Source organism: Mesosutterella faecium, from assembly GCF_022809315.2.
Lineage (GTDB): Bacteria > Pseudomonadota > Gammaproteobacteria > Burkholderiales > Burkholderiaceae_F > Mesosutterella > Mesosutterella faecium.
Map to the genome: position 1 here is coordinate 1 of NZ_JAKZJU020000001.1, position 54,451 is coordinate 54,451.

The 54,451-nt window shown below is 60.8% G+C and carries 60 protein-coding genes and 1 tRNA gene (1 of these 61 cut by a window edge); 39 read left to right on the forward strand and 22 right to left on the reverse strand.

Annotated elements, in window-relative coordinates:
* The 26 genes from MUN46_RS00005 to MUN46_RS00120 all read left to right on the forward strand — a co-directional run.
* A partial coding sequence (locus tag MUN46_RS00005; RefSeq protein ID WP_422732576.1) for an HK97 family phage prohead protease occupies positions 1 to 312 on the forward strand: 312 nt, incomplete at its 5' end.
* Between the two features lie 18 nt (positions 313 to 330).
* The gene (locus MUN46_RS00010; RefSeq protein ID WP_243377363.1) at positions 331 to 1,509 is read left to right on the forward strand and encodes a phage major capsid protein; all 1,179 of its coding nucleotides are present in this window, start codon (positions 331 to 333) and stop codon (positions 1,507 to 1,509) included.
* A gap of 55 nt (positions 1,510 to 1,564) precedes the next feature.
* Complete coding sequence (locus tag MUN46_RS00015; RefSeq protein ID WP_285230510.1) at positions 1,565 to 1,747, forward strand: hypothetical protein; 183 nt, start codon at positions 1,565 to 1,567, stop codon at positions 1,745 to 1,747.
* A complete protein-coding gene (locus MUN46_RS00020) occupies positions 1,740 to 2,060 on the forward strand; it encodes a head-tail connector protein (RefSeq protein ID WP_243377362.1) in 321 nt (106 codons plus the stop codon). Before MUN46_RS00015 ends, MUN46_RS00020 begins: the two co-directional genes overlap by 8 nt.
* An 8-nt stretch (positions 2,061 to 2,068) precedes the next feature.
* Positions 2,069 to 2,419, forward strand: a complete 351-nt coding sequence (locus MUN46_RS00025; protein ID WP_243377361.1) for a phage head closure protein — start codon at positions 2,069 to 2,071, stop codon at positions 2,417 to 2,419.
* Positions 2,406 to 2,894, forward strand: coding sequence for a hypothetical protein (locus MUN46_RS00030; RefSeq protein WP_243377360.1), 489 nt, complete (start codon positions 2,406 to 2,408; stop codon positions 2,892 to 2,894). Before MUN46_RS00025 ends, MUN46_RS00030 begins: the two co-directional genes overlap by 14 nt.
* Positions 2,891 to 3,457, forward strand: a complete 567-nt coding sequence (locus MUN46_RS00035) for a phage tail terminator protein (protein WP_243377359.1) — start codon at positions 2,891 to 2,893, stop codon at positions 3,455 to 3,457. The genes MUN46_RS00030 and MUN46_RS00035 overlap by 4 nt, the downstream gene beginning before the upstream one ends.
* 9 nt (positions 3,458 to 3,466) lie before the next feature.
* Entirely contained in the window at positions 3,467 to 4,942 is a 1,476-nt protein-coding gene (locus MUN46_RS00040; protein WP_243377358.1) for a phage tail sheath subtilisin-like domain-containing protein, read from the forward strand.
* 10 nt (positions 4,943 to 4,952) lie between these two features.
* A complete protein-coding gene (locus tag MUN46_RS00045; protein ID WP_243377357.1) occupies positions 4,953 to 5,318 on the forward strand; it encodes a phage tail tube protein in 366 nt (121 codons plus the stop codon).
* Positions 5,315 to 5,602 carry a phage tail assembly protein gene (locus tag MUN46_RS00050; RefSeq protein WP_243377356.1) on the forward strand — a complete coding sequence of 96 codons (288 nt, stop codon included), beginning with the start codon at positions 5,315 to 5,317 and terminating at the stop codon, positions 5,600 to 5,602. Before MUN46_RS00045 ends, MUN46_RS00050 begins: the two co-directional genes overlap by 4 nt.
* A 135-nt stretch (positions 5,603 to 5,737) precedes the next feature.
* Positions 5,738 to 7,189 (forward strand): phage tail tape measure protein, encoded by a 1,452-nt coding sequence (locus tag MUN46_RS00055; RefSeq protein WP_243377355.1) that lies wholly within the window; start codon positions 5,738 to 5,740, stop codon positions 7,187 to 7,189.
* The gene (locus MUN46_RS00060) at positions 7,189 to 8,406 is read left to right on the forward strand and encodes a DNA circularization protein (protein ID WP_243377354.1); all 1,218 of its coding nucleotides are present in this window, start codon (positions 7,189 to 7,191) and stop codon (positions 8,404 to 8,406) included. Before MUN46_RS00055 ends, MUN46_RS00060 begins: the two co-directional genes overlap by 1 nt.
* 5 nt (positions 8,407 to 8,411) lie before the next feature.
* Positions 8,412 to 8,780, forward strand: a complete 369-nt coding sequence (locus MUN46_RS00065; RefSeq protein WP_243377353.1) for an SANT/Myb-like DNA-binding domain-containing protein — start codon at positions 8,412 to 8,414, stop codon at positions 8,778 to 8,780.
* 52 nt (positions 8,781 to 8,832) lie between these two features.
* The gene (locus MUN46_RS00070) at positions 8,833 to 9,954 is read left to right on the forward strand and encodes a phage baseplate assembly protein (protein ID WP_243377352.1); all 1,122 of its coding nucleotides are present in this window, start codon (positions 8,833 to 8,835) and stop codon (positions 9,952 to 9,954) included.
* Positions 9,951 to 10,484 (forward strand): phage baseplate assembly protein V, encoded by a 534-nt coding sequence (locus MUN46_RS00075; protein ID WP_243377351.1) that lies wholly within the window; start codon positions 9,951 to 9,953, stop codon positions 10,482 to 10,484. Before MUN46_RS00070 ends, MUN46_RS00075 begins: the two co-directional genes overlap by 4 nt.
* Before the next feature lie 7 nt (positions 10,485 to 10,491).
* Positions 10,492 to 10,644 carry a hypothetical protein gene (locus MUN46_RS00080; RefSeq protein ID WP_022443418.1) on the forward strand — a complete coding sequence of 51 codons (153 nt, stop codon included), beginning with the start codon at positions 10,492 to 10,494 and terminating at the stop codon, positions 10,642 to 10,644.
* Positions 10,645 to 10,725: 81 nt separating this feature from the next.
* Positions 10,726 to 11,142, forward strand: coding sequence for a phage GP46 family protein (locus tag MUN46_RS00085; protein ID WP_285230511.1), 417 nt, complete (start codon positions 10,726 to 10,728; stop codon positions 11,140 to 11,142).
* Entirely contained in the window at positions 11,139 to 12,179 is a 1,041-nt protein-coding gene (locus MUN46_RS00090) for a baseplate J/gp47 family protein (RefSeq protein ID WP_243377349.1), read from the forward strand. The genes MUN46_RS00085 and MUN46_RS00090 overlap by 4 nt, the downstream gene beginning before the upstream one ends.
* A complete protein-coding gene (locus MUN46_RS00095) occupies positions 12,170 to 12,793 on the forward strand; it encodes a YmfQ family protein (protein ID WP_285230512.1) in 624 nt (207 codons plus the stop codon). The genes MUN46_RS00090 and MUN46_RS00095 overlap by 10 nt, the downstream gene beginning before the upstream one ends.
* Positions 12,793 to 13,545 carry a phage tail protein gene (locus tag MUN46_RS00100; RefSeq protein ID WP_243377348.1) on the forward strand — a complete coding sequence of 251 codons (753 nt, stop codon included), beginning with the start codon at positions 12,793 to 12,795 and terminating at the stop codon, positions 13,543 to 13,545. Before MUN46_RS00095 ends, MUN46_RS00100 begins: the two co-directional genes overlap by 1 nt.
* A 77-nt stretch (positions 13,546 to 13,622) precedes the next feature.
* Positions 13,623 to 13,796 carry a hypothetical protein gene (locus tag MUN46_RS00105; RefSeq protein WP_022443423.1) on the forward strand — a complete coding sequence of 58 codons (174 nt, stop codon included), beginning with the start codon at positions 13,623 to 13,625 and terminating at the stop codon, positions 13,794 to 13,796.
* 8 nt (positions 13,797 to 13,804) lie between these two features.
* Positions 13,805 to 14,644, forward strand: a complete 840-nt coding sequence (locus MUN46_RS00110; protein WP_243377347.1) for a hypothetical protein — start codon at positions 13,805 to 13,807, stop codon at positions 14,642 to 14,644.
* The gene (locus MUN46_RS00115) at positions 14,641 to 15,003 is read left to right on the forward strand and encodes a hyaluronate lyase N-terminal domain-containing protein (RefSeq protein ID WP_243377346.1); all 363 of its coding nucleotides are present in this window, start codon (positions 14,641 to 14,643) and stop codon (positions 15,001 to 15,003) included. The genes MUN46_RS00110 and MUN46_RS00115 overlap by 4 nt, the downstream gene beginning before the upstream one ends.
* A gap of 8 nt (positions 15,004 to 15,011) precedes the next feature.
* Positions 15,012 to 15,527, forward strand: coding sequence for a hyaluronate lyase N-terminal domain-containing protein (locus tag MUN46_RS11755; RefSeq protein ID WP_422732577.1), 516 nt, complete (start codon positions 15,012 to 15,014; stop codon positions 15,525 to 15,527).
* A gap of 9 nt (positions 15,528 to 15,536) precedes the next feature.
* Positions 15,537 to 16,028, forward strand: coding sequence for a hyaluronate lyase N-terminal domain-containing protein (locus MUN46_RS11760; protein WP_422732578.1), 492 nt, complete (start codon positions 15,537 to 15,539; stop codon positions 16,026 to 16,028).
* 9 nt (positions 16,029 to 16,037) lie between these two features.
* Positions 16,038 to 16,928, forward strand: a complete 891-nt coding sequence (locus tag MUN46_RS00120) for a hypothetical protein (RefSeq protein ID WP_243377345.1) — start codon at positions 16,038 to 16,040, stop codon at positions 16,926 to 16,928.
* Positions 16,929 to 17,431: 503 nt separating this feature from the next.
* On the opposite strand, the gene MUN46_RS00125 is transcribed toward MUN46_RS00120, so the two are convergent.
* Entirely contained in the window at positions 17,432 to 17,581 is a 150-nt protein-coding gene (locus MUN46_RS00125) for a hypothetical protein (protein WP_285230513.1), read from the reverse strand.
* Positions 17,582 to 17,849: 268 nt separating this feature from the next.
* Between MUN46_RS00125 and MUN46_RS00130 the strand changes: the two genes are divergently transcribed.
* The 5 genes from MUN46_RS00130 (at position 17,850) to MUN46_RS00150 (ending at position 20,588) form a co-directional block, all read left to right on the forward strand.
* On the forward strand, positions 17,850 to 19,088 hold the full coding sequence (locus MUN46_RS00130; RefSeq protein WP_243377344.1) for a radical SAM/SPASM domain-containing protein: 1,239 nt from the start codon (positions 17,850 to 17,852) through the stop codon (positions 19,086 to 19,088).
* A 110-nt stretch (positions 19,089 to 19,198) separates the two neighbouring features.
* Entirely contained in the window at positions 19,199 to 19,351 is a 153-nt protein-coding gene (locus MUN46_RS00135; RefSeq protein ID WP_243377343.1) for a hypothetical protein, read from the forward strand.
* Positions 19,352 to 19,405: 54 nt separating this feature from the next.
* Positions 19,406 to 19,615: a hypothetical protein gene (locus MUN46_RS00140; protein WP_237980357.1), complete on the forward strand. Its 210-nt coding sequence runs from the start codon at positions 19,406 to 19,408 to the stop codon at positions 19,613 to 19,615.
* A 20-nt stretch (positions 19,616 to 19,635) separates the two neighbouring features.
* Complete coding sequence (locus MUN46_RS00145; protein WP_243376914.1) at positions 19,636 to 20,097, forward strand: lysozyme; 462 nt, start codon at positions 19,636 to 19,638, stop codon at positions 20,095 to 20,097.
* A complete protein-coding gene (locus MUN46_RS00150) occupies positions 20,094 to 20,588 on the forward strand; it encodes a DUF2514 family protein (RefSeq protein WP_243376912.1) in 495 nt (164 codons plus the stop codon). The genes MUN46_RS00145 and MUN46_RS00150 overlap by 4 nt, the downstream gene beginning before the upstream one ends.
* Before the next feature lie 325 nt (positions 20,589 to 20,913).
* On the opposite strand, the gene MUN46_RS00155 is transcribed toward MUN46_RS00150, so the two are convergent.
* Positions 20,914 to 21,318, reverse strand: coding sequence for a hypothetical protein (locus tag MUN46_RS00155; RefSeq protein WP_243376911.1), 405 nt, complete (start codon positions 21,316 to 21,318; stop codon positions 20,914 to 20,916).
* A gap of 6 nt (positions 21,319 to 21,324) precedes the next feature.
* The gene (locus MUN46_RS00160) at positions 21,325 to 21,549 is read right to left on the reverse strand and encodes a hypothetical protein (protein WP_243376910.1); all 225 of its coding nucleotides are present in this window, start codon (positions 21,547 to 21,549) and stop codon (positions 21,325 to 21,327) included.
* 327 nt (positions 21,550 to 21,876) lie between these two features.
* Between MUN46_RS00160 and MUN46_RS00165 the strand changes: the two genes are divergently transcribed.
* On the forward strand, positions 21,877 to 22,302 hold the full coding sequence (locus MUN46_RS00165) for a helix-turn-helix domain-containing protein (protein ID WP_243376909.1): 426 nt from the start codon (positions 21,877 to 21,879) through the stop codon (positions 22,300 to 22,302).
* A 185-nt stretch (positions 22,303 to 22,487) separates the two neighbouring features.
* On the opposite strand, the gene MUN46_RS00170 is transcribed toward MUN46_RS00165, so the two are convergent.
* From MUN46_RS00170 to alr, 8 genes are all read right to left on the reverse strand, one after another.
* A complete protein-coding gene (locus tag MUN46_RS00170; RefSeq protein ID WP_243376908.1) occupies positions 22,488 to 23,258 on the reverse strand; it encodes a DUF1828 domain-containing protein in 771 nt (256 codons plus the stop codon).
* 2 nt (positions 23,259 to 23,260) lie between these two features.
* Positions 23,261 to 23,800 (reverse strand): hypothetical protein, encoded by a 540-nt coding sequence (locus MUN46_RS00175; RefSeq protein WP_243376907.1) that lies wholly within the window; start codon positions 23,798 to 23,800, stop codon positions 23,261 to 23,263.
* The gene (locus MUN46_RS00180) at positions 23,790 to 24,851 is read right to left on the reverse strand and encodes a tyrosine-type recombinase/integrase (RefSeq protein WP_243376906.1); all 1,062 of its coding nucleotides are present in this window, start codon (positions 24,849 to 24,851) and stop codon (positions 23,790 to 23,792) included. The genes MUN46_RS00175 and MUN46_RS00180 overlap by 11 nt, the downstream gene beginning before the upstream one ends.
* Before the next feature lie 117 nt (positions 24,852 to 24,968).
* Positions 24,969 to 25,056: transfer RNA gene (locus MUN46_RS00185), tRNA-Leu, on the reverse strand.
* A gap of 81 nt (positions 25,057 to 25,137) precedes the next feature.
* Positions 25,138 to 25,986, reverse strand: coding sequence for an urease accessory protein UreE (locus MUN46_RS00190; protein ID WP_243376905.1), 849 nt, complete (start codon positions 25,984 to 25,986; stop codon positions 25,138 to 25,140).
* A gap of 56 nt (positions 25,987 to 26,042) precedes the next feature.
* Positions 26,043 to 27,368 (reverse strand): DNA repair protein RadA, encoded by a 1,326-nt coding sequence (gene radA / locus MUN46_RS00195; RefSeq protein ID WP_237978553.1) that lies wholly within the window; start codon positions 27,366 to 27,368, stop codon positions 26,043 to 26,045.
* Positions 27,369 to 27,509: 141 nt separating this feature from the next.
* Positions 27,510 to 27,749: a hypothetical protein gene (locus tag MUN46_RS00200; protein WP_243376904.1), complete on the reverse strand. Its 240-nt coding sequence runs from the start codon at positions 27,747 to 27,749 to the stop codon at positions 27,510 to 27,512.
* Between the two features lie 163 nt (positions 27,750 to 27,912).
* Positions 27,913 to 28,995 (reverse strand): alanine racemase, encoded by a 1,083-nt coding sequence (alr, locus tag MUN46_RS00205; RefSeq protein ID WP_243376903.1) that lies wholly within the window; start codon positions 28,993 to 28,995, stop codon positions 27,913 to 27,915.
* A gap of 273 nt (positions 28,996 to 29,268) precedes the next feature.
* Between alr and lplT the strand changes: the two genes are divergently transcribed.
* Positions 29,269 to 30,585 (forward strand): lysophospholipid transporter LplT, encoded by a 1,317-nt coding sequence (lplT, locus tag MUN46_RS00210; protein ID WP_243376902.1) that lies wholly within the window; start codon positions 29,269 to 29,271, stop codon positions 30,583 to 30,585.
* Between the two features lie 30 nt (positions 30,586 to 30,615).
* Here the strand turns inward: lplT and MUN46_RS00215 are convergent, their stop codons facing one another.
* From MUN46_RS00215 to MUN46_RS00235, 5 genes are all read right to left on the reverse strand, one after another.
* Positions 30,616 to 31,575 (reverse strand): phosphoglycerate dehydrogenase, encoded by a 960-nt coding sequence (locus MUN46_RS00215; RefSeq protein ID WP_243376901.1) that lies wholly within the window; start codon positions 31,573 to 31,575, stop codon positions 30,616 to 30,618.
* A gap of 46 nt (positions 31,576 to 31,621) precedes the next feature.
* Positions 31,622 to 32,515: a uracil-DNA glycosylase gene (locus tag MUN46_RS00220; protein ID WP_243376900.1), complete on the reverse strand. Its 894-nt coding sequence runs from the start codon at positions 32,513 to 32,515 to the stop codon at positions 31,622 to 31,624.
* Complete coding sequence (rimI, locus tag MUN46_RS00225) at positions 32,505 to 32,972, reverse strand: ribosomal protein S18-alanine N-acetyltransferase (RefSeq protein ID WP_243376899.1); 468 nt, start codon at positions 32,970 to 32,972, stop codon at positions 32,505 to 32,507. The genes MUN46_RS00220 and rimI overlap by 11 nt, the downstream gene beginning before the upstream one ends.
* Positions 32,969 to 33,691 carry a tRNA (adenosine(37)-N6)-threonylcarbamoyltransferase complex dimerization subunit type 1 TsaB gene (tsaB, locus tag MUN46_RS00230; protein WP_243376898.1) on the reverse strand — a complete coding sequence of 241 codons (723 nt, stop codon included), beginning with the start codon at positions 33,689 to 33,691 and terminating at the stop codon, positions 32,969 to 32,971. The genes rimI and tsaB overlap by 4 nt, the downstream gene beginning before the upstream one ends.
* 122 nt (positions 33,692 to 33,813) lie before the next feature.
* Positions 33,814 to 34,245 carry a DUF3106 domain-containing protein gene (locus tag MUN46_RS00235; protein WP_243376897.1) on the reverse strand — a complete coding sequence of 144 codons (432 nt, stop codon included), beginning with the start codon at positions 34,243 to 34,245 and terminating at the stop codon, positions 33,814 to 33,816.
* A gap of 230 nt (positions 34,246 to 34,475) precedes the next feature.
* On the opposite strand from MUN46_RS00235, the gene ompR reads away from it, so the two are divergent.
* Together ompR and MUN46_RS00245 are read left to right on the forward strand one after the other, a co-directional pair.
* Positions 34,476 to 35,201 (forward strand): osmolarity response regulator transcription factor OmpR, encoded by a 726-nt coding sequence (gene ompR / locus MUN46_RS00240; protein WP_237978499.1) that lies wholly within the window; start codon positions 34,476 to 34,478, stop codon positions 35,199 to 35,201.
* 48 nt (positions 35,202 to 35,249) lie between these two features.
* Positions 35,250 to 36,668, forward strand: a complete 1,419-nt coding sequence (locus MUN46_RS00245) for an ATP-binding protein (RefSeq protein WP_243376896.1) — start codon at positions 35,250 to 35,252, stop codon at positions 36,666 to 36,668.
* Positions 36,669 to 36,728: 60 nt separating this feature from the next.
* Here MUN46_RS00245 and ispD read toward each other — a convergent pair whose 3' ends face one another.
* Positions 36,729 to 37,937, reverse strand: a complete 1,209-nt coding sequence (ispD, locus tag MUN46_RS00250) for a 2-C-methyl-D-erythritol 4-phosphate cytidylyltransferase (RefSeq protein ID WP_243376895.1) — start codon at positions 37,935 to 37,937, stop codon at positions 36,729 to 36,731.
* Between the two features lie 199 nt (positions 37,938 to 38,136).
* Between ispD and mfd the strand changes: the two genes are divergently transcribed.
* Both mfd and serB read left to right on the forward strand, forming a co-directional pair.
* On the forward strand, positions 38,137 to 41,595 hold the full coding sequence (gene mfd / locus MUN46_RS00255; protein WP_243376894.1) for a transcription-repair coupling factor: 3,459 nt from the start codon (positions 38,137 to 38,139) through the stop codon (positions 41,593 to 41,595).
* Between the two features lie 40 nt (positions 41,596 to 41,635).
* Positions 41,636 to 42,538 (forward strand): phosphoserine phosphatase SerB, encoded by a 903-nt coding sequence (serB, locus tag MUN46_RS00260; protein ID WP_243376893.1) that lies wholly within the window; start codon positions 41,636 to 41,638, stop codon positions 42,536 to 42,538.
* A gap of 42 nt (positions 42,539 to 42,580) precedes the next feature.
* Here the strand turns inward: serB and MUN46_RS00265 are convergent, their stop codons facing one another.
* From MUN46_RS00265 to MUN46_RS00280, 4 genes are read right to left on the reverse strand one after another with little or no spacing between them, the layout of a single operon-like run.
* Entirely contained in the window at positions 42,581 to 44,050 is a 1,470-nt protein-coding gene (locus tag MUN46_RS00265; protein ID WP_285230514.1) for an efflux transporter outer membrane subunit, read from the reverse strand.
* Entirely contained in the window at positions 44,026 to 47,208 is a 3,183-nt protein-coding gene (locus MUN46_RS00270) for an efflux RND transporter permease subunit (RefSeq protein WP_285230515.1), read from the reverse strand. The genes MUN46_RS00265 and MUN46_RS00270 overlap by 25 nt, the downstream gene beginning before the upstream one ends.
* Positions 47,166 to 50,309, reverse strand: coding sequence for an efflux RND transporter permease subunit (locus tag MUN46_RS00275; RefSeq protein WP_243376891.1), 3,144 nt, complete (start codon positions 50,307 to 50,309; stop codon positions 47,166 to 47,168). Before MUN46_RS00275 ends, MUN46_RS00270 begins: the two co-directional genes overlap by 43 nt.
* A 28-nt stretch (positions 50,310 to 50,337) precedes the next feature.
* Positions 50,338 to 51,528, reverse strand: coding sequence for an efflux RND transporter periplasmic adaptor subunit (locus tag MUN46_RS00280; protein ID WP_243376890.1), 1,191 nt, complete (start codon positions 51,526 to 51,528; stop codon positions 50,338 to 50,340).
* A gap of 251 nt (positions 51,529 to 51,779) precedes the next feature.
* Between MUN46_RS00280 and MUN46_RS00285 the strand changes: the two genes are divergently transcribed.
* Together MUN46_RS00285 and MUN46_RS00290 are read left to right on the forward strand one after the other, a co-directional pair.
* Positions 51,780 to 52,223, forward strand: coding sequence for a DUF3310 domain-containing protein (locus MUN46_RS00285; RefSeq protein WP_243376889.1), 444 nt, complete (start codon positions 51,780 to 51,782; stop codon positions 52,221 to 52,223).
* A 546-nt stretch (positions 52,224 to 52,769) separates the two neighbouring features.
* Positions 52,770 to 54,005 carry a dicarboxylate/amino acid:cation symporter gene (locus tag MUN46_RS00290; protein ID WP_243376888.1) on the forward strand — a complete coding sequence of 412 codons (1,236 nt, stop codon included), beginning with the start codon at positions 52,770 to 52,772 and terminating at the stop codon, positions 54,003 to 54,005.
* A gap of 241 nt (positions 54,006 to 54,246) precedes the next feature.
* Here the strand turns inward: MUN46_RS00290 and MUN46_RS00295 are convergent, their stop codons facing one another.
* On the reverse strand, positions 54,247 to 54,451 hold the 3' portion of the coding sequence (locus tag MUN46_RS00295) for an outer membrane protein assembly factor BamD (RefSeq protein WP_243376886.1). Its footprint extends 563 nt past the window's final position; the window shows 205 of its 768 coding nt (coding positions 564-768); the start codon falls outside the window, past its right edge; it ends in the stop codon at positions 54,247 to 54,249.

Here is a 54,451-nt window from a genome sequence, read left to right on the forward strand (position 1 = left end):
TACGAGTGGAACGAGGCGGGCGGCAGGAACATCAAATCGGTTTCCGGTCTCCGCGAAATCTCGGTCTGCACTTTCCCGGCAGACGACCGGGCGAGGATCGGTCTCGTGAAGTCTGAAGACATTCAGAAAGCAGTTTCAATTCGAGAGCTGGAAGAGAGCCTGCGGGATGCCGGCCTGTCGAAAGCTCAGGCTCAGGCCTTTATTGCTAAGGCCAAGGAGCTGATCATCAGCGAAAAGGTTCAGAGGGATTCTGAGTCTGAGGCTGAAAAACAGGTGTTGGCAAGAATTAAGGCCATCGCCGAAAGGTTTTAACCACTAAAGGAAATACAAATGGCAGAAGATATCAAAATCGCTCTCGAGGCTCTGAACAAGATTGACGCCTCCATCGCGACCATGCAGGAATCCGTCAAGAAGGGCGAAGCCGCCCAAGCGGACGTTCAGAAGAAAATTGACGAACTGGGTGAAAAGCAGGTGCTCTTTTCCCGCCAGCTGCTCGACATTCAGCAGAAGGCTCAGAAGGCCGATGGCTCTGAAGTCGCCGACAAGTCTATCGGTGCGCAGTTTGTGAACTCCGAGTCCTACAAGCGCTTCAAGGGCGTGACCGGCGTTCGCTCTGCGTCCGCTGTTGTCGCGAACAAGGCGGCAGAAAACCCCGTCACGTCCGCGCAGGCTCACCTGACGCCGTACCGCGTCCCGGGCATCGTTCCGCTCGAAACCCGCGAGCTTTCGATTGAAGCCCTCTTCCCGAAGCTTCCGACCTCTGCTCAGTCGATCGAGTACCTCCGTGAAAAGACCTTCACGAACGGCGCCGCGACCGTTGCTGAAGCCGCAAAGAAGCCCTCGTCCGCGTTCGAGTTCGAACTCATGCAGACTCCGGTGCAGGTGATCGCCCACTGGACGAAGATCACCCGCCAGCTCGCTGACGACGCCCCGGCTCTTCAGGCTTTCATTAACGCCCGCATGATCTACGGCGTGAATCTCGCGGCCGAGGATCAGCTGCTTTCAGGCAATGGAACTTCTCCCAATCTGTCCGGCATTATGGCGACAGGAAACTACACCGCCCAGGCGTTCAAACTCGCTCAGCTGGGAGGATCCGGAGCGACGATGCTTGATCTGCTGCGCATATCCTTCGCGACCGTCAACGCCGCGGGTTACCGCACCAGCGCCGTTGTGCTGAACCCGATGGACTGGGCTGTGCTGCAGGGCCTCAAGGCCTCTGACGGTTCTTATCTGCTCGGATCTCCGGCCAACAGCTTCTCCGCCTCCACGATCTGGGGCGTGCGCGTTGTAGAGTCCGCCGCGATGGCTCAGGGTAAGTTCCTCGCCGGCGATTTCGCCCGCGCCGCTACGGTGTACGACCGCATGCAGACCGTGGTTGATATTGCCGCGCAGAACGAAGACGACTTCATCAAGAACCTCTACACGATCCGTGCGGAGCGTCGTCTTGCGCTGGCGGTTGAGCACTCCACTGCCGTTATCGGCGGCGCGCTCAGCGTTCCCACGGCCTGATAAGTCCGTAAACGCTTGACAGAGGCGGGAGGGGAAACTCTCCCGCTTTTCTTATATGCGCATTGAATTTCTCAAGGACTGCCTTTCGATGATCGGCCGCCGGAAAGCGGGCGATGTCGAAGAGGTTTACGACCCGTACGCCCTTGTGCTGATTGAGTCTGGGCTTGCCCAGGCCGCAAAGCCTGTCGCTGTGAAGCCCGTTCGGTCCCGCAGGGCTAAGGAAGAAAAAAATGAGTGACTATTTCGGCGCCGTGACGCTTGATGCCGCAAAGAAGCAGCTTCGCGTTGATTACGCCGATGAGGATGAGCTCATAGTCACCTACATCATGGCAGCGACCGCTCAGTGTGAGCAGATCTGCGGTCGTGAAATTGTGAAGCGATCAGATGAGAACGCGCTTTGTGACTCTGTTGACGATGTTCCGGAGGCTGTCAGGACATGGGTGCTTCTAACTGTGACAGATCTTTACGAGCACCGCGGGGCATCAGAGAGCCCTATTGCGACTGGCAGGCGGTTCTATGACCACCTGCTCGACGGCTATCGGATCTTTTAGGAGGCCGTATGCAGCTTCCAAAAGTAGGCGAATTGAAGCGTCCCATCGACATTTACAGCCTGGACACGAGCCCGAAGGATGCCTCCGACAGTACGAATAACCTGACGCTGAAGCTGCACGCCTGGGCGAAGGTGGAGGTGATCGGCGGGGTGAACTACTGGGGATCGGTGCAGGCGGGATATGACGTGACTCACCGCTTCATCGTCCGCTACATGGATGGAACGCGGCCTCAGGACCTGACTCATGCGACAAAGGTCCTCTACGAGGGCGTCTGGTATCTCGTGAAGCGCCTGACGGACATGAACGATGCCCACCGCTTCACGGCTTTGGAATGCGAGGCCCAGTATGGCGCTTCTTGATGTCGAGGTTCGCTTCCCGAAGTGCTTTAAGTACGCCGACTTCGATGTGAAGACACTAAAAAGCGGACTTCGGAAAGAGGGACGCGAGATCGCGCGAGTCGCAAAGAACCTTGTTCGCCAAAAGGGCGTTTCAAAGCCGGACGAATACCCGGGACGGGACACCGGCGTGCTGCAGAAGTCCATCAAGCCCAAGCCCTCGAGGTCCGGTTTTTCGGTGGTGATCAAGCCCTGGAAGACGGACCAGATGGGGAAGGATTTCTACCCGGCATATGTCTATTACGGCCACAGGGGTCCCAGAACGCGGACCGCGGCTGACAACCGGAGAAGGAAGAAGACTGCCGGGAAGAAGGTGGCCCAGCCCCGCAAGAACTTCATGGTGGACGCGACAAAGATGGTGGGCGAAGACCGCATCGAATCGAATCTCGCGCACCTGATGGACAAGGCGCTGGCCGCGAAGGAGATCACATTTAAATGAAGCTTGCACCGATTATCGAATGCCTTCGCGAGAACTGCCCGTCCTTTGAACGCCGGGTTTTCGGGGCCTACGCGTGGTTCAACATCGACGACAGCGTGAGTCCGGCGATGCCCTGTGCGTTCGTTCTCCCGTCCGGCGTGACCGCGGAAACGGCGACCACATCGACCAAGTACCGTCAGCCGATTGAAAACCACTTTTCGATCAACATATGCGTTTCGCTCACGAGCGACGACGCCCTGGGGAAAACCGGGCACGACTACCTCGAAGATCTGAAGGAAGAGGTTTTCAAGGCCGTGCTGGGGCTTCCGCTTGGCTATCCGGAGCAGACAAACCGGATCATTTATTTCGAGAGCCAGAGCGTAAATACGTCGGCTTGCAACCGCGCGAGGCTCGTCGAGACGCTCGACTTTGCCTACGGCGAGCTTTTGATGGGAAGTATTACGGCGCAGCAGCGAATCATTGACGCCCTGCCGGTTCTGCAGTCTGTAAGGCTCAAAGCTAAAGATTTTTCCACTACGGACGAGGATGACAAACTCGTCACCGCTGAACTTTTAACTAAATAAGAGGCAACTATGGCAGTTTCCTTCTCCAACATCCCGTCCGGGATTCGCGTTCCGCTTTTTTATGCGGAGCTCGACAACTCTCAGGCTAATACGGCGACGAGCGTTCTGAAAACGCTGCTGATCGGCCAGATGACAAAGGGCAAGGCCACGGCCCTTAAGCCGCAGCTTGTTTCTTCCTCCGCCCAGGGCGAAGAACTGTTCGGCCACGGCTCCCAGCTCGCGCTGATGAACACGATGTATCGCAAGAATGATACTTTCGGCGAGGTCTGGTGCATTCCTGTTGCTGATCCGACCGGGACCAAGGCTTCCGCTACGGCAACCATTTCCGGTACTCCGGCTGAGGCGGGCACGATCAATCTTTACATTGGGTCGGTGCGGGTAGCTGTCGCTGTTGCGACTGATGATACGGCGACCGCCATTGCTTCGGCCATCGCTTCTGCTGTGACCGCCAATGTCGACCTTCCGGTTACAGCCGCCGCGGCCGCCGGGGTGGTGACCTTCAACGCGAAGAACGCGGGCCTTGTCGGAAACGACATCCAGCTTGGCGTGAACCTGCAGGGCTATTCTGCCGGCGAGGAGCTTCCCGAGGGCGTGAATGTTGTGCTGACTGCGTTCTCGGGCGGGACTGGAACGCCTGATCTGGCCGGAGTGGTAGCTGCGATGGGCGAAGAGCAGTATGACGTGATTGCCTGCCCGTTTGCGGATGCGGCGAGCCTGACCACATTGGCGGAAGAGCTGAACGACAAATCCGGCAGATGGTCTCCGATGCGCCAGCTTTACGGGCACGTTTTCACGGTCAAGCGCGGCTCTGTTTCTGATCTTGTTTCCTTTGGAAAGAGCCGCAACAACCAGCACGAAACCGTCCTTGGCATCGAGTCCGCGGTGGCCTCCTCCTGCTCTGAAGTCCTCGGCGCATATGCCGCCCGGGCCGCGAGCGCTCTCAACAACGATCCCGCCCGTCCGCTTCAGACTCTGGAGCTGATTGGCGTGGCGGCGGCGCAGGCCGGCTCGAGGTTCAACCTCTCGGAGCGCCAGAGCCTCCTCACCTCGGGCATTGCGACCGAGTACACCCAGGGCGGCTACATGAGGATTGAGAGGGCGATCACGACCTATCAGACGAACGCCTTCGGGTCGGCCGACAACTCGTACCTGGATGACTGCACGCTCTTTACCCTCGCGTACATTCTGAGGGATCTGAAGACCGTCATCACGAGCAAATACCCGAGGCACAAGCTTGCCTCCGATGGCACGCACTTTGGCTCCGGACAGGCTGTCGTTACGCCCTCGATCATCCGCGCCGAGCTCATCGCCGAGTATCAGAAGCTCGAGGAGAAGGCTCTTGTCGAGAACCTGGACGCCTTCAAGGAGAACCTCATCGTGGAGAGGAACGCGGATGATCCGAACCGGGTCGATGTGCTTCTGCCGCCTGACCTTGTGAACCAGCTGAGGATCTTCGCGGTTCTCGCCCAGTTCCGTCTGAATTAAGGAGTGTTAAATGGCAAACCAGAGAATTTCAGGAACCTGCTATATCACGGTGGACGGCGAGGAGCTCAACCTGAGCGGATCCCTCCAGATCCCGGTCAACAAGTACACGCGTCAGGCCGTGACGGCCTCGGGCCGGGTGATCGGATATTCCGAAACGCCGGTCGTGCCGTCCATTTCAGGCAACTTCTACGTTGATTCGGATTTCCCGCTTGAGAAGCTGAGAACCGCGACTGACATGACGATCGTGGCGGAGCTTGCGAACGGCATGCGCTACACGCTCTCTGACGCTTTCCTCGCGGGCGACAATGCGAATTTCGCCCCGGAGGACGGAACGGTTCAGCTTGTTTTCAACGGCGTAAGAGGTGACTGGTCATGAGTCCGGTTGAGGTAAGTCTGAAGACACCGGTTAACTACCAGGGCACGACATACGAAAAGCTCTCTTTTCGCGTGCCGATCCTTGCGGACGTCCGGGCGCTCAAGATGATGGGCGATGAGAAGACCAACGCTGAGGCCTTTGATCATGTCATGCAATACGCGCAGCGTCTTTGCACAACCATAGATTCGAAGGCTTTCGGGCAGGTGACGGTTGAAGACAGCATGGCCATCGCGAAGGCGATAGCTCCTCTTTTTGGAGTGCCGCCGGTGGCTGAAAGCGATTGACGGCGTCGAGGAATCGATCTTTCGAATGGCGAGGTTCTGGAGCATGTCGCCGGAGGAATTCGGCGGCATGACTCTTGAGCGCATCTGCCAGTACGCGGAAATGACGAATAAGGTTCATGCCGAGGAGTGTGAGTGATGGCAGGGCAGGAATATTTACTGCAGACCGTTCTTCAGCTGAGGGACAATTTGTCAGCTCCGCTGAAGGATGTCCGCAGACGCATGAACGCGTTTGGAAGGTCGATTCGCGAGCTCAATCAGGCTTCGATGGATCTGGCCGGGGTGATCGCCAAGCCCTTCGCCATCCTTGCCGGCGCCGGCGGTTTTTCCATTAAAGGCGCGGTTTCTTCGTACCTCGAGCTGGCCGATGCGATTGACAAGGCTTCGATCCGGGCTGGAGTATCGGTTGAGGCTCTGCAGAAGCTTCGCTACGGGGCTCAGCTCTCTGGCATGACAGCCGATGAGCTCGACGGAGCGCTCACCAAGCTCACGTCCAACATGAGCAAGGCGGCCGCGGGTCAGAACGCCGACCTTGTGGCCATGTTTAAGCACCTTGGCATTGCGCTTAAGGACAGCAACGGGCATATCCGCAGCGCGGCCGATGTGATGAATAACCTCGCCCAGGCGGTGAAGAACAACGAATCGACTGCGGCGCGGATGCAGATTCTGACAGCGGCCTTTGGCGACAAGGTGGCAGCGAGGCTGATCCCGCTTCTCAAGGATGGGGCCGAGGGGCTCCAGGCTTTCGGAAAGCGAGCCGAAGAGCTGGGCCTTGTCATGTCGGCCGCGGACGTCAAGGCGGCCAACGAGTTCGGCGATCAGCTCTCCGAGCTCCAGTCGGTCACAAAAACGCTCTCTACCGCGATCGGATCCAGGCTCCAGCCGGTTCTTCAGGGCCTGATCGAGCCTATGGAGCAGACGATCGTCAAGTGCCGGGACCTGATTGCGACCAATGTCCAGTATTTTGTGGAAGAGCTGACAAAAGAGCTGAAAGACGTCAACTGGCAGTCAATGATCCAGGGCGCGTTTGATTCGATCCGTGCTTTCACGGACTTCATTCGATCCGTTGGCGGCGTATCGACGATTCTGAAGGCTTTTGGCGTGCTGATCGGCATGGACCTTGTGATCAAGGTCGGGGCGTTTGTGAAATCGATCGCCACAGTGATCGGTGCGCTGAGGCTCCTTGGAGTCGCGGCCATGACGAATCCTGTGGGACTTGTCCTTACGGCGCTGGCCGCCGGCATTGCGCTGGCCATCAAGTTCAAAGACACCTGGATGCCGGTGCTGGACAGCTTCCTCGACAAACTGTCCGCTGTCGGCGGTTTCCTGAAGAAGCTTTTTGGTGAAACTGAAGAGTTGTCGAGCCGTGGGAACAGGCTCTCCGACAGCTACGGCAGGCTTCCTGCGGGTTTCAGGGGCGTGGACGAAGGCGTGGTGGCAGGCAACGGCAGAGTGACCGCCCAAAGTGAAGTGCGCCTTCGCATCCAGACGGATAAGGGAACAACGGTTAGGACAGAGGGCGTTGCGTCGCGCGGTCCGATGTCGCTTACGACCGATTACAGCTATGACGCGATTCCGGGGACTGATTGATGGCTACTTTTGAAGAAAAGCTGTGGCCGGCGTCTTTCCGGGGCGTGCCGTTCAACGCAACGGCGAGCACGCTCACGATTGGCCGCCGGACGCATGTGTTTGAATACCCGCAGCGCGACAAGCCCTTTGTCGAAGACTTGGGCAAAAGCGCTCGCGAAATCACTCTGACAGCGGTTTTCGCGGGCCCCGAGTACATCACTGGCATGAACCGCCTGCTTGAGGCGATGGAGCAGGAGGGCTCCGGCGTCCTCGTCCACCCAATGCTTGGCAGCATGACGGTGACGCCCAAAGCAACGACCAAGGTCACTTATTCGACGACCAAGCTCGGGTTTTCGTCCGCCGATCTCGTTTTCGTCGAATCCGGGGACTATGTTTTCCCGACTTCCTCGAATGATACGGCGGCGGTAAGCGCCTCGGCCTCAGAAACCCTGAAGCAGAGCGCACTGGACGCATTTCTCGACAAGTTTGATCTTTCCGGCGCCCAGGACTTCGTGAAGGCGGCGGTTACGGGAAATCTTTCGAAGTTCTTCGAGCTCAGCGACTACAAGGAGCTCTGCCGGCTGTTTTCCGTGTCCGACGAGATGTCTGAGCTGTCGGCCAAGGCAATTTCCCTTGTGAGCAGCGATGTCGAGGTGTTTGCGAAGACCGTCGTCGACTCCTTCGGGTATTCGAGGCTGGCTTACAGCGTCAACAACTGGAGGCGTGTGACGAGGCTTTTGAGCCGCCTGGTGAGATCGGACGGCATGAACAACGATTACCAGACGGGGCAGGTTTCCGATGAAGAAGCGAGAACGACGGCTCAGTCTTCAACCCTCCAGTCTCTTGCTCGTCAGACGCTGCTTGCTGAGGCCGTTTCGGCGTCGGCTAAGGTTGGCGGTGATGAAGATACGGCAGAAGGCGGCATAGCCTACGAGGACATGATCGCGGTGCGCGACCAGGTTCTTGCGGCGCTCGACGCTGAGATGCTGGAGACCGAGAGCGACGATGTTTATCTGGCGCTGGAAGACGCCCGATCGGCGGTGTCTGATGACATGACGACTCGGGCTCAGGACTCGGCTCGTTTAATATCTGTTACACCTCCGGACGTACAGCCGGCCCTGGTGGTTGCCTATAATTTTTATGAGGATGCCGATCGGGAGAAAGAGATCATCGACCGCAACGGCATTCGGCACGGCGGGTTCGTCCCCGCCAGGGAGTTGAAGCTTCTGAGCCGGTGACCGCCATGAAAAAGATCCTTGCTGTTGTTGCTGCTGTGCTTGGTGTTTGCTTAAGCGTCAACGCATTTGCGTATCATCGTGTTGCAAAAGAATGGGTTGATGCAGAAGGAGTAAAGCATCAGGAACTTATCTTGGTTCCAGATCCTCCAGGAACAAAGTATGCCCCTTATAAATTGACGCGCGAGCAGGAGCTTAAAGCGGATTATGAGCGGAAATTAAAAGAAATACAGGAAGAGCAACGCTGGCGCGATGAACACAATAAGTTCGTAGAAAACGGAACAATAGGAAAATACACCAATTACTATAACCCTGTAACGAAGCAGAGTATTTTGGTAGATCCCAAAACCGGTACTATCAAAATAGATAAGCCTTAATGGGATTGGTTTAAATAGGAGCACCTCAAGAAATTGGGGTGCTTTTTTTTTTATGGCACCAGAAAACGAAGTCACACTATATATAAACGGTCGTAAATATATTGGCTGGCGGTCTGTTCAAATTGATGTCAGTGTGAATTCTTTAGTTCGCGTATGCGAACTTGGTGCGGCACGAACTTCCAATAGAACGAGTCTTTGCGATGGCATAGAAGAAGGCGCTGATGCTGTTGTTAAAATAGGTTCTGATACTGTTTTGACAGGATATGTCGTTAGCAAAAAAGTTAGCTATTCTGAAAACAGCACACAGATCCAAATAACGATTAAAAGTAAAACCGTTGATTTGGAAGAATGCATGATTCCGCCAAAAAAACCAAATCAATGGAAAAATGCGCGGATTTCTTCAGTAATAAAAACGGTGGCTGGGTATTACGGAATAGAAACAATTGATAATGGCTTAGCTAAAAACGCTCGGAATATTGATTTTTCTACCCACGAAACTATAGGCAAGGGGATCGTAAACCTGCTTAAAGCTGACAGCCTTCTTATAAATGATGATGAATTTGGTGATTTAGTTATATGCGATATTGGTCAAAATGGTGACGCTCATGACCAACTTATATATGGTAAAAATATTTTGAGTGGGTCAAGGGACCACGATATATCAAAGGTTTTCAAAACATATGTTGTTATTGGGCAAGGCACAGATCCGGAAAGTAAAAGCAAAAATCCGGCAAATTCTTTGTCTGAGCCTTCGGAAAATGCAGAGTTTCCTAGAAATAGGGTCTTGGTTACTGAACAATCAGGAAATAGAACAAGAAAAGAGCTTAAAACTAGAGCAGATAATTTAAAGTTCAATTCTGTAGGAAATGCGGATGTTTTAACCTATCAAGTGCAGGGTTGGCGGCAAAGCAACGGGGATTTGTGGAAACAAAACATGAATGTCGTAGTAAAAGACCCAATGCTTGACATTAGCCAAACGCTCTTTGTTTCAAAAATTAGCTATAAGCTTGATCAAGACGGATCTACGACAACGATGGTGCTGAAATCCCATTGGGCGTTTGCGGTGACGGATCTACCAGATGCCGAAAAAGGCAAAACGACCAAAAAAACTAAAACGAAGCAGGCCAAGAAAGGAACGACATTCCTTGCCAAAGCGGGGTCCGGCAAACTATGAGCAACGGTCTGATTGATCTGGTCACGAGAGGAGTGCTGCTGGCCAAGAACGCCGCCCGGAAGATGCGGACGGTGCAGGTGCAGCTCTTTGCCGATGACCTGCGGGACGATGTCGAGCATTTCGAACCGTACGGCTTCACATCCGAGGCTAAAACGGGGGCTGAAGTGCTTGCGGCCTCCCTGGCAGGCGACAGAGAGCACACGATCGCTTTCTGCATCACCGACCGGCGCTACCGCCCAACGGGACTCAAGGATGGCGAGGTCTGCGTTTTTGACGATCTGGGGCGAAAGGTCTACTTCTCTCGATCCGGGATCGTGGTCGAAGGCAAGGATTCGCCAGTGACAGTAAAGAGCTCTGGATCTGTGACGATTGACGCGCCCGAGACCACCATCACGGGAAAGCTGATCGTGAATGGGGACATTCAGGGCAAGGCCCAGATTTACGACTCGAAGGGCCGGATGCAGAGTATCAGGGACACCTACAACGGACATACGCATAACGGCGGCGTTAGCCCGGATCAAAAGATGTGAGGTGAAGATGATTGATTACGACAAACTGGCAGAAGATGAAGCGCAAAGACTTTTTATGAAGATTTTTGCCAAAGGCTTTGTGGCTGGTGGCGTGACGGTATTCATCTTTGTTGTTCTGCTTGTAGGCGTGATTTTTTGCGTTTCTTATTTCATGCGGTAAATCTGCGCTCTTTACCGCCGAGGAAAAGTAAAACCCAGTCAGACGGGCATCTGGCTGGGCTTTTTCGTGGAGCTTGATCAAATGATTCTGATGCTCAACGGCGTTGAGTCGACTTTGTCCGATTTTTGTGACGATGAGTTAAGACGGGCTGTGTACAACAGCCTTTTTTCATGGGCGCGGGCTTCGGATTCAGACGAGCTCCCTGGGGACTCGAAGCAGGGCTGGTGGGGTGATACCTACGCGGATGACACCGGCGATCAGTTCGGGTCGAAGCTTTGGCTGCTGGCCCGCTCGAAGGTGACTCAGGAGACGCTGCTTAAAGCGCAGGAATACGCCGCGGCGGCGCTGCAGTGGATGATCGATGACGGCATTGCCAAAAGCGTAGACGTTTCCGCAGAACGGGGAGGTGCCGACCAGCTGAATCTCACGGTCACGATTCAGAGGCCGAGCGATGCAGACCTTATCGGCATGAGGTTTCAAGACATTTGGAGCGAATGATGGCATTTGTTAGACCAACACTGCGGGAGCTGATTTCCCGCATCAGCTCGGGAATCCAGTCGCGCCTGAGCGTTCCGCAGGTGCGCAGAAGCAATGCGACTGTTTACAGCCGGGTGCTGGCAGGGGCGAGCCATGAGCTGCACGGCTTCATTGAGTACGTCTCCAAGCAGATTTTCGTCGACACGGCAGACTCCGAGCATCTCGACCGCCATGCTTCAATCTTCGGGATCACAAGGAAGGCCGCTTCGAAAGCCTCTGGAACAGTGAAATTCAGCTTTCAGGACGGCGTTGTGAACGTGCCTGTAGGGACCATTCTGCAGGGCGGAGACGAGCAGCAGTTCCAGGTGACTGTCGCTCCGGATTCGAGCGGCGTTGCGTCTGTTGAAGCTCTGGTGGCCGGCGAGGCGGGGAACATCGAATCGGGCGACACTCTCACGCTGATCTCTCCGATCGAAGGCGTGATGTCCGAGGCTGAGTCTCAGGGAATAGCGGGCGGAGCTGATGCAGAGGACGACGAAAGCCTGCGGGCCCGCGTGCTCGCAAGGCAGAGAGAAACGCCGCACGGCGGAACCTCATCCGACTATGTCCAGTGGGCGCTGGCCGTCCCGGGGGTGACTCGAGCCTGGTGCTATCCGCTTGAAAACGGGGACGGGACCGTTGTCGTGAGGTTTGTCTGCGACGATCTGGCTGACATTTCACCGACCACCGAAATGGTGAAGCAGGTCCAGGCCTACATCGACGAGAAGCGCCCGGTGACCGCCGATGTGACAGTCATGGGCCCGACGCTTAAGGCGGTCGACATCGAAATCAGCACGCTCACGCCGGACACGTCTGACGTCAGGGCGGCGGTCGAGGCCGAGCTTAAGGACCTCTTCATGAAGGAAAGCGAGCCCTCGAGAAGCATTTATCTGTCGCACATAAGAGCGGCCATCTCCGCAGCCGCGGGCGAAGTCGACCACACTCTTGTTTCCCCGACTTCCAATCCGACGGCGGGGACTAATGAGCTGCTCACCCTGGGGACGATCACATGGAACTGACGACGCAGGAAGAGTACTCCCGGATGCTGAAGCAGTTGCTTCCTCCTGGTCCAGCCTGGCCGAGGGGCGACGCCACATCCCTCATGGGCATGATGATCGAGGTTTGGGCCGAGGAGTTCAGCCGCGTTGATTCCCGAGTGCGGACGCTGATGCGAGAAGCCGACCCTCGCTTCGCGGTGGAGACGTTTGAGAACTGGCTGGACGACTGGGGATTGCCTGACGACTGCATTCGAGCCTGGTCCAGTGCCAATCAGACGACGCTGCGCACACTGCTCATGTACAAGATCAAGAACATCGGCAGGCAGGATCGGTCCTACTTTGTCGAGCTTGCAGAGATGTTCGGATACCGAATCGTCATCGATGAGTTCCGCCAGCACTCCGTGCAGTCAACCTCAATGGACGCTGTCTGCGGGGAGAACTGGCGGCACATCTGGCGGGTCGACGTAATGACAGGGGCCGGGTCGGTTATGGGGTACCACAACATGCTGGGGCCGGTGAACGAGGCGCTCGCCTGGTGGGGCGACCGACTTATTGAGTGCCTGATCAAGCGGTACAAGCCAGCTCATACCGACTTGTATTTCGGCTACTACAGCTTTGAAGGAGACAACGCGTAATGGACAGGATCTTTCTTTCCGGCGCCGTGCAGAACGAGCCCAACATTCCCGATGACGTCGACCCAGGGTATCCGACAGACGGTTCGTCCGGCGGCGGCATAGCGTCAACCGTTCCCGGGGCCATCTGGTACAACGCGGTCATGATGGAGCTGATCAACGCGATCAAAGGCGGTGGCGTTACCCCCGACAGGCATGACAATGCCCAGCTCGACGCGGCCATCAAGGCCCAGATCAAGACCGTGAATCAGGCTCTGTCAGACGCAGTGGCCCAGATTCAGGCCAAGGTGGCTCAGGTGGAAATCGTACCGGCAGGAGCCATTATGTTCTTTCCGACTTCTTCTTCTCCGAACGCGAACTGGCTGATTTGCAACGGCCAGGCGGTGAGCCGCTCGGCCTATGCGGGCCTGTTCTCCGCGATTGGGACCAAATATGGCTCGGGCAACGGGAGCACGACATTCAATTTGCCGTATCTGATCGACAAGACGGTGTGGGGCGGGCAGAGCAACGTTGGCGAGCAGAGAAGCGCCGGCCTTCCGAACATTACCGGCACCTTCCTGAACTGGACTCGTGGGAACGCCTCGGCAGACGGTTCTTTCTACGCGTCAGATGTCACAAGCCGTGGTCTGAAGGGCGGATCCGGCGGTGATGAGGGGCGGTATCACTTCGACGCCTCTCGCTCCAACGGGATTTATGGACGGTCAGGCACAGTGCAGCCTCCGGCTCTTGTTTTGCTCCCGTGCATTCATATTTAAGCTTTTAGTAGAAAGACAAGCCCCGCCCAGACGGCCATCTGAGCGGGGTTTTTGTTATCGAGAAGAAACGGTTCCCGATGAATGAAATTATACCCGTGCTGGCGGCACTTCTGCCGCTGAGAGAGGCCATGATGAAGCCAGACAAGGAACTTCCTGCTTATCTGCGAGTGTTGCGTTGGGGAGTGACGATCTTTGTTCTCGCTTACGGGATCCTGCTTATTGCCGAGAAGATGAAAAGCATTTTCTTTTAGAGGTAAAGATGAAGAGACTTTATTACTCAGACGCGTCTGACACGCCGCCTTCTCCGCCCAAGAATCCGATCACAACTCAATATCCGCAGGATGGAAACAGAGCGAAAAAGCAAATGCCGACAGTGATCGGGGCCTACTGGTATCACATGATCACCGAGGAATTCATGGCGGTGATCGAGCAGGCCGGGCTGGAGCCGTCGCTTACAAACCTGCATCAGCTGGCGGATGTCTTTGCTGACTTCAAGACGCGGGCCGCAGGGGCCGAGGCTTACAAAACAGCGGCTGAAGCGGCCGCGACCCGGGCTGAAACGGCCGCTAACGGCGTTGTCACCGAAACTGCTTCAAAGATTAAGGAAATTGACGCCGAGGGCGACAAGCAGGTTAAGGCTGTTCAGGACGCAGGATCAACCGTTTCTTCGGATATCGAGGCAGGTAAAACCGCCCTGCAGACCAAGCTCACAGAGCTGATTGCAAAGCTGGATACAGAGGGAGGAACCGAGGCCGCTTACGTGAAGCAGCAGGCGCAGGACATCCTCGATCAGATCACAACCTCTGAATCTAATGCCAAAACATACGCTGAGAATGCTGCGGCCAGCGCGTCCTCTGCTGCAACCACGGTTTCGGATGGAAAACAGGCGATAACAGATCTTCAAGCGGCTGCAACAGCGGCAGTACAGGCGCAGCAGACCACTTCTGTTAAAGCTGTGAGCGATGCTCAGAGCACCGCGCAAACCGCTGTTGCATCCGCTCAGTCCGCAGCTGTTTCTGCTGTCAAAGCTCAGGAAACGGCCAGCCTCCATACGATTGAAACAGAAATGGAAACAATTGATCTTGGAGGGCTGTCATGAAATCCAAGTATCTGCAGCTTCGCGGAGGGACGACGGATCAGAATGACGCTTTCACAGGAAAAAATCGGGAGCTTACGGTCGACACGGACGAGAAGCGCCTTCGGGTTCATGACGGCACAACGGCCGGCGGCCATCCCGTAGCGAAAGCGTCCGAGATTCCAACAAAGACAAGCGAGCTTGAGAACGATGCCTTCGAGACAAAGGCCATTCTCAGCAAGCTATCACAACTGACGGATGACGTGGGGTACTGGAAGAAGGCGAAGCTCACGAAGCTCTCTCAATTGGAGAATGACACGGGGTTCGTTGCCGGTCACTGCACCTACTGCACCTACTGTTCGTACTGCACAAACTGCACATGAGGTTTTAGATGTCTTTAAAGGAAATCTTGTGGAAGGGCGGAACTGCGGCCAAGAATGATGCCTACACCGGAGAGCCTGGTGAAATCACCATCGATACGGACAATCACCGCATCAGGGTGCATGACGGAGCGACCGCCGGAGGAACGGCTCTGGCCCTCAAGTCCGACCTGCCGACAAAGCTGTCCCAGCTGACTGACGATGTTGGAATGTGGGCAAAGGGCGCCCTGACAGCCCTGTCTCAGCTGACCGATGACGTTGGCTATTGGAAAAAGTCAGGTCTGACGAAAATCTCTCAGCTCACGAACGACAGCGGCTTTCAAACCGGGCACTGTTCGTATTGCTCTTACTGCTCGTACTGTTCACAGTGCAATAACTGCCTCAATTGCAACACGGTTCAATGTACGACCGTGAACTGCACAACCGTAAATTGCACAACCGTTAAGTGTTCTGTTTATACAGACTGCAGTTACTGCAGCAACTGTGATTGCAACTGTGATTGCAACTGCAATTGTTGTGACGCATAAGGGGCTGTTATGGTTAAGAAAATTCTTTTAAAGAGAGGAACGATCACAGCCACATCCGTCTACACGGGCAAATCCCGCGAAGTCACCGTCGACACAGACAAAAAAATCCTTGTTGTGCATGACGGAGTAACGGCGGGCGGAACAAGTCTTGCCAGGCTTTCAGAGTTGCCTACAAAACTATCTCAGCTGACAGAGGACAGCGGAATCTGGACAAAAAATGCTCTTACTCTTGCGAGCCTTACAGACGATGTTGGGTACTGGAAAAAGTCTGATCTAACAAAAGTCTCACAGCTCACTAACGACAACAAATACAAGACCGCGCACTGCTCCTATTGCAGCCATTGCACGTACTGCTCTAACTGCGGGCGCTGCAACAACGTTCACTGCAGCCAGGTTCAATGCGGTCAGGTTCAATGCAATCAGGTGCAGTGTTCGCAATGTTCAGGGCAATGCACAAACTGTAGCAATTGTAGTGGCAGCAGTGACTGCTGCGACAACTAGGGGGGATTTATGAAAAAAATAGCAGCGTGCGCCCTTGAAGACCACAATCATTTTGTCAATATTTTCGTTACTGACGAGGCCATGAGTGTTGCGCTATTTTCGCCGTATAGCGGGGACCAGGACGCGATCTCTTCTGACCAGTGCGGAACCTTTTTGAATCAGCACAACACATCCCCCTTCATGCTCAATAACGGAATCGTTGTGGCGGGAGCAGACCTCAAGGAAGGTCTGGCAGGTAAATTCATCTGCATTGGAAAAACTACGTATTTTTCCAGCCCTGTTGCCGCAAAAAATGCTTCTGTAGAGTGTTATGGGAGCGGGGAAATCACGGATCGTCGCTCCATGGCGTGGTTTGTAAAAAATGGATGGCTTTCTGCCCCGACCACTCGTAACCCGATGAGCTACTTCACGAAAGCAGGGACGATGCGCACTTTGCAGCTTGAACGCATGCAGCTTGCGGTACAGCTCATTATGCCGTTTGCCTCTGAGTCGGTGACGAGCGACTACAACAGCATTCAGTTCAACTACTCTCCCACATACGGGTATCGTTGCAACCTTCCTGTTGAAGAATTCACGCTTGAACAGCTCCAGAATCACGGGAACGGATGGTCTCCGAACCCGGTTTTGGCTCTTTCTGGTCCTGAATCGACCGAGGAAGACAAAGATGCGGAATTCTCTGTCTCCATGTCATGGGAAGACGGAACAGCAATTGAACACGATTCTGAAATTTATATTGATTCCACCGGTGGATACGTTCCTCTGCGCAGGCTTGAACTGAGCAATGGAGTGGGTAAATTCCGCATCCGGGCTCTGGGTCTCAAGGCAGGCGAGTCGTTCAAGGTGAAGGTGGGATGGCGGTATTTCACTGGTGCGGCTGAAAAGACGGTGCTCGTTGTATGATCCGGCGCCTGAATATCGTACTGGGTGCGGCATGCAATAGGCATTGCTCCTACTGTTGCCAGGCGGCTCCCGCAGACAGGTTGTCGTGCGGCAAAACAGACTGGTCGGATCTCAGAGAAAAGCTTCGCTTTTATAACGAGCGTGGCGCCTTCAGAAAGCTTGAGCGCATCAGTTTCTGGGGTGGAGAACCCATGCTTTATTGGGGCGTTGTTAAGGCGCTCTACCAGGTTCTGTGTGACGACGGCGTTTATCCAGAATCCATTTACCGTGTTGCTACAAACGGGGATCTTATAAACGAAGATTATGTGCAGTTCGCCAACAGCACCCCAGGGTGGCTGACAACGGTGAGTTGGCACGACGGTTCTATATCAGAGAGCCAGTGGTCAGTTCTGAGACGTCTTGCTAACTGCTTTATAACGGGTCTGGTCACTAGCCGGTGGAGAGATGAAATTCCTGCCATGAGAGATAAATATGAATCTCTTGGCCTGAGCCTGCCGGTACAGCTATGGCCAGTCCACCTTGTGGGCCAGTGCTCTGAGGATGACAAGCTCACCGCTAAAAGCGTTGATGATGCCCTTGAATACATTCGAATCCTTGTCGCCAACCCTCAGGACCGTTTTTCTGCGTTTCTTCGAAAAAGCATCATTGTCCATGCATCCAGGCGCGGGCGAGAGAGGCCTGATTGTGGGGACGAGTCGGTTCTAACAGTTGATTTACATGGCCGTGAATACCTATGTCAACACAATCCGGTGCCTGAGACATTGAGTTCTCATCGTCTAATGTCCGGAGCTGAAAACGTCAGAACTGGATGCCGCGAATGTGTTGCTTGGGACCATTGCGGAGGCGGATGTTTTCTTACTTCAAATCGAAAAGCAGAGTGCCGATTCTACCGGGGGTACGTTCGGCTAGGGAGATCTTTGAATGAAACTGCGTCTTAATGTTAGGGAGCGAGATGGATCGCGCCACGGGTGGGAATACGACAACGTGACGAACGAGCTGTGGCGAGAGGGCGAACTTCTTGATCTGTCGAAAGATGGGCGCTTATCACAGTATATGAGCGGCCAGACTCATAGAGGACAGGTTTTCTCCGACAGCAAGAGCAAGGATCTCTACGATCTGAGAATACAGTTAGGTCTCCGCTGCAACATGCATTGCCGTTATTGCGCGCAGTCGGATCGAGCTTTAGAGAAGGTGTGCTGGGGGCCCAAGGACGTACCCGCGTTCATCGCAAAACTCAAGGCCGGCAACGTCAATGTGACTGGCGTCATCGAACTCTGGGGTGGAGAGCCTTTTGTTTATTGGAAGACTATTAAAAATCTTGTCCCTCAGTTGCGCGAAATGTATCCCAACGTCCGGTTTGCCATGATCACAAATGGGACGCTTCTAACTGAAGACAAGATTTCATTCTGCGAGAAATATCGTATTGATCTTACATTTAGCCATGATGGACAGGGCTATCAGCTCCGCGGTGCGGATCCCCTGGACGATCCAAAAATGGTTGATCTGTGGAGGCTTGCGTTCTCAAAACTTCGCTGCAACATCAATTGCGTTCTATCCCCGGCAAATACAGATATAGAGCAGATCATTGAACACATTCATTCCCGACTCGGGGCTGTGCCTATCAACTTCGAAGGCATCATGACCCATGTAGGAGTGACAGATAAAGAATTGATGTTCTCAGACAAGCAGTTGCTCACGCTCCAAAAAAACATTTTTACAGCAATGACATCCGGACCGTGGGCTAAATTTCCGGCGCTGGAGCAGCAGTGCCGCAGCCTTATCCAGATGCTAGTGAATCGAAAGAGACTGAACCCGAGAGCAGTTAAGTGCTGCATGCATTCTCCTGATAATGCTGCAGTTAATCTCAACGGGGATGTACTTTCTTGCCACGATCATTGCACACCGGACAAGTTTGTCGGGAGGATAGAGGACCTGGAGGGCGTGGATATCTCTCGCTGTTTTAAACCATGGAGCGAGAGGCCGGAGTGCCGCAGATGCCTTGTGCTGTCCATGTGCCGCGGCGCATGCCCGCAGATCGAAGGGCTGGCGCGCACGCTCACCTGTAAGAATGAGTTCGCGTACAAGTTCGCAATCTTCCAGTCTGTGTTCTGGCTGCTGTTTGGCCTGACGCTCGAATCGTATGCGCCGGCGGAGGGCTGACCATGTGCACGACTCAGTCAAGATTTTTAGACAAGACGGCCGCCCGAATAGGCGGCTTTTTTAATTCCCCGAATCTAGCTAAGGGGGCTTTACCGATGGGAGTTGCTGGAATGGATTTTGCAGGACTGACGCTTGGCGAGCTGGTTCAGCTGCTGACTCTGATCTATACAGCGCTTCTCATCCTCGGGGCGATCCCGAAAGCGATAGCGGGCATCCAGGCGCTGAAGGATCGGTTTAGATCCAAGGGGAAGGAAGAAGAATAAAAGCAAACCCGGCGGGAGCTGGAACTCCGGCCGGGCACTAAATACACGACATAGATGGGTGGCATCTATATGGAAGATGATACCAAAGAAAGATTAGACAGGCTAGAGGCTTTTATGGATGAGCAAAGGTTGGAAAAAGTTCAGCAAGCCGCCATTGATAACTACAAAAAAGAGCGTTTCCATTATTGGAAAGAGAGAGTCTTAGTCGCTTGCGCTCTTATCGGAGGTGTTCTCGGCGTAATCGGGTTCGTCCGATCACTGTGAGGACTCAGGGAGCTTTTCTCATGAATCGCTATCAAATAGCAGCCATGACCGTATCAGCCGCCACGTTGGTAGGGATCGCCGGGTACGAAGGCTACTCCTCGGTGGCTTATGTTCCGGTAAAGGGCGATGCCCCGACTATCGGATGGGGTACGACAACGGGAGTGAAGAAAGGCGACACTATCGAGCCGACGCAGGCGCTCCAGAGACTGTACCGGGATACCGAGACGGCGAAGGCCGGAATAAGTAACTGCATCAAAGTCCCGATAAGCCAAGGGGAACTAGATGCGTATCTGTCGCTTTCTTACAACATCGGGGCCGGGGCGTTTTGCAAGTCGACGCTTGTGAAGAGGCTGAACCGCGGCGATTACGCCGGAGCGTGCTCGGAGATTAAGCGCTGGTGCTACTTCAAGGGAAAAAAGTTACCCGGTTTAGTCGAGAGAAGAGAGAAGGAATACCGGACGTGCTTGAGGGGGCAGCCATGACAAAACTAACGCTACTGAAAATTCTTGCCTTCATTGCATACATAGTTACGCTCTTCGCCGCCGGCTACCAGTACGGGCACCAGAAGACAGCTGCGGCCTACGAGGCACAGATAGCGAAAGACAGGGCCGCACAGGCTGAAGCGGCCCAGAAACTCGAAACCGAATACAGGGAGAAAGAAAATGAAAATGCAAAGAGGGTCGCTACGGCTCTGGCTGCGCGAGACAAGGCTCTGGCTGATGCTGGCGCTGTGCGGGCTGACGCTGTTCGGCTGCGCCAGTCAACCAAAGACCTCAGTACTCAACTGTCCCGAGCCGCCGCAAGCCACGCCGCTGCCGGAGACAGTAGCAGCGAGCGACTCGGGAAATGCGAAGACCTTCTCGCAGAAAGTGCAGCGCTTCTCGGAGAAAGTGTCGACCTGGCAGCGGAAGGTGCAGGACTATCTACAAAAATAGCAGCGGATAAAGATACGATTCTGAAAGCTGTTCATTAATCCGGGCGACCATTTTCACCACTTGACGAAAATGATTTCGTTGTGGTAGCAGCGTGGGACTCTAACCATCACCGCGTTCGGTGAAGTGGGACTGGTGGCAGGAAGGGTGGCACGAGAAAATATCCCCGACTGGAAGCCCGTAAATACGAGTGGTACGCTCCCCTCCTCGGATACCACCATGGGGTTTCTCCCCGTCCCCCAATCGTTTCAAAATCATTGATTTTTAATTCATTCCCGCTTTTTCTTTGTTTCCCATTGTGTCAGAACAACCCTTTTTTCCCAAAAACAGGAGACTCACGCGGGGATTTTCCTGGGGAATCAATCCTCAGGTGCCGCGGCTTTCCCTGCCGGTTCTTCTGTTTAGTCCCGCCTGTATGCCTGCCGCACACCGCGAGCGGGCAGACTGATTCCGCCAGGCTTCAGCCTTTTCGTCATCCAAAGCGCAGCCCGGGACAGCACCGGGCAGGCCGAACCACTTCAGCACATCAGCACCGGGCTTTTGCCAGTTGAAATCCGGGAATAGTCCGCCAGGACAGAGTTTTTGGGAGAAGCTGCCCGCCCGCTCATGACAGGCAGCCTGAATCACGGCGCGCGCTGCCAGCGCTCCGCGGACCTGAGGAAAAAACAAAAGGAAATCAAGGATAAGGAGTGATGGCGGTGCGGGAGTCGGACTTGAAAATACAGCTTTATTCAAATTGTTATTAACCTGAAAGTCGTCTAATGAAACCACGAAAACTCAGTGAGTGATCCCCAGCATTTCAAGGAACAACTCATCTCGCCGGATGGACTCCGTGCTCCAGCGCTGAGCACCTTTGGGCGTCAGAACCGTCGTCGTTTCAACACAATCAAACCATTCCAGAATCTGAACAAGGGAATGCGCCTCAAGCCACCGCTTGAGGCCGCGCTCCAGTGTCAGCTCCTTGCCTTTCTCTTTGTGCCTTGCGCAGTACTTGTCGGACATAGGTATGGCGCCTGACATCCCGGATAGGCGCAGATGTGGAGCAGAGCCACGGTTTTTCTTTAATCAAACCAATATCATATCAAACCATTATTAATGTCTAAATATGATATTGTCTGAATCAGAAAGGAGGTGATGCTTACTGGATGAAACAAAGGTAGTACGGAAGTTCTCCTTCGAGATCAATCTCAAGATCCTCAAAGTCAAGATAGAGATCCCGAAGGAAACAACCGAAGAACGGAAAGCGGAGCCCCGTAAGAAGTAGCACCGCAAGCCCCCGGGAAACCGGGGGCGTCATCCGCCAAAGCAAGCACCTCCAAGGAATATTTTATGAGATACGCCGTAAAACTTACAAAGCTTTCAAATGGCAAATACAAAGCCGAAAGCGAAGATCTTGGCGCTTCTGTAACAGACGAATTCAGCACGGAGTCCGAAGCGCTCGATTTCATGTGCGAAGCCCTTCCGGGAATGATGTATCTCCTGTATAGAAAGCACAGGAAACCCATTCCCATGCCCAAAGCGGCCGGCGACCATTACATTTATGTTCCGGCTCGCGTTCAGGCAAAGATCCTTCTCTGGAACAAAATGATTGAGAAAGGAATCGGAGTCAATGAACTGGCCAGGAAACTCGGCATTCCCCAAGCCAACGCTTCAAGGCTCACCGACATGTCGCAGGATAAGGCGAGCATGGAGGCGATTGAAAACGCCCTGATTGCAATTGGCAGCCAGTTCGATCTTTCTACGGTTAACAACTAAATCAAGCCCGTCCTCCGTGCAATCGATCCTCGAAGATCCTACTTTTCCCACCCCAATCCGCTTTCAGCTCGAATAAAGCAAGCGGTGGAAACTCGGAGACGTTTTGGCCTGGGCGAATTCGAAAAGAAAGGCTTTCGCATGAAGCGCGACAAGGCCCCTGTAGACGCCGCAGGGGCTTTATTATTTCAGGCGAACCGAACCCGGTTGTCCGCATAGGCCGATTCATTGGCCGCTTTTTTTAACAATTCAGACAGAATGGCCACGTTCCCCGAACTGGCCAAAATGGCTTGGTATTTAAACGCTTCGTCTCGGTTCCCGGAATCATCGATAATTCCGTCAACACATATCCGGCCATGATTGCGGATGCCAGCTGCCTTTAACGCAAAGCCAGCGCACTCGTTTTGATTGGGGTACATTGCGTCAACAACGCGGTTATTGCCAACAGCGAGATCAAAATAAAAATCTTTGCCCCCCAGTCCTTTGATCCTGGGCTTCAGAGAAATCTTTTCTTCCGGAAGAATTTTGTTGTAGCAGTGCATGACTGTTGAAACGAAGTTCTCCCTGGATTTCGGCTCTCTCAAGTTTTCACGAGCCCACGAATCCAGATCAAGAACGGCTTTCAGGTATTTGGCGAACACGGAATAAACTGGCGTGGAGTCCTTTGCGATGATCTCCATCTCGCCGTCTGGCAGAAGAGTGACGCCTCTTTTCAGTAGAAAATTTTTCAAAGAATTTCTTTTTTTCCCGTTCCTGAAGTCCATCCCGGCCGCCAGCATGGAATGAACGGTCATGCCCTCGTCGAAGAAACGAATAAGCCCTTTGGGGAACTCCCCGAAAATATAGAAGGCATCTTCATTGACAAAGCGGAAGGGGGTTTCAATCTCATAAGCTGGCGTGCCGTCAACCGTAGGGACGGCATAGGAATCGAAGCCCAATGTTTTGAGTTCCAGAGACATTTTCACACCAGCTTGAAATCATTCGGATCAATATCGTCAATTGGTTTGTCTAGTTCCATGTTAGACATTTTCAGGAAGAAATCCAGTTGTTCTTTGGGATTACCAAGAGCTTTCGCTTTATCTTTGTCAAACCTCTCTCTTTTCTTTCCTCTGTGGAAATGCGGCCACCTTTCAGTGTTTTCGCTGTTTGGCTCGAGAGGAGAAACTACGTCCACGTCAACAACCCGCTCATTTATTCCTGTATCCGGATCTTTTCGCCACAGAGTCATCGTCGAGCGAGAAATCTTGACCTTCTTCAGCCTGTCCGTCTGAACGATCCGGACAGACAGTTCCTTCATTGTCGGCCCATCCTTCCTCTTGACAGGCATATACATGGATCGCTCCGAAGGAATGTCTGAAGCTTTTTGCCTGCTTCGCCTTCCCTTTTTCTCTACCTCCTGGGCCTCGTAGATCCATTCCTGAACCATTCCGACCTTAGGGACGCCTATAACCTCATCGGCTATTGAATCGGAAACGCCATTGCCATTGCCCTTAATAGCCATGATCATCAGCCCCCGACAGTTTCTCGGCGATTTCTTCAGCAGTAGGCCGATAGTATTTCATCAGCATCTTCAGGTCTCGGTGACCCGTGATGCGGGCGAGGTCGAGAACGGAGATCTTTTGCGCTGCTCTTGTGCAGAACGTTGCCCGGCCGTCGTGAAAGCGCAGCGCTTCTTTGATGACGTGCCCTGCAGAATCTCTAACCTCGCCCAGGCCGGCTTTGTTCCGGATCTTGTTCCAGAGAGCTTCCCTCGTGGATATAGCCAGCCCGAAGATCCGAGGCTCTACATCAGCCTGCTCTACAAGCTTGAAAATTTCCATCGCCTTGGCCGACAAAGGTATGTTTCTCGGCTGCTGGGTCTTAGTGACATCTGTCGGGATGCGCAGCACTTTGCCCGAAATCCACGAGCGTTCGATCGCAACGATTTCCCCGGCTCTCATCCCGGTTTCGCAGGACAGGCAGAAGGCCGCGACCACCATCTGGGTCTGATTTTTGGGAGTGTGTTTTCTGTCCCATCCGGCGATGAAACAGAGCCTGTCGATTTCCTCGTCCGTAGCCACCCTCTCCCGATGTGGCTCAGGAACAGGCCACTTAAATCCGTCCAGCGGATAAGAACTGATGTAGCCTCTCCTCATCGCCCAGTGAAGCACGGCACTGAGAACGTTCATGTCCCGCGACAGCGTCCCTCTGGTCAATCTCCTGCCGGTGCGGGGCGAGATGGTATTGAGGCGACGGGAAACGAATTCGTCGAAGTCTTTAACCGAAAGGGATCCGGCGGATAGTGCGGCTATGGGGTCGTTTTCATAGAAGCGAAGCCTGCGGTCCTCGAAAACGCAGCCTCTTTTCTTCGGAGTTTCCTTCTGCCGGTATTCCTCCATGATCTCGCCGAATGTCATGTCGGCGTGTATTTTCCCGGTTCTGATGCTTTCTTCGGTCTGGACCGCCCAGGCCATCGCATCGCGGCGATTAGTGAATGTTGCCGACTTGCGGACGCCGTGGAGGACTATTTCAGCCCGCCACTTGCCGCTGGGTATTTTTCTGAAGGATGCCATCTGATGCCCGTGCGTAAACGCATGCGTAATCTGTGCGTAGAAATAATCAGAAAACGCCAGTTATAGTAACTGGGGGTACCAGAAAAATCAAACAAAATCAACGAGAGTAGAAAAAAGTGGTGCGGGAAGTCGGACTTGAACCGACACGCCCTCAACGGGCACGGAGACCTAAACCCCGGGCGTCTACCAATTTCGCCATTCCCGCGCGCAGACCGCCCATTGTACTCAATCTTCAATGGAAAGGGAGCGCAGGCGGAGCGCCCCGCTCCCTTTTATCGACGAAAAATCAGGCTTTTTCGCCGGAATGGCCGCAGCAGCCTTTCTCGTCATGGTGGTGTCCGCCGCAGCAGCACCCGCCCTCTTCGCCCTCGCCGTGGTGATGGTGGCCGCAGCCGCACTCCCCGTCCTCGTCGTGGTGGTGCCCGCCGCAGCAGCACTCGCCCTCGTCGCCGTCGTGGTGATGATGGTGGCCGCAGCCGCACTCCCCGTCCTCGTCGTGATGGTGCCCGCCACAGCAGCACTCACCCTCGTCGCCGTCGTGGTGGTGATGGTGGCCGCAGCCGCACTCCCCGTCCTCGTCGTGATGGTGTCCGCCGCAGCAGCATTCGTCCTCATCGCCGTCGTGGTGGTGATGGTGGCCGCAGCCGCACTCCTCGTCCTCGTCGTGGTGGTGCCCGCAGCAGCAGCCGTCATGGTGATGATGGCCGCAGCAGGGGATGACCGGCGTGAAGGGCTCGGTCACCTCGGCGCAGGCCAGCCCGATCTGCTTGAGGGCGGCGCCGAGCGCCTCATCGGCCGCGACTCCGAAGCCGTCCTCGGTCTGCATCACGCGAAAGCCTCTCATCATGAGGGCGGCCGCGGCCTGCTCGAGCATCGTGGGGTCGCCCGTCACGTGATAAACCGCTTCCGGTGCCGCGTCGACCGCGTACATCGCGCCTTTTTCGTCCATGAAGATGTCGCCCACTTCGAGCACGCGCATGTCCGGGGCCTTCACTTCGTAGGATTCGCCTGCGGCTTCGAACGCCGCGGGAAGATCGAGGCGCTGCGAGAACGTGAGCGGGATCTTTTTCATGCGGGCGAGAAGCACGGGGGCGGGCGCAGAGCCCGGCGGGAGGAGACGGTTCAGAGTAATCATTTCAGAATCCGAAGTGAGCAGAAGGAAAAATAACGCAGTCTTCTAATCTTAAAGGCTTACGACATGCCCTGCACGGCGCTGATCGCCTCCGAGAGCTGCTCGACGGCCGTCACCTCGAGCCCCTCGATCGGAGCGCGGGGGCGGTTGGCCCTCGGGATGATGGCGCGCGAAAACCCGAGCTTGGCCGCCTCGCGCAGCCTGTCCTGGCCGCGCGGAGCCGGGCGGATCTCGCCGGCGAGCCCCACCTCGCCGAAGACGACGAGCCCGCGCGGCAGGGGCTTGTTGCGGATGGAGGAGAGAATCGCAAGCAGAACCGCCAGATCGGCCGCGGACTCGGAGACCTTCATGCCCCCGACCGCGTTGATGAAGACGTCCTGGTCAAAGCAGCTCAGGCCCGCATGCCGGTGCAGCACCGCAAGCAGCATCGACAGGCGCTGGCCGTCGAGCCCCACGGAAAGGCGCCGCGGCGCGGGCGAATGCGTTTCATCCACAAGTGCCTGCACCTCGACCAGCAGCGGCCTCGTGCCCTCCTGAGTGACGAGCACCACGGAGCCCGGCACGTTGTCGCGGTGCTCGGAGAGGAAAATCGCGGAAGGGTTGGAGACGCCCCTGAGCCCCTTGTCGGTCATGCCGAAGACGCCCAGCTCGTTCACCGCTCCGAAGCGGTTCTTGAAGGCCCGGATCATGCGGAAGTTCGAATGGGTGTCGCCCTCGAAGTAAAGGACGGTGTCCACGATGTGCTCAAGGATGCGGGGGCCGGCGAGCGACCCTTCCTTGGTGACGTGCCCGACGAAAAAGAGGGTGGTGCCCGAGGTCTTCGCAAGCCTGGTGAGCCGCGCGGCGCATTCGCGCACCTGGGCGACCGAGCCGGGGGCGGACTCGAGCTCGTCGGAAAAAATCGTCTGGATGGAGTCGATCACCACGAAGTCCGGCTTTTCCGCGACGATGACCCGCTCGATGGTTTCAAGCTCAATTTCGCTCATGAGCCTGATGCCCTCGGGCGGCAGCTCGAGGCGCTGGGCGCGCATGGCCACCTGCCCCGCGCTCTCCTCGCCCGAGACGTAAAGGGTCTTCAGCCCCTGGGCGACAAGCTTCGCGGTCACCTGCAGCAGCAGCGTCGACTTGCCGATCCCAGGGTCCCCGCCAATCAGGGTGACGGCGCCCTGCACTAGCCCGCCGCCGAGCACGCGGTCGAACTCGCGCAGCCCGGTGGGAATCCTCGGCAGGTTCTCTGCCTTCACGTCGGCGAGGTTTTTCACCTCCGTCGCCTCGATGATGGAGCGGCTCTTGTGGCGGGCCGAGCCGAACCTCGCCCCCGAGCCCTGCTCCACCTTGTATTCGGACAGCGTATTCCAGGCCTTGCAGGACGGGCACTGCCCCATCCATTTCGGGAAGCTCTCCCCGCACTGGCTGCAGACGTAGACGGTCTTGGTTTTCAAAGGCGCTCCTTGCTTGGTTTGCCGCGCCCTCGCAGCGCGGGCAGCCTATTGTGCACCCGCGGCGGCTCCCGCGCGTGCCTTCTTTTAAAAGGAAAATGCGCCCTGGGGCGAGCCCTCGACGCCGAAAAACCGAGCGTATTCCTCCCCGGTAAGAGCCGCGGCGCGTCTGCGGCCCCTCTTGGCCGCAGGACGCGGCTTGCCCGCAGCGCGCGGCTTGGCCGCCCTCTGCGGCCCGAAGAGCCCCTCGTCGGGCTCGGCCGTGAAGTCGGAGGCCATCAGGCGGAAGAATTCCCTTTCCAGTCTCTGTTTCTCTCTGGCTTTCATGATCATGCTCCTTTCTGCTGTTCAGGAACATCATCTCCCAGACCGGAGCGAACAACCGCAGATTAAATCTCTAATATATAAAAACTTATACAAAACAATAAGTTTTTAAAAAAGGGACGGAGTAGAAAATCCGTCCCTTCATTCCTTCAGGAAAAAGCTGCCGTCAGCCGACCGTGCGCACCGGCACCCGCGGCATCACCGAGCAGATGAGCTCATAGCCGATCGTGCCCGCGCAGGCCGCCACCTTGTTCACCGGGTTGTGTTTGCCCCAGAGCTCCACCCAGTCGCCCTCGCCCGCCTCGGGGATGTCCGTGAGGTCGATTTCCATCATGTCCATCGAGACGGCGCCGGTGGTCGGGGCAATGCGGCCCGCCACATAAACCGGAGAGCCGTTGGGCATTGCGCGCGGATAGCCGTCGGCGTAGCCGCAGGCGATGACGCCGATCCTTGAGGGCCTGCGGGCGATCCACTTGGAGCCGTAGCCCACGGCCTCGCCGGGCTCGAGGTGCTGGATGGCGATCAGCTTCGCGCGCAGGGTCTGAGCCGGGATGATGCCGAGATCTTCGCTCGTGAGTGTGCTGTCGGGGCTCACGCCGTAGAGGGCGATGCCGGCCCGCACCGCGTCGCCCTTCACTTCCGGGTGGAAAAGAATGCCGGTGGTCGCCGCGAGGCACACGCCCTTTTCCGTCCTGGCCAGGTCGCCCAGGCGCTGCATCTGCCTCGCCACGGTCGCGGGGCCGTCGGCCGTGTACGAGCGCTCGCCGTTCGCGAAATGCGTCACGATGCCCTTGTATTCCACGCAGGGGATCTTCTGCAGGCGCTCTTTCATCGCGGGAATCTCAGCGGGTCTGAAGCCCAGGCGGTTCATGCCGGTGTTCACCTTGAGGTGGCAGGCGATGTGGCGGATGTGCGACTGCTCGAGCAGCTCGATCAGGCGCAGGTCGCGCACCACGACCTCCGCGTCCGCCTTTTCGAGGACCGGGAGGTCCTCCGCGTCGAAGAAGCCCTCGATCATGAGGATGCGCTTCTTCCAGCCGAGCTCGCGCGCCTTCACCGCGTCCTCGATGTCGAGGATGGCGATCCCGTCGGCATCCTCGAAGGCCTTGAGGCAGTTGGCAAGGCCGTGGCCGTAGCCGTTGGCCTTGCAGACGGCCCAAAGCGTGCGGCCGGCGGCCGCCTCCCGCATCTTCGCCTCATTGTGGCGCAGCGCGTTCATATCAATCACGAGCTCAATTGGACGGGGCATTTCAGTTCCTTTTTTGTAACAGCGCGGCGGCCTTCCCTCGCGCCGCCCGCGCTTTCTCCGCACCACTCTACCACCACGGCCTCCGGGCAGGGGCAGGAGACCAGCCCCTCCTGCCGATGCCCGCGCCGCGGCATCCCCGCAGTTACACCTGTTACTTAAATTCGTTTATTTCTTTATTTCAAACGTCCCGAGGCTTTACAATTTTCCAGAAAATTCTCGCGGCCCCACGCCGGCGGGTGCTTATAAAAAAAGAGACTCCTGAGAGGAAAAGAATTGAATCGCGGCTTTTACACGATTATGGCGGCGCAGTTTTTTTCAAGCCTGGCCGACAACGCCCTGCTTATCGCCGCCATCGCTCTTCTGACCGAAATATCCGCCCCGGACTGGATGACGCCCCTGCTGAGGCTGTGCTTCACCATCAGCTATATCGTCTTTGCGGCCTATGTCGGCATTTTCGCCGACTCCATGCCGAAGGGGCGGGTGATGTTCCTCACCAACAACGTAAAGATGCTGGGCTGCCTGCTCATGCTTTTCGGCGGCCACCCGCTGCTCGCCTACGCGATCGTGGGCCTGGGGGCGGCTGCGTACTCGCCCGCGAAGTACGGCATCCTCACTGAAATGCTGCCGCCCTCGAAGCTCGTCGTGGCCAACGGCTGGATCGAAGGCCTCACGGTGATCGCCATCATCCTGGGCGTGGTGCTGGGCGGCGCGCTCATCCTACCCTCGGTCACCGGGCCGCTCGCGGCGCTGCCCGCGCTGCGGGCGATCGGGATCGACACGACGGCGCGCGCCGCGATCTTCATCATCTTCTTCATCTTCGGCCTGTCCGCGCTCATCAACCTGTTCATTCCTGACACCGGGGCGCGCTATCCGAAGAGCTCCTTCGAGCCGGTGAAGACCTTCTGCGGCTTCATGCGCTCCTGCCTCGTGCTCTGGAAGGACAAGCTCGGGCAGACCTCGCTTTGCGTGACCTCGATGTTCTGGGGCGCGGGGGCGGTCCTGCAGTTCCTCGTGCTCGCCTGGGCGGACACCAATTTCGGCCTGTCGCTGTCGCAGGCCACCGTGCTGCAGGCGACCGTTTCAATCGGCATCGCGATCGGCGCGATGAGCGCCGCGCGCTTCATCCCCATCAAGAAATCCCTGTCCGTGCTGCCCATGGGCGTGGTGATGGGCGTGATCGTGATCCTCGCGGCCTTCTTCAAGCGCAGCATGCTGCCCTATGACATTTCTCTGCCCGGCGGCATCACGATCGGCGCCTCCATCATCGTGGCGGGCCTCATCATGATCGTCGTGGGGGCGCTCGCCGGCTTCTTCGTGGTCCCGATGAACGCGCTGCTGCAAAACCGCGGCTACGTCCTCATGAGCGCCGGGCGCTCGATCGCGGTCCAGAACTTCAACGAGAACAGCTCCATGCTGATCATGCTGGGCGTCTACTCGCTCATGATCAAAGGCGGGCTTTCGACCAGCTCCATCATGGCAATCTTCGGCGCTTTCGTCGCGCTCGGCATGGTGCTCGTGATCCGCACCCACCGGCAGAACGCCCTGATGCATGACCTCTCCGGGCAGATCGGAGAGGAAAAGAAGTTCTGAAAAAACCGCCGCCCCCGGCGAGCTCCCTTTTCAAACCGCGCGGGCCCTGGGGCTGAGGGCGCCGCGCTCCCAGTCGAGGACGTTCTGCGCGGCGGCTCTCGCCATCAGCAGGCGGGTCTCCCCGGTGAAGGTGGAGGAGTGCGGCGTGAGAACCGCGTTTTCGCACTCCCGCAGCGGCGAGTCCGTGCAGGGCTCGCTGTCGTAGACATCGATCCCAGCGCCCCCGAGGTGCCCGCTTTTTAGCGCCGCGGCCAGCGCCCGGGCGTCGGCCACCGGGCCGCGCGCGATGTTGATGAAAACGGCCCCCTGCTTCATTGCGGCGAACTCCTTCGCGCCGAACATGCCGCGCGTCTCGGGCGTGAGCGGCGTGTTGACCGAAAGGTAGTCGCTGCGCGCGATGACTTCCTGCAGCGGCGCGTAGCTCACCCCGTAGGCCTCGTCCCAGCGGGGATCCGGATGGCGGCAGAAATAGAGGATCTTCATCCCGAAGGGCTTCGCGCGAAGTGCGATCTCGCGTCCGATTCCGCCGAACCCCACGAGGCCCAGGGTGGAACCCTTCGCGCCTCTTGCGAGCACCTTTTTCCAGATGCCGCCGTGCATCATCGAGCTCTGCAGGTCGACCCTGCGGGCGAAAAAGAGAATGTAGGCCATAACCTGCTCGGCCACGGCTCCCTCGACCGAGCCCACGCCCCTGCAGACCGTGATCCCGAGTTCCCGGCAGGCCTCAAGGTCGATCGAGTCGCAGCCCACGCCGCAGCGCGAAATGAGCCTGAGCTCCGGCAGCGCAGAGAGCACCCGGCGGCTGTAGGACTCCCGGCCCGCTATCACCGAGCGCGCCCCCTCAAGCGCCCCGATGATGTCGTCTTCGGGGCTGTTCGGCTGAAACCTGCCGCTCAGGTTCTGCACCTCGTAGCCCGCCCTCTCGAGCTCCGAGAACAGCTGCGGATCCGCCTTCGCGAAGCCGCCTGACGTAATGACCAGCTTTTTCATAAGCGAAAAACTTCCTGTGCCCGGCCAGCCCGGGGTTCAGGAGGCATTATGCCGCCGCGAGGAGCCGCTTGGCGGCGAGCAGGTCGTGCCAGAACTTCTCTTTTTCGGTCAGGCTTCGCAGCAGGTACGAAGGATGGTAGGTGACGATCGCGGGCACGCGCCGGCCGCCGATCTCCACCTCGTGGACCACGCCGCGCAGCCTCGCGATCGACAGGTCCGTGCCGAGCACCGTGCTCGCCGCGGGGCGGCCCATGAGAACGAGCGCCTTCGGAGCGAGAAGCTCGAGCTGGCGGTCGAGGAAGTGCCGGCACAGCGTCACCTCGCCGGGCTCGGGGTCGCGGTTGTGCGGCGGGCGGCACTTGAGCACGTTCACGATCGCGGCGTCGCGTCCCCGCTCGATCCCCACCGCCTCGAGCGCGTGGGTGAGCAGCTGCCCGCTTTTTCCTACGAAGGGCTTTCCCTGCATGTCCTCTTCCGCGCCGGGGGCCTCGCCCACCATGACAAGCGGGCAGCCCGGGGCTCCGTCGGCAAAGACCGTCCGGATCCGGGTCTTCGCAAGGCCGCAAGCCTCGCAGAGCGGAACCCGCCGCGCAAGCTCCTCCCAGGTGGCGGACCCGATGCCTTCGAAAATGGCAAGCGTCTTCTCGTGGGCGGAGGGGCCGGAGGCGGCCGGAGCCGGAGCGGGGGCCGCAGCCTGCCGGGCCTGCGGGGCAGCAACGGCGGCCGCCGCCGCGGGCTGCGCCCGCCCGGAAGGCTCAGGCGACCGGAAGGGAGCCGGACGCGGAGGGACTGGCGCAGGGGCGGGGGCGGGGGCGGAGACGGGAGCTGCGCTGGCGCGCGTTCCGGAGGGAAGCAGCGGATCCTCGGCCCCGCGCTCGATCCACTGGGGACCTATGCCGAGAGCCTCCCAGATTCGCGACCTTTCGGCGTCAAGCGGCATCCGGCTCGCTCCTTTCCATGATGAGGGCGTCCTCGCGGCTGCCGTCGGCGCAGCTGTAGTAGCCGCGGCGCCGGCCGACCTGCACGAACCCCTCGCCCGCGTAGAGCGAGCGGGCCGCGGCGTTGCTCGGCCGCACCTCGAGGAAGATCTTCGTGACCCCGCCCTCTTTCGAGTAGCGGAAAAAATCGTGCAGCAGCGCGCGGGCGACGCCCCGGCGGCGCGCACGCGGCGAGACCGCGACGGTGTAGACCTCCGCCTCGTCAAGCGCCTGGCCGGTCACGCAGTAGCCGAGAAGGACGCCTTCGGAGTCCACCGCGACGCGGCAGCGGGCCCGGCCGGCGAGGGCCGAGCGGTAGTCGGCGAGAGTCCAGGGGGACTCGAAGGCCTCGAGCTCGATCGCCATCACGGCCGGGAGGTCTCCGGCCGTCATGTCCCGAAGGGTGAACGCCGCGCTCAAAGCTTCTCTCCGGCTGCGCGCTGCTCGATCGTGAGCGCCACGCGGTTGCGGACGTAAAGGGGGGCGGCCTGCTCGGCGGGAACGGCGCGGCCCTCCAGGAAAAGGATCCGGGCGAGCCGTGCGATGTCAAGCGCCGTCGCCCGCGGCTCGTCCTGCAGGAGACGCAGACCCGTGCCCCGGAGCGCGTCGGGGAAGGCTGCAAGGGCGCTGCCTGCCGCGAGCCCGGCCCCGAGCCGCCCGGCCAGCGGCGCGAGCTCCTCCGGATTAAAGAGCGCAGGGGGCTCGAGCTCCTTCGGAGCCTGCCCGTCCCCGCCCTTTTCGTAAACCGCGGCATAGGCCTGGTGCATCCTCGCATCGATCGCCGCGAGCACCCGGGTGCCGGGGGCTTCGCGCTCCAGAACCCTGAAGGCAAGCGCCTGCAGGTTGCCGACCGCGACGACGGGCTTTTCGCGCGCCCAGGCGAGGCCCTGGGCAACGCCGCAGGCGACCCGCAGACCCGTGAAGGCCCCCGGGCCGGCTCCGAAGGCGACCGCGTCGAGGCCGCCCAAGTCCTCGCCCGCTTTCTTAAGCACCGAGTCCACCATAAGGAGCACTTTCTCGGAGTGCCCGCTGCCCGTGCCCTCGTCCTCGAGAACGGACTGGGACCCGCGAGCAAGCGCGACGGAGCAGAACTGTGTGGCGGTGTCAAGGGCGAGAATGAGCGGGTCGGTGTTCGGCATGACGATAGGATCAAAAAAAACGGTGCGCGAAAGGAGCCGCTTCTTTAATCAAAAGCGGCGCGCAGCCTCAGCATTCGGATTTTAACGCGGCCCCGGGCCCTGCAAGGAAGCGGCGCACGGCCTCAGGGGCGCCCGGCCGGACCCGGGCCAGAGGCCGGACGGTCGTGCGGGAAGAGCCCGTGGTGCTGGTACTCCATGTGCACTTCCATGATCTGGCGGCGCAGGTACCGGCGCTCCTTGGGCGAAAGCGAGTCAAACTCCGCGGGTCCGCCCGCGGGGACCACCATGCAGTCATAGCGGCGGCGGATCTGGTCGCGGCGGATCGGGCGCAGCTTGTCGCGCAGCTCCTGGCGCTCGCCCTCGGTCATGTAGGACCAGAGGCGCTTTCTCGCCTCACGGCTCATGGCAGGCCAGATATCGGCGCGCTCCTGCAGCGAGAGCCCCGACCACTCGGCCGCCGTACAGGAGCGGTTGCAGGCCGGAGCCTCCTGGGCAAGCGTGGCGCAGGAGGCGAGCGTCGCGGCCAGCGCGGCGATGAATAGACTCTTTTTCATGAAGCAGGCAATGGGTTTTAAGGAAGGGGACGGCAGGAAATCAGCCTGCTGCCCCGCGATTCCTATCGTATGTCAAATGCCGCCGGATGTCCCGTGAAATTCTTTTCAACCGCAATTCAATTGTTACAGCTTGTTTTATTGCAAGGCAGAAAATTTGTAACAGAGGAAAATGTAACAGAGTTCCCGCCCGTGGCTGAGGCGGGGAAAATTGCTTTAAAAGGAAACAAGAGATGCCCTCTGAGCGCAAACCCAAGATTCTGGTGGTGGACGACGACCCGAGGCTGCGCGACCTGCTGCGCCGCTATCTCGGGGAAAACGGCTTCACGGTCTTCGTGGCCGAGGACGGCCAGTCGATGAACAGGCTGTGGATGCGCGAGCGCTTCGACGCTCTCATCCTCGACCTGATGCTGCCGGGCGAGGACGGGCTGGCCATCCTCAAGCGGCTACGTGCCGCGAAGGACAAGACCCCGGTGATCATGCTCACCGCCCGCGGCGAGGACGTGGACCGCATCGTGGGGCTCGAGCTGGGCGCCGACGACTACATTCCGAAGCCCTTCAACCCGCGCGAGCTTCTCGCCCGCATCCACGCGGTGCTGCGCCGCCAGCCCGCCGTCGAGACGCCCGGGGCCCCCGCCGGTGAAAACGAAGTGGTGAAGTTCGGCGACTTCGAGCTCGACCTCGGCACCCGCGTCCTCAGGAAAAACGGCCAGGCCGTGCCGCTCACGACCGGGGAGTTTGCCGTGATGAAGGCCTTTGCGCGCCACCCGCGCATGCCGCTGTCGCGCGACAAGCTCATGGAGATGGCCCGCGGCCGCGAGTACGAGGCCTTCGACCGCTCGCTTGACGTGCAGGTCTCGCGCCTGAGAAAGCTGATCGAGCCCGAGCCGAGCAAGCCGCGCTACCTGCAGACCGTCTGGGGCCTGGGCTACGTCTTCATCCCCGACGGCCATAACTGACCGGCCATGCGGGCGGCGCCTGCCGCCCGCCCTTAGAATCACAAGCTTATGAGCAAGGATCGGGAAGAGCTGACCTACCGGGGCTCCAGCATGTTCTGGCGCACCTTCACCATGCTGATGCTCCTCATCACGCTGTCCGTGCTGGGGGGACTGCAGACGTACTGGACCTTCAATGAGCTGCCGGTCGCCAAGGGCGTTGAAATGCAGATCGTCTCAATGACGAACCTCACGCGCTTCGCCCTGGTGTCGGCGGACCCCCTCTACCGCACCGACCTGCTCACAAGCCTCGCCTCGCTCGAGATCCGGATCCTTCCCAAGGAGCCGGGCGACCGGGTCGAGCCGCTCAAGCAGAATTCGACAGTCGAGCTGATCGAGTCGATGGTGAAGGAGGACCTGGGCGACGACACCGTGCTTGCAGGCCGCGTGAACGGCGAGCCCGGGCTGTGGGTGTCGCTGTCGATCGATGGCGACGAGTACTGGCTCATGACCCGCCAGAACATCTTCGACAAGCCCTCAGGCTCGAACTGGCTGTGGTGGGCGCTGATCGCCTTCCTGCTCTCCACGATCGGCGCGACGATGCTCACGCGCCACATCGTCGAGCCGCTCGCCAACCTCACGCGCGCCGCCCAGGCGCTGGGCCACGGCAAAGTTCCCGACAAGCTCCCGGACGCGGGCCCCAAGGAGATTTGCGAGGTGAACCGCGCCTTCAATACGATGGTGCTCGACCTCGCGCGCATGGAAGAGGACCGCGAGCTGCTGCTCGCGGGCGTGAGCCACGACCTGCGCACCCCGATCACGAGGCTGCGGCTCGAGGTCGAGCTCGCCTCGTTGCCCGAGGACTCGAGAAACGCCATGGTGCAGGACCTCGAGCAGATGGAGAACATCGTCAACCAGTTCCTCGCCTATGCGAGGCGCTCGAACACGCCGCTCGAGCTCACGAACCTGGGCGAGACCGTCGCCTCGGCGATCGCCACCTCCCGGATGGACGAGGACCCGAATGTCTCGCTCGACTGCGTGATCCGCAAGGACGTCTTCATCATGGCCCACCCGGTCGAGATCGGCCGCATCGTACAGAACCTGCTCGTCAATGCGAGCCGCTACGGGCGCTGCGAGGACGGCAGGCTCGAGGTTTTCGTGAGCGTCGGAATACAAAACGGGCAGGCGCTGCTGTCGGTCTGCGACCACGGCAGGGGGCTGCCCGAGTCCGAGATGGAGCGCGTGCTGCGGCCCTTCGAGCGCGGCGAGAAGGCCCGCACGGGCTCGACGGGCTCGGGCCTCGGGCTCGCGATCGTCGACCGGATCGCGAAGCGCTCGGGCGGCGCAGTGAAGCTCTCGAAGAACAACCCGAGCGGGCTCGCGGTCGAAATCCGCTTCCCCGTCGCAGAGCCCCCGAAGAAGACCCGCCGCAAGGACGATAAAAAGAAGGAGTCCCAGGAGCCCGCCGCCGGGGAGAAGGACAAACCCTGACCCGGCTCTCCTCCGGGCGCAAGGCCTCTTTTGAGGCGGGGCCCTGAGCCCCGCCGCGCCTCAGGCTTTTTTGAGCAGCACGGCGGCCGAGGCCTCGATCGCCAGCCCCTCTCCCACCGCGTCCTGGCCTTCCTTGGTCTTCGCCTTCACGTTCACGAGCGCCTCGGGAACGCCCAGCGCCGCGGCCACGCTCGCGCGGATCGCGCTCTTCCAGGGCGTGAGCCTCGGGCGCTCGGCGGTCACCGTGGCATCCAGATTCACGACCTCCCAGCCGGCCCCCCGCACGCGCTCCATCGCGCAGGCGAGCAGCTCGCGGCTGTCCGCATCCTTCCAGCGCGCCTCCGAGGGCGGGAACATCTCCCCGATGTCGCCCAGTCCCGCGGCCCCGAGCACCGCGTCGGTCACCGCGTGCAGCAGCGCGTCGGCGTCCGAGTGCCCCGCGAGCCCTTTTTCAAAGGGGATCTCAACCCCGCCCAGGATCAGCCTGCGGCCCGCCTCGAGCCTGTGGATGTCCCAGCCCTGTCCCACTCGCAAATCCATCTTCTCCTCTCCTTCGCGGGCGATGAGCCTCGCGATCCGCGCGTCGCCGGGCAGCGTCACCTTGAAGTTGCAGGGGCTGCCGGGCACGACGCGCACCCCGCCGCCCGAGCGCTCGATCGCCGAGGCCTCGTCGGTCACGCCCGAAAGGTCTCCCGAGAGCGCGGCCGCGAGCTCCCCGGCGCGGAACACCTGCGGAGTCGCGGCCCGGAAGAGCTCGCTGCGGTCAAGCGTCTCGAGCACCCGCCCCGAACGGTCGACTCGCTTGACGGTGTCGGTCATGGGAAGGGCGAGAATCGCCCCGCTGCCGCCCCCTGAGCGCGCCGCCGCGAGCAGCCGCTCGAGGTCTTCGGGCGGCACGAAGGGGCGCGCCGCGTCGTGCACCATCACCCAGTCGTCAGGCCGTGCCGCGGGGCTCGCCTCCCGCAGCAGCCACTCGAGCCCCCCGCGTACCGTCTCCGCGCGGCTTGCGCCGCCCCGCCTCACCACCCGGGCGCAGGCGGGCAGCCTGAGGCCGCCGATCCAGGGGTCGTCTGCGGAGACCACCACGGCGATGCAGGAGAGCTCCTTCACGGCCGAGAGGGCCTCGAGCGTCGCCTCGAGCATCGTGCGGCCCGCGAGCTCCATGTACTGCTTGGGCCGCCCGAGCCCCATGCGGGAGCCGACCCCGGCGGCTGGAACAAGGGCGAAAACTCTGGGGGACGCCCCCTCGGCTGCTTTGGTCTGCCTCATCGGCCCTCCGACATGAAAAAAGTGGTCTTTCCCGGAAAGAAACGCAGGGCCGGACCCGCTGCGGGCCCGGCCGCGCTACTGAATATAATCGGAATGGCGGCGGCCTGGAAAGCGGGCCGCCCTCTTCTTCCGGCAGGAGCCGCCCGCCCCGGCGCAAGGGGCGCAAGGCGGCCGCCCTGCAGCGCACTGGCAATCATCCATGACCTTCGAAGGCCTGCTCTCTGAAAAGCTCTTTGAACCCCATGCGGGGACGAACCGGCGGCTCACCGCCGCCCCGGGCGTGAGCGACGCCCTGGCGGCCGCGCTCGCGGCGCGCGAGTGCGCGCAGCACGCGGCCCCCCTTATCGTGCTCTGCGCGGACGCCTCGGATCCGGACCGCCTCGCCGAGGAGATCTCCTGGTACGAGCCGCAGCTGTCCGTGCGCGTCTTCCCCGACTGGGAGACGCTGCCCTATGACATGATCTCGCCGCACGAAGACCTCGTCTCCGAACGGCTCGAGACGCTCTTCCGGCTCGCCTCCCGGGTGCCGGGCCGGCGAGCCGCCTCCCGCGGCGGCATCGACGTGCTGCTCGTCTCGGCGACCACGGCGAGCCTGAGGCTGCCGCCCCCCGCCTTCGTCTCGGCCACCACCTTTTTCTTCAGCCGCGGCGACGTCATCTCCACCACGGACTTCAAGCGCCGGCTCGTCATGGCCGGCTACTCGGCCGTGAGCCAGGTGATGGCCCCGGGCGAATTCTGCGTGCGCGGGGAGATCATCGACATCTACCCGATGGGCGCCCCCTCGCCCTACCGCATCGGGCTCTTCGACGACGAGATCGAGACGCTGCGGACCTTCGACGAGACCACGCAGCGCACGACCGGCGACGTGCAGACCGTGCGCATCCTGCCCGGCCGCGAGTTCCCGATGGACGAGGCGGGCACGCAGCTCTTCCGCAAGAACTGGCAGAAGACCTTCCCGAAGGCCCCCGCCTCGAGCCCGGTCGTGCGCGACATCGCCTCGCACGTCGCCCCCGCGGGGATCGAGTACTACCTGCCGCTTTTCTTCGAGCAGACCGCCACGATCTTCGACTACGCGGGCAAAGACGCGAAGTTTCTGCTCGTGGGCCCCGTGAACGACGCCCTCGAGCGGTTCATGTCGGAGACGCGTCAGCGCTACGTCTTTCTCTCGCACGATGCCGAGCGGCCGGCGCTGCCGCCCGAGTCGCTCTACCTCTCCGCCGAGGAGTTCTTCAAAACGCTCGGGCCCCTGCCGCACTGGAAGCTCGAGGCGCAGGCCGAATCGCCCCTGCCGCCGCTTGCCGTCGACCGCCGCGCGAAGGATCCCCTCGCGGACTTCAGGAAGTGGCTCGCCTCGGCGCGCGCGGAAAAGCTTCGGGTTCTGGTCGCCGCGGCCTCGCCCGGGCGCGAGGAGACGGTGCGGGAGCTCTTCCGCGAGCACGGGCTCGAGCCCGAGCCGTGCGGATCCTTCGAGGCCTTCGCCGAGGGCGGCCAGGACTTCGCGATCACCCACGCCCCGCTCTCGCGCGGGCTGCTGCTGCGCGAAGAGCACCTCGCGCTCGTGACCGAGACCGAGCTGTACCGCGCAGGGCCCCGCCGCCGCAGCCGCCGCCGCGAGCACCGCACGAACGTCGACGCGATGATCCGCGACCTCTCGGAGCTGCGCATCGGAGACCCCGTCGTCCACGTCGAGCACGGCATCGGCCGCTACGAGGGCCTGGTCACGCTCGAGACGCAGGAGGGGCCCTCCGAGTGCCTGCAGCTCGAGTACGCGCAGGGCGCGAAGCTCTACGTGCCGGTCTCCCAGCTGCACCTCATTTCGCGCTACAGCGGCGCGGACCGCGAGCACGCGCCCCTGCACAGGCTCGGCCGGGGCGACTGGGAGAAGGCGAAGAAAAAGGCCTCCGAGCAGGTCCGCGACACCGCCGCGGAGCTGCTCAACCTCTACGCCCGGCGCGCGAGCCGCCCCGGGCTCGTCTTTTCCTGCCCGCAGGAGGACATGGAGCGCTTCGCCGAGGGCTTCCCCTTTGAGGAGACCGCCGACCAGCAGGCCGCGATCGACGCGGTGATCTCCGACATGACCAGCGGCCGCCCCATGGACCGGCTCGTGTGCGGCGACGTGGGCTTCGGCAAGACCGAGGTCGCGCTGCGCGCGGCGTTCCTCGCCGTGATGAGCGGCCGGCAGGTGGCGGTGCTGTGCCCGACCACGCTGCTGGCCGAGCAGCACGCCCAGACCTTCCGGGACCGGTTCGCGAGCTGGCCGGTGACGGTGGTCGAGCTGTCGCGCTTCAGGAGCGCGAAGGAAACGGCCGCGGCGCTCAAGGCGCTCGCCGACGGAACCGCCGACATCGTGATCGGCACCCACAAGCTTCTCTCCGAGAGCGTGAAGTTCGCCTCCCTCGGACTCGTCGTGGTCGACGAGGAGCACCGCTTCGGCGTGCGGCAGAAGGAAAAGCTCAAGGAGCTGCGCGCCGAGGTTGACGTGCTCACCCTCACCGCCACCCCGATCCCGAGGACGCTGTCGATGTCGCTCGAGGGCGTGAGGGACTTCTCGGTGATCGCGACCGCCCCCGAGAAGCGCCTTGCCGTGAAGACCTTCGTGAGGCCCGAGAGCAACGCGCTCATCCGCGAGGCGATCCTGCGCGAGCTCAAGCGCGGCGGCCAGGTCTACTTTCTGCACAACGAGGTGGAGACGATCCAAAGCCGCTTCGAGCGGCTCTCGGAGCTCGTGCCCGAGGCGCGCATCGCGGTCGCCCACGGGCAGATGCCGGAGCGCGAGCTCGAGCACGTGATGCGCGAGTTCTACCAGCAGAAGTACAACGTGCTGCTGTGCACGACCATCATCGAGACAGGCATCGACATCCCGACGGCCAACACGATCATCATCCACCGGGCCGACAAGCTGGGGCTCGCGCAGCTGCATCAGCTGCGGGGCCGCGTCGGCCGCAGCCACCACCAGGCCTACGCCTACCTGCTCGTGCCGCCCGAGGCCTCGATCACGAAAAACGCCGAGAAGCGGCTCGAGGCCCTGCAGAACCTCGAGGAGCTGGGCAGCGGCTTTTACCTCGCCATGCACGACCTGGAGATCCGCGGCGCGGGCGAGGTGCTGGGCGAGCGCCAGTCGGGCGAGATCGCAAGCGTCGGTTTCGACCTCTACAACCAGATGCTGCAGGACGCGGTGCGGTCGCTTCGCAGGGGCGAGACGCCCGACATCGAGCACCCGTTCGCCTCGGTGGCGGAGATCAACCTGCACGCCCCGGCGCTGCTGCCCTCGGACTACGTGCCCGACGTCGGCCAGAGGCTCTCCTTTTACAAGGCCCTTGCGGCGGCCGGCGACACGGCGGCCCTCAACGACGTGGTCGAGGACCTCGCCGACCGCTACGGCGAGCCGCCCGAACCCGCCCGGATGCTGGTCGCGACGCACAGGCTGCGGCTTGTCTGCGAGGGGCTCGGCATCAAGAAGATCGACTCCTCGCGCGAGGCGACCCTCATCACCGTCTCCGAGCACCCGAAGTTCGAGCCCCTGAAGCTGATCGACCTCATGCAGAGCCGCACCGACGTGCGCATGGCAGGCCCCCAGCGCATTAAGATCACCCAGAGCCTGCCCGAAGCGAAGGACCGCGTCGCGATGCTGCGCGGCTTTCTCGCGAAGCTCGCCTGACAGGGGAGCCGGGAAAGGAAAAAAACAAGGAGAACAGCTGATGGACAGAACCTTTGACCTGGTGATCCAGGGGCCGGATCTCACGGCCTCGGCCCTGCCGCAGGCCGCGCTCGAGCTTTCCGCCGAGCGGGTCCCCGCGGGTCCCGGCGCGCTGCGGCTGCGCGCGGTCGACCCCGCGCGGGCCCGCGCGCTCCTGCCCGGGCTCGACGCCCTGGGGCTCGACGCAGCGCTCGTCCCCTCGGGGCTGCTCCTCACGGACTTCCGGGTGGCCGCAAGCGACTTCGACAGCACGCTCTGCGCCGAGGAGACGCTCGATCAGGTGGCCCGCCGCGAGGGCTACGGAGAAGAGGTCGCGCGTGTCACGGAGCGGGCGATGAGGGGCGAGATCCGCAACTATTCGGAGAGCCTTCGCGAGCGCATCCGCCTCATCGCGGGCTGCCCCGAGCGAGCCTTCACGGACTACGCCGCGGGCCTGCGCTACAACCCGGGCGCCGAGACCCTGATGGCCGCCTTCCGGGCCGCGGGGCTGCGCCGCTACATCGTCTCGGCGGGCTTCGACCAGATCATGGAGGCCGGGGCGCGGCATTTCGCGGCCGAGGGCTGGCGCTGCAACCGGCTCGAGGTGAAGGACGGGGTGCTTACCGGGCGGGTCTCCGGGCCGCAGGAGAACGGGGGCGAGATCATCGACGGCGAGGGCAAGCGCCGGATGGTCGAGCAGCTCTGCCGCGACGCGGGGGCGTCTCCAAAGCAGCTGATCACCCTGGGCGACGGCTGGAACGACGTGCCGATGCTGCGCTTCGCGGGCCTGGGCGTCGCCTATCACGCGAAACCGCGCGTGCGCGCCCAGGTCCCCCTGCAGGTGAACCACCTGGGGCTCGACTCCGTGCTCTCCTGGTTCGAGGACGGCGAGCGCTGGCGGCAGGCGGCCCTCGCCGGGGGCTGAAGGCCCGCCTCTTTTAAAGAGGAGAGGCGGGGGAGGCTTTTTTCAGCGCTCCCTGACCTTTCCGAGGCCTTCCCAGCCTCCGCCCAGCGCCTCGATCAGCCGCACGCTGTTCACCAGCGCGTCGGCCTTGAGTGAAATGAGGCTCTGCTGGCTTGAGAGCCTCGTCGTCTCGGAGGTGTACACGTCGGTGTAGTCGATCATGCCCTCCGCGTACTGGCTCGACTTCACGCGGGCGGTCTCGGAGGCCGCCTGCAGGCCCCGTTCGCTCTGCTCGATCTCGCGCTCGAGGTGCCTTGCGGCCGCGAGGTAGTCCTCCACGCCCTGGAAGGCCTCGAGCACCGTCTCCCTGTAGGCGGCCACGCTCTTTTCGTAGTCGGCCTTCGCCTGCCTCACGCGCGAGGAGGTCTTTCCCGCGTCAAAGAGCGGCGCGGCGGCGGAGGCGCCCAGAGACCAGAGGAAATGGGGGGCGTTCACGAAGTGCGAGAGCCTCGAGCCCGAGTACCCGGCCTCACCCGTGAGCGTGAGATCCGGGTAATAGCCCGCGATCGCGATTCCGATCTCCTCGTTCGCGGCGGCCATGCTGCGCTCGGCCGAGGCGATGTCGGGCCGGCGCTCGAGCAGCCTCGAGGGCACCCCCGCGGGGACGGCGGGCACGGCCGGCAGCGCGGAGGCGGCGGCCGGCAGGCTGAAGTCGGCCGGGGCCCGGCCGGTCAGCACCGCGATGGCGTGCTCGTACTGGGCGCGCTCGGCCTCGAGCGAGGCCTTCGACGAGCGGGCCGAATACAGGCTCTGCTCGGCCTGCGTGAGGTCGGACTTCACGACGGCGCCCGAGCGGTATTTGTTCTGCAGCACCCGCACGTTCGACTCATAGGCGCGGATCGTCTCCTCGTAGAGCGCGATGCGCTCATCGAGCGAGCGGAGCGTGAAGTAGTTGCGCGCGAGGCTCGCCTGCGCCGAAAGCGCGGTGTTGGCGAGATCGGCCTCCGCGGCCTGCGCGAGCGCCTTCTCCTCGGTCACCTGGCGGCGCAGCTTGCCCCACAGGTCAAGCTCCCAGGACAGGGAGGCGCTCAGCGACACGCTGTTGCCCGTGCGGCCGCTCTGACGGCTTCTCGACCCGGAGGCGCCGGCGTTCACCGCCGGATAAAGCGAGGCCTCGTACTCGGAGACCAGGGCCGCGGCCTTCTCAAAGCTCGCGACGTACTGGGCCACCGTCTGGTTGCCGGAGACCACCCGGGCCTCCAGGTCGTCGAGCACCGGGTCGCCGTACATCCTCCACCATTCGCCCTTCAGCTCGGAGTCGGCCGGGCGGGCGCTCTTCCAGCCCTCGGGAGCCGCCTCCTTGAAGGAAGCGGGTGCCGCGGAGGCATCTGGCGCCTTGTAGTCCGGGCCCACCGCGCAGCCCGCCAGAAGCGAGGCGAAAACGGCGGAGGCTGTCCACACGCAAAGAGCTTTTCTGTTGTGTTGCTTCATGTCAGTGACTTTCTCCATCACGAGCCCGCGGGCTCTCGCCATGCAAACAGCTTCGAGGCAATGCGATGGCGGACCGCCTTCACCTTCGAGCCGACCCGGTCGAGGTATACGTAAACGACCGGCGTCGTATAAAGCGTGAGCACCTGGCTCACCACCAGGCCGCCGCAGATCGCGATGCCCAGCGGCCGGTTGAAGGACCCGTTCGCGCCGGTCTGGATGATGAGCGGGACCGCGCCGAAAAAGGCGGCGAGCGAGGTCATCAGGATCGGACGGAAGCGCTTGTCGCAGGCCGCGATGACGGCCTGCTCGGGCGTCATCCCGGAGCGCTGCGCGGCGATTGCGAAGTCCACCATCAGGATGCCGTTTTTCTTCACAATGCCGATCAGCAGCAGGATGCCCACGAACGCGATCACGGTAAGCGGCGTTCCCGTGGCCATCATGAGCAGCATCGCACCGATGCCCGCCGAGGGCAGGGTCGAAATGATGGTGAGCGGGTGTATCCAGCTCTCGTAGAGGATGCCGAGCAGGATGTAGATCACCACGATCGCGCCCGCGATCAGCACGGGCATCTGCGCGACCAGCTTGTCGTAGGTCTTGGCGGTGCCCTGCATGCTGCCGTGGATCTCATCGGGCAGCCCGATCGAGACCAGCGCGCGGTCGATCGCTTCCTTCGCCTGGCTCAGGGTCACCCCGTCGGCCAGGTTGAAGGCGATCGTCGTGGTGGCCATCTGCGACTGGTGGGCGACCGAAAGCGGGGTGGCCGCGTAGGTGATCTTCGCGAAAGCCGAGACCGGCACGAGCTCTCCCGAGGAGGTCGTCACCCGCAGCCGGCTGAGCACCTGCGGATCCTTCGTCCAGCTGCGGTCGAGCCCGATGATGCTGTAGTACTGGTTGAGCACCTGGTACTGGGTGGCGATCTGGCGCTGCGCGAAGGCGTTGTTCAGGAACGTGTCGATGTCCCTCACGTCCAGCCCGTAGCGGGCCGCGGCCTCGCGGTCGATCTCGAGCTTCGCCTCGATGCCGCCCGACTCCTCGTCGGTGTCGACGCTCGTGAGCTCCTTGAGCCCGGCCATCACCGCGTAGACCTTCGGGCTCCAGGCCCGAAGCGTCTCCAGGTTGTCGCACTGCAGGCTGTACTGGTAGGTCGCGTTCGCGCTCCTGCCGCCGATGCGGAAGTCCTGCGCGGCCATCATGAAGAGCTGCGCGCCGGGTACCCCCGCGCCCTGCCGGGTGAGCCGGTTGGCGATTTCCGCGGCCGAGGTGTGGCGCTGCGTCCCCCAGGTCTTCAGGCGCACGAAGAACATGCCGGTGTTGCGCGAGCCGAAGCCCCCGCCTCCCGTCGAGGAGATCACGTAGCGCACGTCGGGATCCTTTTCGATCCGCGCGGCCACCTGCTTGAGGACCGGCTCCATCGCGGTGAAGCTCGTGGCCTGGTCGGTGCGCACCGCGCCCATCAGCATGCCGGTGTCCTGGTTGGGGAAGAGCCCCTTGTCGATCACGATGAAGAGAAAGACGTTGCCCGCGACCGTGAGCAGCAGGATGAAGAGCGTGAGGGCCTTGTGCCGCATCACGCCCCCGAGGCTTTTCACGTACCCCGCGTGCAGCTTCTTCAGAAAGCGGCTGAAGCAGTCGAGCAGCCGCACGGCGGGATTCTTCCTGCCGCTCTCAGGGGCCCGGTCCTGCGGCCGCCCCAGCAGCCGCCCGCTCAGCATCGGCGTGAGCGTGAGAGACACGAACATCGAGACCACGAGCGCGGCGGCCAGCGTCACGGCGAATTCCCGGAAGTAGCGTCCGATCACGCCCGAGAGGAAGAAAAGCGGAATGAAGACCGCGATCAGCGACGAGGTCATTGAAAAGACGGTGAAGCTGATCTCGCGGCTGCCCGCAAGGGCCCCCTGCATGGGGCTCGCCCCCTCCTCGATGTGCCGGCTGATGTTCTCGAGCACCACGATCGCGTCGTCCACCACGAAGCCCGTGCTCACGATGAGGGCCATCATGGACAGCGTGTCGAGCGTGTAGCCGCACAGGTACATGATCCCGAAGGTGCCGATGAGCGAAATGGGCAGGGCCGCCGCGGGAATGAGCACCGCCCGGCCGTTCCTGAGAAACAGGTAGACCACGCAGATCACGAGGATCACGGAGAAGATGAGCGTCTTTTCCGTCTCGTAGAGGGAGTCCCGGATGTTGGCCGAGCGGTCGATGGCGAGCGTGAGCTTCGTGCCCCCGGGCAGCATCGCGTTAAGCGTCGGCATCAGGTCCTTGATCGCCTGGATCGTCTCGAGCATGTTCGCCCCGGCCTGCCTCGTGACCGAGATCGAAATCGAGGGCACGCCGTTCAGGTAGCCCGCCGAATAGATGTCCTGCACCGAGTCGTAGACGTTTGCCACGTCCTGCAGCCTCACCGGCGCGCCGTTCTTGTAGGCGACGATGATGTCGCGGTAGTCCGCGGCCCGCGTGAGCTGGCCGTTCGCCTCGATCCACCAGGTGCTCGCGTCGCCCGCGATGAGGCCGCGCGGCGAATCCGTGGTCGCCGCCTCAATGGCCGAGCGGACGGTGTCGAGCGCGAGGCCCTGGCTCTCCAGCATCTTCGGCTTGAGGTCGATGCGGATGGCGGGCAGCGCGCCGCCGCGCAGCGACACCTGGCCCACGCCCTTCACCTGCGCGATGCGCTGCTGCAGCTTCGAGCTCGCAAGGTCGTAGAGCTGGCCGCGGTTGAGCTTGTCGGAGGTGAGCGCGAGCATCACGATCGGGGCGTCGGAGGGGTTCGCCTTGTGGTACGTCGGCAGCGTCTTCATGGCCGAGGGCAGCAGCGTGCGGGCTGCGTTGATGGCGGCCTGCACGTCGCGGGCCGCGCCGTCGACGTCGCGCGAGAGATCGAACTGGATCACGAGATGGGTCGAGCCCTGGCTCGAGCTCGAGGTGAGCTCGGTGATGCCGGCGATCTGGCCCATGGCCCTTTCAAGCGGCATCGCCACCGTGGCGGCCATGGTCTCGGGGCTCGCTCCGGCCAGCGACGCGCTCACCATGATGGTGGGCGTGTCGACCTGGGGAATCGGCGCGACCGGCAGGAACCGGTAGGCCACGGCCCCGAGCACCGTGATCGTGAGCGAGATGAGCAGCGTCGCGATCGGCCTCAGGATGAAAAGCCGGGAGAAGTTCACGGCGCCCCCTCCCCGGCCGCCGCCGGCTTTTTCAGCCACGCAAAGGACACCGCCCCGTCATAGCGGCCGGAGAGCCGCTCGAAGAAGAGGTAGATCACGGGCGTGGTAAAGAGCGTGAGCAGCTGGCTGAAGAGCAGCCCCGAAGCGATCACGATGCCCATCGGGACGCGGAACTCCGCCCCCGAGCCCGAGGCGAACGCAAGCGGCAGCGCCCCGAGCAGGGCCGCGCAGGTCGTCATCATGATCGGGCGGAAGCGCAGCAGGCAGGCGTTGTAGATCGCCTCGAACGGGGGCTTTCCGGCGCGCTGCTCGGCCAGCGCGAAGTCGATCAGCATGATGGCGTTCTTCTTCACGATGCCGATGAGCAGGATGATGCCGATCAGCGCGATCAGCGTGAACTCCATCCCCGCGATCTTCAGCGCGAGCAGCGCCCCGATCGCGGCCGAGGGCAGCGTGGAGATGACCGTGACCGGGTGGATCCAGCTCTCGTAGAGGACGCCGAGCACCACGTAGACCACGGCCACCGCGGCGAGGATGAGCCAAAGCATGTTCGCGTTCGAGCTCTCGTAGGAGGAGAGCGCCCCCTGAGGCTTCACGCGGATCGTGGAGGGGATCTTGATCGAGCTCAGGGTCTCGTTCACCGCCTCGCGCGCCTCCTCGATGGAAAAGCCCTCGGCGAGGTTGAAGGAGACGGTGGCGGCCGGCGTCTGCGAAATGCGCGAGTAGCTCACCGGGCCCGTCCTCTCGGAGATGGTGACGAGGTTGGAGAGCGGCACCATGAGGTCGGCCCCCGCCGCGCTCGAGTCGGCCGTGCCGCTCTTCAGGTAGACCTTTGAAAAGGCGGAGAAGTCCTTTTTGAGGTCGGGCGAGACCTCAAGCACGACCCGGTACTGGTTCGCCTGGGTGTAGATGGTGGAGATCAGCCTCTGGCCGAAGGCGTTGTAGAGCGCCGCGTCGATGTCGCTCGCGCTGATGCCGTAGCGCGCGGCCGCCTCGCGGTTGATGTCGACGTAGGCGACGCGCCCCGAGTTGTCGAGGCTGGTTACCACGCCGCGGAAGCCCTGCCTCTGCGACAGGGCCTTCACAAACTTAGGCACCCATTCGTCGAGCTCCCCGCGGTCGGTCGAGTCAAAGGTGAGCTGGTACTGCGAGGGCGTCACCATGTCGTCCACGTTGAGGTCCTGGCTCTTGATCGCGTAGAGCCTGATGCCGGGCACCTGCCCGGAGACCTTCCTGAGGCGGTCGATCACGGCGTTCGCGCCGTCCCTGCTGCCGAAGTCCTTGAGGGTGATCTGCAGCCTGCCGTTGTTGAGCGAGGAGTTGTTGGCCGCGTCGACGCCGACGATGGAGGCGACCGAGGCCACCGCGGGATCCTTGAGGATGAGCTCGCTCAGGGCCTGCTGGCGGCGCGACATCTCCTTGAAGGAGACGTCGCCCGGCGCCTCGGTGATGCCCTGGATCACGCCCGTGTCCTGCGAGGGGAAGAAGCCCGAGGGCACCCAGAGATAAAGGATGGCCGTGAGGGCGAGCGTTCCCACCGCGACGGCGAGGGTGGCCTTCTGGTGCCCGAGCACGAAGCGCAGGCAGCGCTTGTAGAGGTCGAGCAGCCAGTCGAAGCCCCGCCCGAAGGCCTGCGTGATCCGGCTGTGCTCGGACTCCGGCACATGCCTGAGCAGATAGGCCGACAGCATCGGGGTGAGCGTGAGCGACACGCACATGGAAACCGCGATCGACACCGCGAGCGTAATTGAGAACTCGCGGAAGAGCCTGCCCACGACATCGCCCATGAACAGCAGCGGGATGAGCACCGCGATCAGGGAGATGGTGAGTGACATGATGGTGAAGCCGATCTCCTTCGAGCCCTGCAGCGCCGCCTCAAGCGGCTTCATCCCGTCGTCGATGTGGCGCTGGATGTTCTCCACCACCACGATGGCGTCGTCGATCACGAATCCGGTCGCGATCGTGAGCGCCATGAGCGAGAGGTTGTTGAGCGAGAAGCCCGCGAGGTACATCACGCCGAAGGTGCCGATGATTGAGAGCGGCACCGCGAGGCTCGGAATGAAGGTCGCGGCGATCGTGCGCAGGAAGAGGAACGACACCATGACCACGAGCGAGATGGACAGCATCAGCTCGAACTGCACGTCCTCGATCGAGGCCCTGATGGTCTGGGTGCGGTCCGTGAGCGTGGCGATTTTCACCGATCCGGGCAGCGCGGCCTCGATCTCGGGCAGCTTCGCCTTGATCTGGTCGACGATCGACACGACGTTCGTGCCCGGCTGGCGCTGGATGTTGATGATGATCGCGGGCTTGCCGTTGGCCCAGGCCTCCTGGTACTCGTCCTGCGGGGCGTACTCCACCTTGGCCACGTCGCGCAGGTGCAGCGCCTGTCCGTTCTCGTACTTGAGCACGAGGTTCTCATACTCGGCGGGCGTGCGCAGCTGGTCGTTCGCGTCGATCGTGATCGAGCGCTCGTTGCCGTCAAAGCCGCCCTTCGAGCCGTTCACGTTCGCGTTGCTGATCACGGTGTTCACGTCGGCGAGCGCAAGCCCGTGGCTCGCGAGCGCCGTGGGGTTCACGCGGATGCGCACCGCGAGCTGCTGGCCGCCGGCGAGGCTCACGAGCCCCACCCCGGAGATCTGCGACAGCTTCAGCGCGGCCCGCGTGTTGATGAGGTCCTGCACCTGCGTGAGCGGCAGGGTGTCGGAGGTGGCCGCCAGCGTGAGGATCGGGGTGTCGGCCGGATTCACCTTCTTGTAGGTGGGCTTGTTGGGCAGGTCCGAGGGCAGCAGCGAGTCCGCGGCGTTGATGGCCGCCTGCACCTCCTGCTCGGCCACGTCAAGCGAGAGCTCGAGGTTGAAGCGCAGCGTGATCACAGAAGTGCCGCCGGAGCTCACCGAGTACATCTGGTTCAGGCCCGACATCTGCCCGAGCTGGCGCTCCAGGGGCGCGGTGACGCTGGTGGCCATCACCTCGGGGCCGGCGCCCGGGAACAGGGTGGTCACCTGGATGACGGGATAGTCGACCTCGGGCAGCGCGGAGATCGAAAGGCTCCGGTAGCCGAGCAGGCCTCCGAGGATCACCGCAATCGTGAGCAGCAGGGTCGCGATCGGCCGGAAAATAAATAGGCGTGAAAGATTCATGTTCGCTCGAGCGAGACTGCGGCTTCAATCAGCGGCGTCCCCTGCCGACTCCCTTGGATTTTTTCTCCACGGCGCTTGTGTCCACGGCCTTGGGCTCCACGACGGTCACCTTCGAGCCGTCGCTGGTCGAGTCGGCCCCGGCCGTGACGACCCGGGCCCCCTCGGCGACGCCTTCAAGGATGGCGGTCTTTCCGTCCTCGGTGGCCGGCCCGATCTTCACCGCGGCCTTGTGCGCCACCTGGTCGTCGCCCACCGTGAAGACGTACAGGCCGTTCTGGCTGGTCTGGATCGCGGAGGTCGGGACGACGACCGCGTTCTTCAGCGTTCCGGTGACGAGCTTCACGTTGACGAACTGATTCGGGAAGAGCTTCGAGTCGCGGTTGTCAAAAAGGCTCTTCACCTTCACCGTGCCCGTGGCCTGGTCGATCGTGTTGCCCACGGCCGAGACCGTCCCCCGGGCGAGCAGCCCGAGGCCGCTCTGGTCGAAGACGTCGACCTGCAGCTTCTGACCGCTTCTCACCGGCCCCACGACCTCGGAGAGGTTGCCCTGCGGGATGGAGAACTCGACGGCAATGGGCGCGGTCTGGGTGATCACGGCGATCGGCGTCGAGTCGCTCGGGCCCACGAGGTTGCCGAGATCGCGCTGGCGGATGCCGATGTAGCCGGAGATGGGGGCCGTGATGCGGCCGTAGCCCACCGAGACGCTCGCGTTGGCGATCTGGCCGCGGGCGCTGCGCACGGCGCCCTCGTACTGCTTCACCGCGGCGCGCTGCGCCTCGAGGTCCTGCTTGGAAATGGAGTCCTGGCGGTAGAGCCGCTCGTAGCGCTCGAGCACGCTCTTCGCGTTGGCAAGCTGCGCCTGCGCTTCAGCCAGCGTGCCCTGGTACTGCTGAAGGTTCGCCTCGTAGCCCCGGGTGTCGACCTTGGCGAGCAGCGCCCCCTTCTTCACGAAGTCGCCTTCCTTAAAGTAAAGGTTCGTGAGGTGGCCCTGAACCTGCGAGACCACGTCGGCGGTCTGGTTCGCGGTCACCGTGCCCAGGGCGGTCACGATGGTGGGAACGTCCTGGCGGACGGCCTGGGCCACCTGAACGGCGACCGAGCGCGGCATCATGCCCATTTTGCTCATCCGGGCCGACTGCCAGCCGCGGAAGCCCGCGTAGCCGGCCGCAGCAAGCGCAACGACAACGCCCGCGGCGATAAGAGCTTTCTTTAAGTTCATGTTCTAAAGGGTCTGAGAGACGAAATAAAGATGTAGGGATAGAAAAGGCAGGACGAAACAACGTCTTTCGGCGATCGCACTCTGAGGCCTGTCTGTTCCGGCCCCTGTATGATAAGCACGGTTTGCGTTAAGTTTTGTTATCAGAGAATTAATAATAACAACCGGATACGGCCCGCGGGGGGAGGCCCGGGCGCCCTTGTCCGGGTGCAAAATAGGGACTTTCCGCCTGCAGACAAAGGAGTCGCTGACACATGAAGACCACGGATGTGAAGGGAGCTTCCCGCGAAGCCGTGAACCATCCCGCGCACTACGCAGCCCACTACCGCCGCGAGGTGATCGAGCTCACCGGACTGTTTGACTTCACGACGGGCAACTCGATGAAGTACGTGCTGCGGTGCCGCTTCAAGGCGCATCCGGCCGAAGACCTGCAGAAGGCGCTCTGGTACCTCAATTACTTCGCGGACCACCCCGAGGTGGGCTTTGAAAACCCCAGGGGCGCCTCGGAGGTCCTCGGCGACTTCCTCGCCGACCTGGGGACCGGCGAGCCCTTCGGCCGGGAGGCCGGACGCTTTCTCAAAAGCCTCGTGCGGGCCGTGGAGACGCCGCCTGAAGACAAGGCTGGAAGAGCCGCCCTGCTGCGGGAGGCCTCGCTCGCGCTGCAGAGCCTCCTGTCGCACGCCGCCCAGAGCCTCTAAAGACCAGCTTTTCCCGTTTCCATGGCTCCTTTCGAATAAAGAAAGGTTTTTTCCTTACGGCTTATTCCTTAAAAACTATGCAAAGAAGCCGCATGGCTGAATTAAAGCTATAAAAAATAGCCTCCAGTTGACTTACATCAAGGCAAATAGTTCATTTCCAAAGGAAAATCCGGCGAAACGACATCGATTATTCATTTAAAAACAATGCGTTGTATCAGAATCAACGGCTTCGTCCCATAAATCGGCGTCTTTACATTTCAGGCCGCCCGCTTATTTCGTTTAATTAATTGATTATTAAATAATTTAATCGAAATTCCGCAGGCAGGGCGCCCCCGCCTTCCGAGAGTCTTAAAGATATTACAAAGTGTAATATTCAAGTGAATGGCCTCCTTTGAGGAAGGTCCGCCCCCGCGCTAGGGGAGCGGCAGTTCTTCGGTCCACTTATTCCCCCTGGCCCGCGGGGCTGTTTCAAAGGAAGCTGAAACTTGGGGAGGGCTGCTGCAGCCGTCTGCGGCTGGCTCTAGACAAAGCAAAGGGAGGGTGTTTATGGCTGAGAAGAAAAGAAGCTGGCTGTTTAGCCTGCCGGCTCAAATGATTGTCGGCCTGGTCCTGGGCGTGATCGTCGGCGCATTCGTTTCCGCCGACGTGGGCGCCACCTGGTTCAAGCCTCTGGGCGATCTCTTCATTCGCCTGATCCGAATGGTGGTCGTGCCCCTGGTGTTCGCCACGCTGGTGGCGGGCGCTGCAAGCATCACCGACATCTCCAAGCTCGGCCGCGTGGCCGTGAAGATCCTGATCACCTACATGGTGACCACCGCCATCGCCGTGGGCTTCGGCCTGGGCTTTGCCGAGCTCATTCAGCCGGGCGTCGGCCTCGACCTGTCTACGAGCGGTCTCGCCGCCAAGGTGGTGAAGGCCCCGAGCATCGTGCAGACCTTCCTCAACTTCGTCCCGATCAACCCGATGGAAGCCATGGCGAAGGGCAGCATGCTGCAGATCATTTTCTTCGCCGTGTTCTTCGGCGTGTGCCTGGCTGGCCTCGGGCCGCGCAACAAGCCCCTGCTTGAGATCTTCCAGCTGATCGGCGACACCATGATCCGTGTGACCAACGCGGTCATGTACTACGCCCCGATCGGCGTGTTCGGCCTGCTCGCCTACACCGTCTCCAAGCACGGCCTGGCCGTGCTGCTGCCGCTGGGCAAGCTCATCCTCGCCTCCTTCGTCGCCACCGCGCTCTTCTGCATCGTGGTCTACGGCGCGATCGTCGTCTTCTACCTGCACATGCCGGTCGGCCGCTTCCTGAAGGGCATCTTCGAGCCCTGGCTCGTCGCCTTCACGACCTGCTCGTCCGCCGCGGCCCTGGCCGTGAACCTGCAGGCCTGCCGCAAGCTGGGCGCCACGAAGTCGATCGCCTCGTTCTCCATCCCGCTCGGCAACACGATCAACATGAACGGCACGGCCATCTACATGGGCGTGTGCGCTGTGTTTGCGGCTGAGATCTTCGGCATGGACCTCTCGATGACCGACCAGATCACGATCGTTCTCATGGGCGTGATGGCCGCCATCGGCACCGCGGGCGTCCCGGGCGCCGGCCTCATCATGACGACCGTGGTCTTCACGCAGGTCGGCATTCCGCTCGAGGCGGTCGCCCTGATCGCGGGCATTGACCGTATTCTCGACATGATCCGCACTTCAATCAACGTCGTGGGCGACGTGGCCTCGGCCCTGGTGGTGACCAAGTCCGAAGGCGACCTCGACTCCGAGCCGTACACCGAAGGCTGACCGCCGAAGGAAAAGAAAGGAGCGGCAGGCGCGGCGCGCCTCCGCCCTTTCCCCTTTCCGAAGCAGTTTCTCCGATCCCCGGATGCGCCCTGAAGGCGCGCCCGGGGATATTTTTTTACCCTCCGCTCCGCAGCCCCTTGTTTTTTCCCGCGGGCCAATAAAAAGCGCCCGGGCCAGGCACTGGCGCGGGCGTGCTGGACTTAAAGGCTTAAGACAGAGGGCCTTTCCCCTGCCCGCCCCGTCAGTCGAGCTTTCTGTCCTTATTCATCTGGATCACGCGGCGGACGTCGGCCTCGCGGTCCTTCATGCCGAGCTTCGCGTAGCTGTCGGCGAGCACCTTCAGCGCGTCGTCGGAATAGGGCGTCTGCTGATAGTCGGTCACCACGCGCTGGGCGCGCTGGATCGCCGCCACGTAGCCGTGGCGGTCATAGTAGAATTTCGCCACC

Bases quoted from the DNA above. Each gene is read 5' to 3' on its own strand.
- MUN46_RS00010 (WP_243377363.1), top strand. From the start codon at position 331: ATGGCAGAAGATATCAAAATCGCTCTCGAGGCTCTGAACAAGATTGAC.
- MUN46_RS00015 (WP_285230510.1), top strand. From the start codon at position 1,565: ATGCGCATTGAATTTCTCAAGGACTGCCTTTCGATGATCGGCCGCCGG.
- MUN46_RS00020 (WP_243377362.1), top strand. From the start codon at position 1,740: ATGAGTGACTATTTCGGCGCCGTGACGCTTGATGCCGCAAAGAAGCAG.
- MUN46_RS00025 (WP_243377361.1), top strand. From the start codon at position 2,069: ATGCAGCTTCCAAAAGTAGGCGAATTGAAGCGTCCCATCGACATTTAC.
- MUN46_RS00030 (WP_243377360.1), top strand. From the start codon at position 2,406: ATGGCGCTTCTTGATGTCGAGGTTCGCTTCCCGAAGTGCTTTAAGTAC.
- MUN46_RS00035 (WP_243377359.1), top strand. From the start codon at position 2,891: ATGAAGCTTGCACCGATTATCGAATGCCTTCGCGAGAACTGCCCGTCC.
- MUN46_RS00040 (WP_243377358.1), top strand. From the start codon at position 3,467: ATGGCAGTTTCCTTCTCCAACATCCCGTCCGGGATTCGCGTTCCGCTT.
- MUN46_RS00045 (WP_243377357.1), top strand. From the start codon at position 4,953: ATGGCAAACCAGAGAATTTCAGGAACCTGCTATATCACGGTGGACGGC.
- MUN46_RS00050 (WP_243377356.1), top strand. From the start codon at position 5,315: ATGAGTCCGGTTGAGGTAAGTCTGAAGACACCGGTTAACTACCAGGGC.
- MUN46_RS00055 (WP_243377355.1), top strand. From the start codon at position 5,738: ATGGCAGGGCAGGAATATTTACTGCAGACCGTTCTTCAGCTGAGGGAC.
- MUN46_RS00060 (WP_243377354.1), top strand. From the start codon at position 7,189: ATGGCTACTTTTGAAGAAAAGCTGTGGCCGGCGTCTTTCCGGGGCGTG.
- MUN46_RS00065 (WP_243377353.1), top strand. From the start codon at position 8,412: ATGAAAAAGATCCTTGCTGTTGTTGCTGCTGTGCTTGGTGTTTGCTTA.
- MUN46_RS00070 (WP_243377352.1), top strand. From the start codon at position 8,833: ATGGCACCAGAAAACGAAGTCACACTATATATAAACGGTCGTAAATAT.
- MUN46_RS00075 (WP_243377351.1), top strand. From the start codon at position 9,951: ATGAGCAACGGTCTGATTGATCTGGTCACGAGAGGAGTGCTGCTGGCC.
- MUN46_RS00080 (WP_022443418.1), top strand. From the start codon at position 10,492: ATGATTGATTACGACAAACTGGCAGAAGATGAAGCGCAAAGACTTTTT.
- MUN46_RS00085 (WP_285230511.1), top strand. From the start codon at position 10,726: ATGATTCTGATGCTCAACGGCGTTGAGTCGACTTTGTCCGATTTTTGT.
- MUN46_RS00090 (WP_243377349.1), top strand. From the start codon at position 11,139: ATGATGGCATTTGTTAGACCAACACTGCGGGAGCTGATTTCCCGCATC.
- MUN46_RS00095 (WP_285230512.1), top strand. From the start codon at position 12,170: ATGGAACTGACGACGCAGGAAGAGTACTCCCGGATGCTGAAGCAGTTG.
- MUN46_RS00100 (WP_243377348.1), top strand. From the start codon at position 12,793: ATGGACAGGATCTTTCTTTCCGGCGCCGTGCAGAACGAGCCCAACATT.
- MUN46_RS00105 (WP_022443423.1), top strand. From the start codon at position 13,623: ATGAATGAAATTATACCCGTGCTGGCGGCACTTCTGCCGCTGAGAGAG.
- MUN46_RS00110 (WP_243377347.1), top strand. From the start codon at position 13,805: ATGAAGAGACTTTATTACTCAGACGCGTCTGACACGCCGCCTTCTCCG.
- MUN46_RS00115 (WP_243377346.1), top strand. From the start codon at position 14,641: ATGAAATCCAAGTATCTGCAGCTTCGCGGAGGGACGACGGATCAGAAT.
- MUN46_RS11755 (WP_422732577.1), top strand. From the start codon at position 15,012: ATGTCTTTAAAGGAAATCTTGTGGAAGGGCGGAACTGCGGCCAAGAAT.
- MUN46_RS11760 (WP_422732578.1), top strand. From the start codon at position 15,537: ATGGTTAAGAAAATTCTTTTAAAGAGAGGAACGATCACAGCCACATCC.
- MUN46_RS00120 (WP_243377345.1), top strand. From the start codon at position 16,038: ATGAAAAAAATAGCAGCGTGCGCCCTTGAAGACCACAATCATTTTGTC.
- MUN46_RS00125 (WP_285230513.1), bottom strand. From the start codon at position 17,581: ATGGACAATGATGCTTTTTCGAAGAAACGCAGAAAAACGGTCCTGAGG.
- MUN46_RS00130 (WP_243377344.1), top strand. From the start codon at position 17,850: ATGAAACTGCGTCTTAATGTTAGGGAGCGAGATGGATCGCGCCACGGG.
- MUN46_RS00135 (WP_243377343.1), top strand. From the start codon at position 19,199: ATGGATTTTGCAGGACTGACGCTTGGCGAGCTGGTTCAGCTGCTGACT.
- MUN46_RS00140 (WP_237980357.1), top strand. From the start codon at position 19,406: ATGGGTGGCATCTATATGGAAGATGATACCAAAGAAAGATTAGACAGG.
- MUN46_RS00145 (WP_243376914.1), top strand. From the start codon at position 19,636: ATGAATCGCTATCAAATAGCAGCCATGACCGTATCAGCCGCCACGTTG.
- MUN46_RS00150 (WP_243376912.1), top strand. From the start codon at position 20,094: ATGACAAAACTAACGCTACTGAAAATTCTTGCCTTCATTGCATACATA.
- MUN46_RS00160 (WP_243376910.1), bottom strand. From the start codon at position 21,549: ATGTCCGACAAGTACTGCGCAAGGCACAAAGAGAAAGGCAAGGAGCTG.
- MUN46_RS00165 (WP_243376909.1), top strand. From the start codon at position 21,877: ATGAGATACGCCGTAAAACTTACAAAGCTTTCAAATGGCAAATACAAA.
- MUN46_RS00170 (WP_243376908.1), bottom strand. From the start codon at position 23,258: ATGTCTCTGGAACTCAAAACATTGGGCTTCGATTCCTATGCCGTCCCT.
- MUN46_RS00175 (WP_243376907.1), bottom strand. From the start codon at position 23,800: ATGGCTATTAAGGGCAATGGCAATGGCGTTTCCGATTCAATAGCCGAT.
- MUN46_RS00180 (WP_243376906.1), bottom strand. From the start codon at position 24,851: ATGGCATCCTTCAGAAAAATACCCAGCGGCAAGTGGCGGGCTGAAATA.
- MUN46_RS00190 (WP_243376905.1), bottom strand. From the start codon at position 25,986: ATGATTACTCTGAACCGTCTCCTCCCGCCGGGCTCTGCGCCCGCCCCC.
- radA (WP_237978553.1), bottom strand. From the start codon at position 27,368: ATGGGGCAGTGCCCGTCCTGCAAGGCCTGGAATACGCTGTCCGAATAC.
- MUN46_RS00200 (WP_243376904.1), bottom strand. From the start codon at position 27,749: ATGAAAGCCAGAGAGAAACAGAGACTGGAAAGGGAATTCTTCCGCCTG.
- alr (WP_243376903.1), bottom strand. From the start codon at position 28,995: ATGCCCCGTCCAATTGAGCTCGTGATTGATATGAACGCGCTGCGCCAC.
- MUN46_RS00215 (WP_243376901.1), bottom strand. From the start codon at position 31,575: ATGAAAAAGCTGGTCATTACGTCAGGCGGCTTCGCGAAGGCGGATCCG.
- MUN46_RS00220 (WP_243376900.1), bottom strand. From the start codon at position 32,515: ATGCCGCTTGACGCCGAAAGGTCGCGAATCTGGGAGGCTCTCGGCATA.
- tsaB (WP_243376898.1), bottom strand. From the start codon at position 33,691: ATGCCGAACACCGACCCGCTCATTCTCGCCCTTGACACCGCCACACAG.
- MUN46_RS00235 (WP_243376897.1), bottom strand. From the start codon at position 34,245: ATGAAAAAGAGTCTATTCATCGCCGCGCTGGCCGCGACGCTCGCCTCC.
- ompR (WP_237978499.1), top strand. From the start codon at position 34,476: ATGCCCTCTGAGCGCAAACCCAAGATTCTGGTGGTGGACGACGACCCG.
- MUN46_RS00245 (WP_243376896.1), top strand. From the start codon at position 35,250: ATGAGCAAGGATCGGGAAGAGCTGACCTACCGGGGCTCCAGCATGTTC.
- ispD (WP_243376895.1), bottom strand. From the start codon at position 37,937: ATGAGGCAGACCAAAGCAGCCGAGGGGGCGTCCCCCAGAGTTTTCGCC.
- mfd (WP_243376894.1), top strand. From the start codon at position 38,137: ATGACCTTCGAAGGCCTGCTCTCTGAAAAGCTCTTTGAACCCCATGCG.
- serB (WP_243376893.1), top strand. From the start codon at position 41,636: ATGGACAGAACCTTTGACCTGGTGATCCAGGGGCCGGATCTCACGGCC.
- MUN46_RS00265 (WP_285230514.1), bottom strand. From the start codon at position 44,050: ATGGCGAGAGCCCGCGGGCTCGTGATGGAGAAAGTCACTGACATGAAG.
- MUN46_RS00275 (WP_243376891.1), bottom strand. From the start codon at position 50,309: ATGAATCTTTCACGCCTATTTATTTTCCGGCCGATCGCGACCCTGCTG.
- MUN46_RS00280 (WP_243376890.1), bottom strand. From the start codon at position 51,528: ATGAACTTAAAGAAAGCTCTTATCGCCGCGGGCGTTGTCGTTGCGCTT.
- MUN46_RS00285 (WP_243376889.1), top strand. From the start codon at position 51,780: ATGAAGACCACGGATGTGAAGGGAGCTTCCCGCGAAGCCGTGAACCAT.
- MUN46_RS00290 (WP_243376888.1), top strand. From the start codon at position 52,770: ATGGCTGAGAAGAAAAGAAGCTGGCTGTTTAGCCTGCCGGCTCAAATG.